The sequence below is a fragment of the Bacteroides zhangwenhongii genome, assembly GCF_009193325.2.
GTDB lineage: Bacteria > Bacteroidota > Bacteroidia > Bacteroidales > Bacteroidaceae > Bacteroides > Bacteroides zhangwenhongii.
In genome coordinates this window covers 2,420,272-2,477,942 of record NZ_CP059856.1, presented here as the reverse complement: position 1 = coordinate 2,477,942, position 57,671 = coordinate 2,420,272, and the positions used below count along the sequence as shown (strand labels likewise).

53 protein-coding genes, 1 tRNA gene, 1 other RNA gene and 1 pseudogene (1 of these 56 running past the window's edge) are annotated in these 57,671 nt (G+C 42.0%); 33 read left to right on the top strand and 23 right to left on the bottom strand.

Annotation, left to right across the window (positions count from 1 at the left end):
• Positions 1–917, top strand: partial view of an ISAs1 family transposase gene (locus tag GD630_RS10155; protein ID WP_238482981.1) — the 3' portion only. Its footprint begins 343 nt before the window's first position; the window shows 917 of its 1,260 coding nt (coding positions 344–1,260); its start codon lies beyond the left edge, outside the window; it ends in the stop codon at positions 915–917.
• A gap of 99 nt (positions 918–1,016) precedes the next feature.
• Here GD630_RS10155 and GD630_RS10150 read toward each other — a convergent pair whose 3' ends face one another.
• Positions 1,017–2,546 (bottom strand): NAD(P)H-hydrate dehydratase, encoded by a 1,530-nt coding sequence (locus GD630_RS10150; RefSeq protein ID WP_143868268.1) that lies wholly within the window; start codon positions 2,544–2,546, stop codon positions 1,017–1,019.
• 407 nt (positions 2,547–2,953) lie between these two features.
• Between GD630_RS10150 and GD630_RS10145 the strand changes: the two genes are divergently transcribed.
• Genes GD630_RS10145 through GD630_RS10120 form a run of 6 tightly spaced genes read left to right on the top strand, consistent with a single transcriptional unit; the run spans position 2,954 to position 8,383 of the window.
• Positions 2,954–4,498 carry a peptide MFS transporter gene (locus GD630_RS10145; protein WP_143868269.1) on the top strand — a complete coding sequence of 515 codons (1,545 nt, stop codon included), beginning with the start codon at positions 2,954–2,956 and terminating at the stop codon, positions 4,496–4,498.
• 41 nt (positions 4,499–4,539) lie between these two features.
• Entirely contained in the window at positions 4,540–5,076 is a 537-nt protein-coding gene (gene hpt, locus GD630_RS10140; RefSeq protein ID WP_007757958.1) for a hypoxanthine phosphoribosyltransferase, read from the top strand.
• Between the two features lie 34 nt (positions 5,077–5,110).
• On the top strand, positions 5,111–5,680 hold the full coding sequence (locus tag GD630_RS10135) for an adenylate kinase (protein ID WP_007765352.1): 570 nt from the start codon (positions 5,111–5,113) through the stop codon (positions 5,678–5,680).
• Between the two features lie 44 nt (positions 5,681–5,724).
• Complete coding sequence (gene obgE, locus GD630_RS10130; RefSeq protein WP_007765362.1) at positions 5,725–6,888, top strand: GTPase ObgE; 1,164 nt, start codon at positions 5,725–5,727, stop codon at positions 6,886–6,888.
• A complete protein-coding gene (pgeF, locus tag GD630_RS10125) occupies positions 6,885–7,700 on the top strand; it encodes a peptidoglycan editing factor PgeF (protein WP_143868270.1) in 816 nt (271 codons plus the stop codon). Before obgE ends, pgeF begins: the two co-directional genes overlap by 4 nt.
• A 17-nt stretch (positions 7,701–7,717) precedes the next feature.
• Positions 7,718–8,383 (top strand): B3/B4 domain-containing protein, encoded by a 666-nt coding sequence (locus GD630_RS10120; RefSeq protein ID WP_143868348.1) that lies wholly within the window; start codon positions 7,718–7,720, stop codon positions 8,381–8,383.
• Between the two features lie 58 nt (positions 8,384–8,441).
• On the opposite strand, the gene GD630_RS10115 is transcribed toward GD630_RS10120, so the two are convergent.
• Complete coding sequence (locus GD630_RS10115; RefSeq protein WP_143868271.1) at positions 8,442–11,279, bottom strand: beta-glucosidase; 2,838 nt, start codon at positions 11,277–11,279, stop codon at positions 8,442–8,444.
• A gap of 231 nt (positions 11,280–11,510) precedes the next feature.
• Between GD630_RS10115 and ssrA the strand changes: the two genes are divergently transcribed.
• From ssrA to GD630_RS10065, 10 genes are all read left to right on the top strand, one after another.
• Positions 11,511–11,907, top strand: a transfer-messenger RNA (tmRNA) gene (ssrA, locus tag GD630_RS10110).
• A 423-nt stretch (positions 11,908–12,330) separates the two neighbouring features.
• On the top strand, positions 12,331–12,879 hold the full coding sequence (locus tag GD630_RS10105; protein WP_229099160.1) for a hypothetical protein: 549 nt from the start codon (positions 12,331–12,333) through the stop codon (positions 12,877–12,879).
• Positions 12,880–12,885: 6 nt separating this feature from the next.
• The gene (locus GD630_RS10100) at positions 12,886–13,302 is read left to right on the top strand and encodes a hypothetical protein (RefSeq protein ID WP_143868273.1); all 417 of its coding nucleotides are present in this window, start codon (positions 12,886–12,888) and stop codon (positions 13,300–13,302) included.
• Between the two features lie 10 nt (positions 13,303–13,312).
• Positions 13,313–14,209 carry a hypothetical protein gene (locus GD630_RS10095; protein ID WP_143868274.1) on the top strand — a complete coding sequence of 299 codons (897 nt, stop codon included), beginning with the start codon at positions 13,313–13,315 and terminating at the stop codon, positions 14,207–14,209.
• A gap of 33 nt (positions 14,210–14,242) precedes the next feature.
• Entirely contained in the window at positions 14,243–14,923 is a 681-nt protein-coding gene (locus GD630_RS10090; RefSeq protein WP_143868275.1) for a hypothetical protein, read from the top strand.
• 217 nt (positions 14,924–15,140) lie between these two features.
• Positions 15,141–15,455 carry a type II toxin-antitoxin system RelE/ParE family toxin gene (locus GD630_RS10085; protein ID WP_143868276.1) on the top strand — a complete coding sequence of 105 codons (315 nt, stop codon included), beginning with the start codon at positions 15,141–15,143 and terminating at the stop codon, positions 15,453–15,455.
• 7 nt (positions 15,456–15,462) lie between these two features.
• Complete coding sequence (locus GD630_RS10080; protein ID WP_007757997.1) at positions 15,463–15,807, top strand: HigA family addiction module antitoxin; 345 nt, start codon at positions 15,463–15,465, stop codon at positions 15,805–15,807.
• A 116-nt stretch (positions 15,808–15,923) separates the two neighbouring features.
• A complete protein-coding gene (gene dinB / locus GD630_RS10075; RefSeq protein WP_055279139.1) occupies positions 15,924–17,015 on the top strand; it encodes a DNA polymerase IV in 1,092 nt (363 codons plus the stop codon).
• Between the two features lie 131 nt (positions 17,016–17,146).
• Entirely contained in the window at positions 17,147–19,081 is a 1,935-nt protein-coding gene (locus tag GD630_RS10070; protein ID WP_143868277.1) for a heparinase II/III domain-containing protein, read from the top strand.
• A 49-nt stretch (positions 19,082–19,130) separates the two neighbouring features.
• Positions 19,131–19,832 carry a DUF4627 domain-containing protein gene (locus tag GD630_RS10065; RefSeq protein WP_007758006.1) on the top strand — a complete coding sequence of 234 codons (702 nt, stop codon included), beginning with the start codon at positions 19,131–19,133 and terminating at the stop codon, positions 19,830–19,832.
• A gap of 156 nt (positions 19,833–19,988) precedes the next feature.
• On the opposite strand, the gene GD630_RS10060 is transcribed toward GD630_RS10065, so the two are convergent.
• Both GD630_RS10060 and GD630_RS10055 read right to left on the bottom strand, forming a co-directional pair.
• Positions 19,989–21,167: a C1 family peptidase gene (locus GD630_RS10060; RefSeq protein ID WP_143868279.1), complete on the bottom strand. Its 1,179-nt coding sequence runs from the start codon at positions 21,165–21,167 to the stop codon at positions 19,989–19,991.
• Positions 21,168–21,264: 97 nt separating this feature from the next.
• Positions 21,265–21,402 (bottom strand): hypothetical protein, encoded by a 138-nt coding sequence (locus GD630_RS10055; protein ID WP_004301914.1) that lies wholly within the window; start codon positions 21,400–21,402, stop codon positions 21,265–21,267.
• Positions 21,403–21,702: 300 nt separating this feature from the next.
• On the opposite strand from GD630_RS10055, the gene GD630_RS10050 reads away from it, so the two are divergent.
• Positions 21,703–24,453, top strand: coding sequence for a transglutaminase domain-containing protein (locus tag GD630_RS10050; RefSeq protein WP_143868280.1), 2,751 nt, complete (start codon positions 21,703–21,705; stop codon positions 24,451–24,453).
• Here GD630_RS10050 and GD630_RS10045 read toward each other — a convergent pair.
• The 7 genes from GD630_RS10045 to GD630_RS10015 form a co-directional block, all read right to left on the bottom strand.
• A complete protein-coding gene (locus GD630_RS10045) occupies positions 24,407–25,177 on the bottom strand; it encodes a copper homeostasis protein CutC (protein ID WP_143868281.1) in 771 nt (256 codons plus the stop codon). The genes GD630_RS10050 and GD630_RS10045 overlap by 47 nt on opposite strands.
• Positions 25,178–25,304: 127 nt before the next feature.
• Positions 25,305–26,840, bottom strand: a complete 1,536-nt coding sequence (gene rny / locus GD630_RS10040; RefSeq protein WP_007750606.1) for a ribonuclease Y — start codon at positions 26,838–26,840, stop codon at positions 25,305–25,307.
• A 119-nt stretch (positions 26,841–26,959) separates the two neighbouring features.
• Entirely contained in the window at positions 26,960–27,259 is a 300-nt protein-coding gene (locus GD630_RS10035) for a cell division protein ZapA (protein ID WP_143868282.1), read from the bottom strand.
• 14 nt (positions 27,260–27,273) lie between these two features.
• Complete coding sequence (locus tag GD630_RS10030) at positions 27,274–27,567, bottom strand: hypothetical protein (protein ID WP_007750603.1); 294 nt, start codon at positions 27,565–27,567, stop codon at positions 27,274–27,276.
• A 315-nt stretch (positions 27,568–27,882) separates the two neighbouring features.
• Positions 27,883–29,682 (bottom strand): hypothetical protein, encoded by a 1,800-nt coding sequence (locus GD630_RS10025; RefSeq protein WP_143868283.1) that lies wholly within the window; start codon positions 29,680–29,682, stop codon positions 27,883–27,885.
• Positions 29,683–29,688: 6 nt separating this feature from the next.
• Positions 29,689–30,102 carry an HU family DNA-binding protein gene (locus GD630_RS10020; protein ID WP_143868285.1) on the bottom strand — a complete coding sequence of 138 codons (414 nt, stop codon included), beginning with the start codon at positions 30,100–30,102 and terminating at the stop codon, positions 29,689–29,691.
• 114 nt (positions 30,103–30,216) lie between these two features.
• The gene (locus GD630_RS10015) at positions 30,217–30,591 is read right to left on the bottom strand and encodes a hypothetical protein (protein WP_143868286.1); all 375 of its coding nucleotides are present in this window, start codon (positions 30,589–30,591) and stop codon (positions 30,217–30,219) included.
• 155 nt (positions 30,592–30,746) lie between these two features.
• Here GD630_RS10015 and GD630_RS10010 point away from each other — a divergent pair, with 155 nt between their 5' ends.
• The 5 genes from GD630_RS10010 to GD630_RS09990 all read left to right on the top strand — a co-directional run bounded on the left by GD630_RS10010 (position 30,747) and on the right by GD630_RS09990 (position 36,444).
• Positions 30,747–31,469 (top strand): hypothetical protein, encoded by a 723-nt coding sequence (locus tag GD630_RS10010; RefSeq protein WP_143868288.1) that lies wholly within the window; start codon positions 30,747–30,749, stop codon positions 31,467–31,469.
• Positions 31,470–31,586: 117 nt separating this feature from the next.
• Positions 31,587–33,107, top strand: a complete 1,521-nt coding sequence (locus GD630_RS10005) for an AAA family ATPase (protein ID WP_143868290.1) — start codon at positions 31,587–31,589, stop codon at positions 33,105–33,107.
• Positions 33,094–34,473: a VWA domain-containing protein gene (locus tag GD630_RS10000; RefSeq protein WP_143868292.1), complete on the top strand. Its 1,380-nt coding sequence runs from the start codon at positions 33,094–33,096 to the stop codon at positions 34,471–34,473. The genes GD630_RS10005 and GD630_RS10000 overlap by 14 nt, the downstream gene beginning before the upstream one ends.
• 395 nt (positions 34,474–34,868) lie before the next feature.
• Positions 34,869–35,771, top strand: a complete 903-nt coding sequence (locus GD630_RS09995) for a helix-turn-helix transcriptional regulator (protein WP_143868294.1) — start codon at positions 34,869–34,871, stop codon at positions 35,769–35,771.
• Positions 35,772–35,877: 106 nt separating this feature from the next.
• The gene (locus tag GD630_RS09990; protein WP_143868295.1) at positions 35,878–36,444 is read left to right on the top strand and encodes a 5'-methylthioadenosine/S-adenosylhomocysteine nucleosidase family protein; all 567 of its coding nucleotides are present in this window, start codon (positions 35,878–35,880) and stop codon (positions 36,442–36,444) included.
• On the opposite strand, the gene GD630_RS09985 is transcribed toward GD630_RS09990, so the two are convergent.
• Positions 36,414–36,773: a YbaN family protein gene (locus GD630_RS09985; RefSeq protein WP_143868297.1), complete on the bottom strand. Its 360-nt coding sequence runs from the start codon at positions 36,771–36,773 to the stop codon at positions 36,414–36,416. The genes GD630_RS09990 and GD630_RS09985 overlap by 31 nt on opposite strands.
• 151 nt (positions 36,774–36,924) lie before the next feature.
• Between GD630_RS09985 and GD630_RS09980 the strand changes: the two genes are divergently transcribed.
• The 4 genes from GD630_RS09980 to GD630_RS09965 are packed head-to-tail and all read left to right on the top strand — an operon-like array spanning position 36,925 to position 40,516.
• Entirely contained in the window at positions 36,925–37,665 is a 741-nt protein-coding gene (locus GD630_RS09980; protein ID WP_143868299.1) for a (Fe-S)-binding protein, read from the top strand.
• Positions 37,662–39,047 carry a lactate utilization protein B gene (locus GD630_RS09975; protein ID WP_007765470.1) on the top strand — a complete coding sequence of 462 codons (1,386 nt, stop codon included), beginning with the start codon at positions 37,662–37,664 and terminating at the stop codon, positions 39,045–39,047. Before GD630_RS09980 ends, GD630_RS09975 begins: the two co-directional genes overlap by 4 nt.
• Positions 39,044–39,625, top strand: coding sequence for a LutC/YkgG family protein (locus GD630_RS09970; RefSeq protein ID WP_143868300.1), 582 nt, complete (start codon positions 39,044–39,046; stop codon positions 39,623–39,625). Before GD630_RS09975 ends, GD630_RS09970 begins: the two co-directional genes overlap by 4 nt.
• A gap of 18 nt (positions 39,626–39,643) precedes the next feature.
• On the top strand, positions 39,644–40,516 hold the full coding sequence (locus GD630_RS09965; protein ID WP_143868302.1) for a pyridoxamine kinase: 873 nt from the start codon (positions 39,644–39,646) through the stop codon (positions 40,514–40,516).
• A 20-nt stretch (positions 40,517–40,536) separates the two neighbouring features.
• Here GD630_RS09965 and GD630_RS09960 read toward each other — a convergent pair whose 3' ends face one another.
• The 5 genes from GD630_RS09960 to GD630_RS09940 are packed head-to-tail and all read right to left on the bottom strand — an operon-like array spanning position 40,537 to position 44,532.
• Positions 40,537–41,673, bottom strand: a complete 1,137-nt coding sequence (locus tag GD630_RS09960; protein ID WP_143868303.1) for an energy transducer TonB — start codon at positions 41,671–41,673, stop codon at positions 40,537–40,539.
• Positions 41,670–42,239, bottom strand: coding sequence for an RNA polymerase sigma factor (locus tag GD630_RS09955; protein WP_022275455.1), 570 nt, complete (start codon positions 42,237–42,239; stop codon positions 41,670–41,672). Before GD630_RS09955 ends, GD630_RS09960 begins: the two co-directional genes overlap by 4 nt.
• Positions 42,240–42,242: 3 nt before the next feature.
• The gene (locus tag GD630_RS09950) at positions 42,243–42,899 is read right to left on the bottom strand and encodes a lysophospholipid acyltransferase family protein (protein WP_022275454.1); all 657 of its coding nucleotides are present in this window, start codon (positions 42,897–42,899) and stop codon (positions 42,243–42,245) included.
• Between the two features lie 23 nt (positions 42,900–42,922).
• Positions 42,923–43,879 carry a phosphatidate cytidylyltransferase gene (locus GD630_RS09945; RefSeq protein ID WP_143868304.1) on the bottom strand — a complete coding sequence of 319 codons (957 nt, stop codon included), beginning with the start codon at positions 43,877–43,879 and terminating at the stop codon, positions 42,923–42,925.
• Entirely contained in the window at positions 43,876–44,532 is a 657-nt protein-coding gene (locus tag GD630_RS09940; RefSeq protein WP_143868305.1) for a CDP-alcohol phosphatidyltransferase family protein, read from the bottom strand. The genes GD630_RS09945 and GD630_RS09940 overlap by 4 nt, the downstream gene beginning before the upstream one ends.
• A gap of 187 nt (positions 44,533–44,719) precedes the next feature.
• On the opposite strand from GD630_RS09940, the gene GD630_RS09935 reads away from it, so the two are divergent.
• The gene (locus GD630_RS09935; protein ID WP_143868306.1) at positions 44,720–46,567 is read left to right on the top strand and encodes a vWA domain-containing protein; all 1,848 of its coding nucleotides are present in this window, start codon (positions 44,720–44,722) and stop codon (positions 46,565–46,567) included.
• A gap of 104 nt (positions 46,568–46,671) precedes the next feature.
• Here the strand turns inward: GD630_RS09935 and GD630_RS09930 are convergent.
• From GD630_RS09930 to GD630_RS09920, 3 genes are all read right to left on the bottom strand, one after another.
• Positions 46,672–46,744: transfer RNA gene (locus tag GD630_RS09930), tRNA-Trp, on the bottom strand.
• A gap of 65 nt (positions 46,745–46,809) precedes the next feature.
• Positions 46,810–47,163: an arsenate reductase family protein gene (locus GD630_RS09925; protein ID WP_143868307.1), complete on the bottom strand. Its 354-nt coding sequence runs from the start codon at positions 47,161–47,163 to the stop codon at positions 46,810–46,812.
• Positions 47,164–47,204: 41 nt separating this feature from the next.
• Positions 47,205–47,783, bottom strand: coding sequence for a uracil-DNA glycosylase family protein (locus GD630_RS09920; protein ID WP_007765498.1), 579 nt, complete (start codon positions 47,781–47,783; stop codon positions 47,205–47,207).
• A gap of 109 nt (positions 47,784–47,892) precedes the next feature.
• Here GD630_RS09920 and GD630_RS09915 point away from each other — a divergent pair, with 109 nt between their 5' ends.
• The 4 genes from GD630_RS09915 to GD630_RS09900 all read left to right on the top strand — a co-directional run bounded on the left by GD630_RS09915 (position 47,893) and on the right by GD630_RS09900 (position 54,746).
• Positions 47,893–51,027: a SusC/RagA family TonB-linked outer membrane protein gene (locus GD630_RS09915; protein WP_143868309.1), complete on the top strand. Its 3,135-nt coding sequence runs from the start codon at positions 47,893–47,895 to the stop codon at positions 51,025–51,027.
• A gap of 16 nt (positions 51,028–51,043) precedes the next feature.
• Complete coding sequence (locus GD630_RS09910; RefSeq protein ID WP_143868310.1) at positions 51,044–52,639, top strand: SusD/RagB family nutrient-binding outer membrane lipoprotein; 1,596 nt, start codon at positions 51,044–51,046, stop codon at positions 52,637–52,639.
• A 76-nt stretch (positions 52,640–52,715) separates the two neighbouring features.
• Positions 52,716–53,423 (top strand): nucleoside-specific channel-forming Tsx family protein, encoded by a 708-nt coding sequence (locus GD630_RS09905; protein ID WP_143868311.1) that lies wholly within the window; start codon positions 52,716–52,718, stop codon positions 53,421–53,423.
• Entirely contained in the window at positions 53,424–54,746 is a 1,323-nt protein-coding gene (locus GD630_RS09900; RefSeq protein WP_143868312.1) for a nucleobase:cation symporter-2 family protein, read from the top strand. It begins immediately after the preceding gene.
• Between the two features lie 115 nt (positions 54,747–54,861).
• Here the strand turns inward: GD630_RS09900 and GD630_RS09895 are convergent.
• The 3 genes and pseudogenes from GD630_RS09895 to GD630_RS09885 all read right to left on the bottom strand — a co-directional run.
• Positions 54,862–55,593, bottom strand: a pseudogene (locus GD630_RS09895) (KamA family protein); the annotation flags it as partial.
• 111 nt (positions 55,594–55,704) lie between these two features.
• Positions 55,705–56,337: a hypothetical protein gene (locus GD630_RS09890; RefSeq protein WP_007765521.1), complete on the bottom strand. Its 633-nt coding sequence runs from the start codon at positions 56,335–56,337 to the stop codon at positions 55,705–55,707.
• Between the two features lie 252 nt (positions 56,338–56,589).
• The gene (locus tag GD630_RS09885) at positions 56,590–57,237 is read right to left on the bottom strand and encodes an AlbA family DNA-binding domain-containing protein (protein WP_143868313.1); all 648 of its coding nucleotides are present in this window, start codon (positions 57,235–57,237) and stop codon (positions 56,590–56,592) included.
• Positions 57,238–57,384: 147 nt separating this feature from the next.
• Between GD630_RS09885 and GD630_RS09880 the strand changes: the two genes are divergently transcribed.
• Positions 57,385–57,561: a histone H1 gene (locus tag GD630_RS09880; RefSeq protein WP_007750534.1), complete on the top strand. Its 177-nt coding sequence runs from the start codon at positions 57,385–57,387 to the stop codon at positions 57,559–57,561.
• Positions 57,562–57,671: the final 110 nt, after the last annotated feature.

Here is a 57,671-nt window from a genome sequence, read left to right as displayed (position 1 = left end):
CTACGCTTTGCCGTGTGTTTCAAAGCATAGACGATGAAAAGATGGCTGACCGAATGTCTGCTTTTGCAGACGTTTTCCGCAAGGAAATATCCTCTTCGGCAACTGATATCATTTGTATTGATGGCAAGGCCATGCGAGGTACCTTGTACGAGAACGGACGTAACCCTGATATCGTATCTGCATACTCACTTGGTTCGGGCTTTACTCTGGCTACTGATGTTTGCAAGGAGAAAAGTAATGAAATCAAATCCGTGCCCCGGTTATTGGACAAACTAGACGTGTCAGGATGTGTGGTCACAGCAGATGCCATGTCATTCCAAAAGGTAATAATAGACAAGATTAGAGATAAGGGAGCAGACTTCGTGATCGAACTCAAGGCGAATCAAAGATCTTTGCGTTATGGCCTTGAAGACTCTATAAAGACCGCCACCCCCACTGATGTCTACAAGGAAGGTCCATACTTGGAACACGGCAGGATTGAGTCAAGGATATGCCGTATATACCGTGGGGAAGAACTTATTGTCGACAAGGAAAAATGGAATGGCAATTTGACTGTTATAGAAATACTCACATCTACCGAGAAAAAGTCTGATGGCAAGACTACATCTGAACAGCGACTCTACATTTCAAGCCTGGATAGCAGTGCAGAGCGGCTTAGTCAGATAACCAAACAGCATTGGGCTATTGAAAGCATGCACTGGGATCTTGACCGAAACCTCCGGCAGGATAGTATAAAGCGTAAGGCTGAACGGGCGGCTAGAAACCTCGACACAATTCAAAGGATGGTCTTGGCACTGATTGCTGTTTGGAAGAACAGAAGGAAAAAAATATCAGATAAGCGAAAAGGTACAGCTGAGATAACAAGGGAATTATCGGTAAGCTTCACTAAGGTGTTACATTTTCTGGCTCAAAAATGAGAAAAATTTAGATTTGATATATTTGTAAATTATTGATTATCAACAACTGGATTAGCTCCCATGCCGCACTGGCATGGGTAGGGAGATTATATCCCTAAATCAAAGCTTAAATGAAAAAGCCGTGCTTACAAGCCGCCAAGCTGCGGGCAGGCAGGTGATAATATCACTTGCAATCAGCCCGGTCATACCTTGTTTCTTCTGTGCGATGTCTCCTGCCAATCCGTGAATGTACGTACCTATTTTGGCAGCTTCTTCGCTGGAGTACCCCTGTGCAAGCAGAGCCAGAATCACTCCTGTCAGCACATCGCCGCTACCTCCGGTTGCCATTCCCGGATTTCCGGTCGGATTGAAGAAACATTTGCCTTCGGGAGTAATGATGGCGGAGTAAGCACCTTTTAGAACGATGTGAACATGGGCGGTATGGGCAAGCTCACAAGCCTTCGTCAATCGCTCGTAAGAATCCTGACATTTGCCGGTCAGGCGTTCCAGCTCCTTCGGGTGGGGAGTGAGGATAGAGCCTTTCGGCAGATGTGTGAGTGTATGGCGATGATTGGCAAGGATATTCAGTGCATCGGCGTCCAATACTACGGGAGTCTGGCAATGTTCCAGTTGCTCTATCAGGGCAGCTTCTGTTTCCTCGTTCCGCCCCAGTCCCGGACCTATGCCGACTGCTTGGTAATCATCGGTGTCGGTCGGCACGGCGAAATAGTTTTCGCTGGCGTCCGTCTCTACCATAGCCTCCGGTGCGGACATTTGCAAAATATCATAATTGCATATCGGGGCATGTACGGTCAGTAATCCTACACCGGAACGGAGGCAGGCGCGGGCGGCAAGTACGGAGGCTCCCGCCATTCCTTTTGACCCTGCTATCAGCAACGCGTGACCGAAGTTCCCTTTGTGTGCAAACTGTTTGCGTGGCTTGATAAGTGAACGGATTTCTTCTATCTCCAGCATTTCGTAGTTTGTCTCCGTTTCTTCGATTCCTTCTTCGCTCAACTGGATATCCAACAATTCCCATTCACCGACAAACTCTGTGTTTTCGGCAAAAAGGAAGGCAAGTTTCGGCAGTTGCAGGCTGAAAGTAACGTCTGCGCGGATGATATTGCTTTTCACGTTGAACGTGTTCTCTTCTCCCATCAGCCCCGAAGGAATATCGATGGCAACGACTGTGGCGGGAGAAGCATTGATGTACTTTACTACGGCAGCGAAACCTCCGCTTAACGGCTTGTTCAGTCCCGACCCGAATAGCCCGTCGATCACCAAATGTTCCGGTGTCAGAGTCGGCGGTACGAACTGCGTACTGATTTCGTGGAATGTAACTTCTTCCATCATTTCCACCAATTCCTTGTTCGTCTGGCAGTCGGGTGAAAGATTTCCTTTAGTATTAAAGAGGTATACTTCTGTCTTATATCCTTTTTCGGCCATCATGCGGGCTATGGCTAACGCGTCTCCGCCATTGTTTCCCGGTCCGGCAAAAACGGTGACGGGGGTATCCGTGCTCCATCTGTCTGTGATGGCTTTTGTCAGTACTGTTGCCGCACGTTCCATCAGGTCAATTGATGCAATCGGTTCGTGCTCAATGGTATAAGCGTCCAATTTCTTGATACTGCTGCTTGGAAATATTTTCATTGTGATGTTCTTTTTAGTTTTCTACCCACAAATGTACATGATTCTTCTGACTTTTCCGGTTTGTTATAGGAAGAAAACACATTTATTGTAGGTAGACGACCGTCAGAATATAGGTCGATAAGTTCTTTTCTACGGGATATAAAGTTCTTTTGTATAGGTAATAAACTTTCTTTTATCAGTAATAAAACTATAAACGAAGCCTCTGATTATATAAATGAAGCTTGCGTTTATATAATCAAAGCCTTTGTTTTTATAAACGCAAGCTTCGTTTATAGTTTAGGAATAGTAGAAAAGAACTTTATAACCTATCGTTAGTAAGTTTACATTCAATAGAGAGTAACTTTTTTAAGGCATTTTATTTAGTTTTTTGTACCTTTGCGCTCCATAAACTACTAAAACATAAACTCATGAGCGCATTGAAAGGGCATCCTAAAGGCCTTTATCTGATTTTTGCAACAAGCACGGCAGAACGTTTCAGCTACTACGGTATGCGTGCGATTTTCATTCTCTTTCTGACCCAAGCTTTACTGTTTGATAAAGAAGCGGCCGCGTCTATTTACGGCAGCTATACCGGATTGGTTTATCTGACTCCGTTGATTGGCGGATATATAGCCGATAAATATTGGGGCATTCGCCGTTCAGTGTTCTGGGGTGCGGTGATGATGGCCGTCGGGCAGTTCCTGATGTTTATGAGTGCTTCCACATTGAACAATACCGAACTGGCACATTGGCTGATGTATGGCGGACTCGGCTTTTTGATTCTGGGTAACGGTTGCTTTAAGCCGACGGTATCATCGCTGGTTGGACAGCTTTACGAGCCGGGCGACAAACGGTTAGATGCGGCATATACCATTTTCTATATGGGAGTGAATGTCGGTTCTTTTACTGCTCCATTGATTTGCGGTTACTTGGGAGACACCGGTGATCCGCATGATTTTAAATGGGGATTTCTGGCAGCCGGAATCATGACGCTATTTACCGTCATACTTTTTGAAACCCAAAAGAATAAATATCTTTTCTCTCCATCCGGCGAAGCTATCGGTATCATCCCCGATGCAAAACGTGAGAAGAAAGAAGATAAGGCCGATCACATCTCTCACCCGAAGATGGACGCACGGACAAAAATACGTAATCTCATAATAATAACTGCCTTGACTGCTGTTCTATTGGCATTCTTCGGCTACATATTCACAGGTGACTGGATTAGTGTCGGTATTTTCACGGCTTGCATCGTCTTTCCGGTACTTATTCTGTTGGATGGTTCGTTGACAAAGATAGAGCGTAGCCGTATTTTTGTCATTTATATCGTCGCCTTTTTTGTGATTTTCTTCTGGGCTGCCTATGAACAGGCGGGAGCTTCTCTGACGCTTTTTGCCTCCGAACAGACCAACCGCGATATTTTGGGTTGGGAAATGCCTGCTTCCTGGTTTCAATCCTTCAATCCGCTTTTCGTTGTTGTACTGGCTTACATCATGCCGGGGGTATGGAGTTTCCTGAACAAACGGAAAATGGAACCTTCTTCCCCTACCAAGCAGGCTATCGGCCTCCTGCTACTCTCTTTGGGATATCTTTTCATCTGTTTCGGAGTGAAAGATGCGGTTCCGGGAGTGAAAGTAAGTATGATTTGGCTGACGGGACTTTACTTTATCCACACTATGGGTGAAATTGCCCTGTCGCCTATCGGGCTTTCTATGGTGAACAAACTGAGTCCGTTGCGTTTTGCTTCCCTGATGATGGGTATATGGTATCTTTCCACTGCCACCGCTAACAAATTTGCCGGTATGTTGAGTGGCCTTTATCCCGAAGACGGAAAAGTAAAGACCATTCTGGGCTTCCAGATTGCAACGATGTACGATTTCTTTATGGTATTTGTGGTAATGTCGGGCGTCGCCTCACTGATTCTGTTCCTGCTGTCGAAGAAATTACAGAAGATGATGCACGGAGTAGAATAAAAAATTGTATTTTTGCGACAACTTTTTTAAAATAACCGGTTATGGATACCATTCAGATAAAAGACAAACAGTTTACCGTTTCTATTAAGGAACAGGATATTCAGAAAGAAGTGATTCGTGTAGCGAACGAAATCAATCGCGATTTGGCAGGTAAGAATCCGCTTTTCCTTAGTGTGTTGAACGGTTCTTTTATGTTTACCGCCGACCTATTGAAGCATATTACGATTCCTTGTGAGATCTCATTCGTGAAGCTGGCTTCTTATCAGGGAGTAACTTCCACAGGAGTTATCAAAGAGGTAATCGGTTTGAATGAAGACATTGCCGGACGTACGGTTGTCATTGTAGAAGATATTGTGGATACGGGGCTCACCATGCAACGTCTGCTGGATACATTAGGTACACGCAATCCGCAGGAAATTCACATCGCTTCTCTGCTGGTGAAACCGGAGAAGTTGAAGGTAGACCTCAACATCGAGTATGTAGCGATGGAGATACCGAATGACTTTATCGTGGGATACGGTCTGGACTATGACGGCTTCGGACGTAACTATCCCGACATTTACACAGTAGTAGACTAAATTCAAATACAAATTAATTTTTTAGGTAAAAAAGATGTTGAACATTGTAATTTTCGGTGCTCCGGGTTCCGGCAAAGGGACGCAGAGCGAACGTATTGTAGAAAAGTATGGAATCAATCACATCTCAACCGGAGATGTATTGCGTGCTGAAATCAAGAACGGCACAGAACTGGGTAAAACGGCTAAAGGTTATATCGATCAAGGCCAATTGATTCCCGACGAATTGATGATTGATATTCTGGCAAGCGTATTTGATAGCTTTAAAGATAGCAAAGGTGTAATTTTCGATGGTTTCCCAAGAACAATTGCACAGGCGGAAGCATTAAAAAAAATGTTGGCGGAAAGAGGACAGGATGTTTCTGTAATGCTCGATTTGGATGTTCCGGAGGATGAACTGATGGTACGCCTTATCAAACGCGGTAAGGACTCCGGCCGTGCTGACGACAATGAAGAGACGATCAAGAAACGTCTGCACGTATATCACTCGCAGACTGCTCCGTTGATTGACTGGTACAAGAACGAAAAGAAATACCAACACATCAACGGTCTGGGCACTATGGAGGGTATCTTTGCGGATATCTGTGGAGCGGTGGACGGACTGTAGTCTTCTTTAAATATAAATCACTAACCAATTAATCATTAACCAACGTGGCTGAATCGAATTTTGTTGATTACGTAAAGATATACTGTCGCTCGGGTAAGGGCGGAAGAGGCTCTACGCACATGAGGCGCGAGAAATATTGTCCTAACGGAGGTCCCGACGGGGGCGATGGCGGAAGAGGAGGCCATATCATCTTGCGCGGTAACCGTAACTACTGGACTTTGCTACACTTGAAGTTTGACCGTCATGCGATGGCAGGTCATGGAGAGTCGGGAAGTAAAGGACGTAGTTTCGGCAAAGACGGCGAGGATAAGATAATTGAAGTACCTTGCGGAACGGTTGTTTACAATGCCGAAACCGGAGAGTACATTTGTGATGTGACTGAAGACGGGCAGGAAGTGATTCTGCTTAAAGGTGGTCGCGGCGGTCAAGGTAACTGGCATTTCAAGACGGCAACCCGCCAGGCTCCGCGTTTTGCGCAGCCGGGAGAACCGATGCAGGAAATGACTGTTATCATGGAGTTGAAACTACTTGCCGACGTCGGTCTGGTAGGATTCCCGAATGCGGGAAAGTCTACCTTGCTTTCTTCCATTTCGGCTGCCAAACCGAAGATTGCCGATTATCCGTTTACGACACTCGAACCGAATCTGGGTATCGTTTCCTATCATGACGGGAAATCTTTTGTAATGGCGGACATTCCTGGAATTATCGAGGGAGCCAGTCAAGGTAAGGGTTTGGGACTCCGTTTCCTGCGTCATATCGAACGCAACTCCTTATTGTTGTTTATGGTTCCGGCGGACAGCGATGATATCCGTAAAGAATATGATATCTTGCTGAACGAGCTGCGTACATTCAATCCTGAAATGCTGGACAAACAACGGGTGTTGGCAATTACCAAGAGCGATATGCTCGATCAGGAACTGATGGACGAAATCGAGCCTACATTGCCCGAAGGCATACCGCACGTATTCATCTCTTCTGTTTCCGGTTTAGGAATCTCGGTGTTGAAAGACATCCTTTGGGAAGAACTGAATAAGGAGAGTAACAAGATAGAGGCGATTGTTCACCGGCCGAAAGACGTGACCCGCTTGCAACAGGAACTCAAAGACATGGGCGAGGATGAAGACATCGTTTATGAATATGAGGAAGATGCGGATGATGACGAGGACATCGACTATGAGTACGAAGAAGAAGATTGGGAAGAAAAATGATTTCACTTACAGAAGATAAAAGAATGTTGGGATATGAGTCGCTAAGCTCATATTCCAACATTTCTCATTTTGTAACTACCCGGCGGGGAGGGTACAGTGAAGGGGCTTATGCGTCTTTCAACTGTTCGCATTACAGTGGGGACGAACCGGAACTGGTGTGTCTTAACAGAAAGCTACTTTTGGAAGCATTGCCGCAGTCTCTTGTTGAACTGGTAGTCCCTGTGCAAACACATGGTACGGAGATTTTGCATATTGAGGACACTTTTACCGGATTATCTCCTGAACAGAAAGAAAAATCGTTGTATGGAATCGATGCGCTGATAACTGCCGAACCCGGATATTGCATCTGTATTTCTACGGCGGACTGTGTGCCTGTCTTGATGTATGACCGTACTCATCAAGCCATTGCGGCAGTGCATGCCGGATGGCGGGGAACAGTGGCACATATCCTTCGCGATACTTTAGAGAAAATGCACTGTATTTTCGGAACGGAAGGTAAGGATGTTATAGCCTGCATAGGTCCGAGCATCTCATTGGAGTCTTTTGAAGTGGGTGAAGAAGTATACGAAGCATTCAAAGAACAAGATTTTGATATGCTCCGTATTTCGACGTGGAACGGGCAAACCGGAAAACATCATCTGGATTTGTGGGAGGCTAACCGGATACAGTTATTATCGTTTGGCGTTCCCGACAGTCAGATAGAACTGTCCGGTATCTGCACTTATACCCATTGTGACGAGTTCTTCTCCGCCCGCCGTTTAGGGATTCGTTCCGGACGTATTTTGTCCGGAATCATGTTGGACACTGTATAAAACTATTGTCATTGAATATGTATACTATTTCCATTTCTCAAGAGATTAAAGAAGCTTGTCCGGTATTTGCCGGAGCAGCTGTATATGCAACAGTCAGAAACACAAGTTATAGTGAAGGGCTCTGGCGTGAAATCAATGCTTTCACCGAACAGCTGACTTCCACAACGCAGATGGAAGACATCAAACGGCAGCCTGTGATTGCAGCCACTCGTGAGGCATATAAGCGTTGTGGCAAGGACCCCGGACGTTATCGCCCGTCGGCAGAGGCTTTGCGCCGTCGCCTGATGCGCGGGATTCCTTTATATCAGATTGATACGTTGGTAGATCTCATAAATCTCGTTTCTCTCCGTACGGGGCATTCTATCGGAGGGTTCGATGCGGATAAGATACAGGGCACGTGCCTTGAACTGGGTATCGGCAAGGCGGGAGAGCCCTTTGAGGGAATCGGACGCGGTGTGCTGAATATCGAAGGATTGCCTGTGTATCGTGATTCTTTCGGAGGGATAGGAACACCGACCAGTGACCATGAGCGTACGAAAATGGATGTCAATACGACCCATATTCTTGCTATTGTCAACGGTTATAATGGCAAAGAAGGTTTGAAAGAAGCTGCCGGGATGATTCAATCGTTGTTGAGAGACTATGCGGAATCGGACGGGGGCGAACTTCTATTCTTTGAATAATCCGCTTTGCCTGTATTCTGCGCTTTGACATACTCTCTGCATCTCTGATTGATTCTTATTATCTGAGTTGAGGTAATTTTACTTCTGCTATTCCCACCCGGTCACTGCCCAATACGATACGTAAATCACTGGCAATTGTTTCTTTAAAGTTAAAAGTGAGTGGTTGGCTGTAAGTATCGATTGTTCCGGAATATACAGTAAGGAATTGCCCTCCGCCACTGGATAATTGAATCTCGAAATCGGTACTTACCTTGTTTTCACGGTTGAAAGTAATAGATATACTGTTTATCTTGGCTTCATTCTCTAAAGCGAAAGTAATGTAATCTCCTTTATTCCCTTCCCAGAAAGTAGATAAGTCATTATCAATAACATGATTGACAGTTCCTTGATTGGTACTTGCGCTGATAGGCGAATCATCTTTTGTGTTTTTGGATATTACATTGTCACCATATCCGGAGACGGTTAATGTTCCATTTAGTCGGATATCCGTAGAGGAGGCTCCTATCATTAGCGTAAATTCTCCCGGCTCTACCACCCAGTGCATATCGGCATTCGGCAGTTCCAATGCTTTACGGTCTATCGGAAACGTAATTTCTTTTGTTTCTCCCGGTTTCAGATGTACCCGTTCGAACCCTGCCAGATTCTTTTCGTATGTTGTGACACTGCTTAGTACATCACGTACGTAGAGTTGGACAACTTCGTCTCCTGCCCGTTTGCCGGTATTCGTCACTTTACAAGTGACATACGTCTTTTGATTAGGAGTGATGATGGCTGGAGATATTTTCAAATCGGAATATTCGAAAGTAGTATAGCTTAATCCGAAGCCGAAAGGATATAGAGCACCATTGACGCGTGACATATTACCGTTCAATCCCGGATTCTTGCCGCCGTCAATTTGAGAGGAAGGCTTGCAAGGGAAATTGAAAGGTATCTGTCCCACTGTTTTTGGGAAAGTAACAGTCAGTTTGCCGCCCGGATTATAATCTCCGAAAAGTACGTCTGCTACCGCTTTTCCACCTTTCGATCCAGGATACCAGGCTTCGAGAATGGCAGGTACGAATTTATCCGCCCAGTTGATGGAAAGCGGACGTCCGTTGATTAGCACTAGTACAACAGGTTTGCCGGTAGCAACTACAGCTTTCAACAAATCAAGTTGACGACCGGGAAGATCAAGACTGCTGCGGGATTTGTTCTCTCCGCAGGTACGTTGTCCACCGCCCAACACGACCACTGCTACATCTGCCTGCTTTGTCTGGCTGACGGCTTTCTCTATTTCTTCTTGTTCGTTCTCGCTCAAGGGATACTCCATCAATTCCGATTCCGGCCAGTTGGCGTCTACTAGTTCGCAGCCTTTCGTATAAAGAACCTCCGCTTTCCCTCCCAGTTTCTCCTGAATGCCTTTCAGTACGGATGTCACTTCAACGGCCAAAGGACCGTAATGGGTAAGTGCGTATGAATGTTCGTCAGCATTCGGACCGCATACTGCTATCTTTTTGATAGTTGAGGCATTCAACGGCAGTACATTCTTATCATTCTTCAAGAGCACGATAGACTCACGGGAGGCCTGTAAGGCTATTTCCTCATTAGAGGCTTTCTCTACTTCCTCATCTGCACCCTTTAAATCAGTCTGATAAGGATGGTCGAACAGACCGACAAGGAATTTCACTCTCAGAATATCGCGTACCCGGTCATTGATAATTTCTTCGCTGAGCCCCCCTTCTTTCACCAATTCTCTTAGAGGCAGTACGTACGAATCCGGTGAACGGAATGTGCACCGTATGTTCAACCCTGCTTCTACGCTTTGGCGGACCGCTTCTTTCATGTCTTTTGCCGTACCATGTTTGGTGTAAAGGTATTCCACTGCATCACTGTCCGATACTACATATCCACGGAACCCCATATCACTACGCAGGCGGGTGGTCAGCCAATAATAACTGCTCTGAATCGGGAAACCGTCATAGTCGTTGTAAGAACTCATGACACCGAGCAGTCCGGCTTCACGAATCACTCTTTTGAAAGGGTAGACATGAATCATCTCTACTTCGCGTGGAGACATCTGCGGATCGACACGTGCCATACCTTCACGTGCACCTTTGTTGTTGCTATATGCGATGAAATGTTTCCCGGTAGCCGCTACTTGATGATTATGTTGCATACCTTTTACCATTTCGATACCTAATTCAGCGACTAAATAAGGTGATTCTCCGTAAACTTCTTCGTAACGCCCCCAACGTTGGTCCCGTCCTACATCAAGTATCGGGGCATATACATTGGTATATCCCAACATACGAGCTTCCCGTCCGGTGATTAGTCCTATCTGACGGAGCAGTTGGCGGTTCCAGGTATGGCCTAGCCCCAGTTGGGTGGGGAAGTTGGTGGCTTTGTAACTCTCCACTCCTCGGATTCCCTCATTGGTGAAATCCGTCGGAATGCCGAGACGTGTCTCCTCAATAAAGAAACGTTGTACTTCATTCAATGCCCAAGCGTGTTTGGAGGCAGGCCATACATATTCATTGTCCGATGGAAGAAGTCCCCATTGTTGGAAACCATTCAGATGTTCGTCGATAGCACCGATTCCGTCCTTCCATAGTTGGTTCTTCCATTCAGGCGTAGGTAAGTCGTCCTTCAGTACCCGTTTATATCCATAAAGGGTTACCATCTGGCACGTTTTCTCCTCCAGTGTCATCTGGCTGAGTAAATCTTCTATACGTGCGTCAATGGGTGCGGATGGGTCTTCATATACATCTTTAATACCGTTTTTATTGAAATCTATCCATCCTTTTTTGTACATTTCTGTACGGACAGGCTTATAAACAGTAGGAATCTTGGATGTTTTTTGTGCAGGGAGGGTAGCACAACTTCCTAGAAACAGGCTAATGAGTAAAAGTTTCTTCATGGTATTTTCTCGTGTTAAGAATAAATTTGCCCGGTAAAGATAATGCTTTGATATAATATTCACCAATGTCTTTTCGTTATTTAGAAAATGTTTCTTGTCTTTTATATCTGGTTGTGGTAGGGGAAGGTAGGAGTAAAGTGATAATAATTGCAAAAGAATGATGAACGATACCAAAACATTTTCTATCTTTGCATCCAATAAAGCAGAATTTTCAGCTTGTTGCAAAGTCATGGGCTTGACTGGATTTGACAGCGGGCAGAAATGGTAGGTAAGCATGCAGTGGGTCGGTAATTTCCACTTAAATCTCAGTTATCAAAATTTTATCTGGCGAAACTAATTACGCTCTTGCTGCTTAATCGAATCATAGTAGATTAGCTTAATCCAGGCACAAGGTGCTAGGACGAGACATCACTCGGAAGCTGTTGCTCCGAAGCGTTCCGGTTCAGTGGTGCAGTTACATCGGGGATAGTTGAAAGTGGCCTCGCACTTTTGATGAAACTTTAGAGGATAAGGCAGGAATTGATGGCTTTGGTTCTGTTCCTGTTCGAAAATCTAGGCAAAGATAAGCATGTAGAAAGCTTATGATTTCCTCGTTTGGACGAGGGTTCGATTCCCTCCAGGTCCACAAAATGTTGGTAATCAATGAGCTGATGGGAGTAAAAGATCCGATTTTACATACAGAAATGTAGTAAAGTCGGATCTTTTGTTTTGTATCGTATGTTTTTTTATATATAATTCTTGCTTCTAAGAATATTTTGATATATTTGCAGCCAAAGCACAAAAGAGTTTGTGGCTTTATTTTTAGTGGAGAAAAAATTGTAAGAAGCGTTGTGCTTTATTCTTGTCATTGAAAACCTGAGAAACTTTCAAGAAAACACAAGAATGGCATAGTATGTTTCCTACGCTGGTTTCCGGCGTGGGACTGCTATCCATCCATTTTGTGTTTTCGGGTTTTCTCAGGACCTTCAATGACAAATGGTGGTACGCAGTTCTACGCTTTTTGTTTTATTATTAGGATTCTGAAAGAACTGGAGGATCTAATGATTGTCTTATGAAAAACAAACCTTTTTATTTAACTCTTTTGGGAGTATTCCTTTGGGTTGGATGTACTTTTAAGCCGCCCATGCCAGCTGAAAGTGAGATTTTGAACCAAATCCGGCTGGAACCGAAAATTGATAAATTCGTTTTTGGAGTGAGTATTGGTTCTGCTTTGGATTCATATAATTTTAAATTGAAACGAACCCCGCGCCAAGCACTTATCAAAGACGGTATCTTATTGCCGGGTGGTGTTTATTGGAGCAAATTAAATCCCAAATATAATGATAAATTTATAGAAGTAAACGAAGATAATGCGCGATATGTCTATGCCAATCCTCATTTGGATGGTATCTCTTTCATAAGTGCCGGACCGGCAGGTTATGATACTTCTCGTTATATGATTGCATTGGTGGGCTATCACTATGAAGTTACAGATTGGGCCAAGCGGATTAATAAGTATAATTCTTCTCAATTTGCTGATATTTCGGGGACAAAAGAATATCTCTTGGAGTATGATAGAAACTTGAAACGCTGGAATTGTGTACGCGATTTAAATTGGTAGACAAGTATGAAAAGAATGATATTGTTTTTCTTTTCTCTCATAGCTATTGCTTCTTATATGGTGATTCCTCGTATGTGTAATAATCGGGTAAACGAAGAAAAACAAATGGAAATAATTCAATTGATTGCACGTAGGACCGGTTGCAATGACTATGACAGGAAATATACGGTAGAGCGGGGAGCATTGCGCTTTCATCCCACTATATCTTTCAATCAAGAAACATCTTATAGCGTGATGTTGGAGCTTGTTTCTGCGTTTGGTGATATGGAATCTGAATATTCAGAAGAAACAAGAGCCGGAAAATGGATACAGTTTTATCGTTGGATTTATGAAAATACGGAATATCGGTATGTGGTGTATTATGACCGGTACTCTTATCAGGATGTGGAGTGTATAAATCTTTATTGGCATGAATTAAAATAAAAAAGAAGATATGATGGAACAAAAAGAAAGAAGTATCGGACATAAGGTGCTTTTGGTGGGAGTGCCATTGCTGGCTTTATACCTGTTTTACCAATTTAATGTGGTAAAGCTATTTAATGAAGGATTTACAGGTCATGAACTGATGGACTTGGATGCGGTTAAGAAACTTTTCAGATATCATACATTCGGATTGTATGTTGCGTTTGAAGTGAAACATCTTGTTGGCTACATTATGCTGTGTGGCTTCGTGTTGCTTGCGGCGAGTGAGGCATTTTTAGTCGGCCGATTTTTGAACGTGGTGCGTATAGTGGGGGGAATTGTATTGTCTTGCGGGTATTTGTCTTTCTTCTTTATGGAGGCTCACGGCTTTTGCGGAGCGGGTTTCTGGACTCCTTTTCTTTTGCTGCTATTCTATTTCTGCTTGGCTTATGTCACATTGCCCGATGAAGGCAAACTCCCTATTGAAAACAGGATAGGTATTCTCTTATTGGTAATAGCCGTTTTCTTTTTAGCGTTTTTACCGTTTACAAAGACGGGTAGTAGGGTATACGACTTTTATCACGACAGCAGTGATGGAGATGACCAATTGATTCGCTATGCGGCTTATGTTACATATTTGGCGTTTTATGCTTGCATTGTGTCGTTAACGCGTAAGAGAAAGATGCCCGATTGGGAATTTTGGGTAGCTTTTGTCATGGCTTTGTGTTGTCATGTGTTTGTGTTTCTCCGAGTTATAGATTATCCGTCTGGGACTGGGTTGTCAGTGGGCTATTACGCCTCATTGGCTCTTATTGTCGGGATATTTGTATGGTTGCGTGGGGTGAACAGTGACGGTGAAGAAAAAGAACCGACCGAGTTTGAAAAGATGAATAAGCAAGTGGAAGAAACCATGCGACGTGAAGAATGAATTGTAAATTGATATATATAAAAATACTATGTTATGATGAAAGCAAAGACGTTTTTAGTTGTAGGAGGATTTGCCCTGTGTCTGTTGGCGGGGTGTACTCATTATGAATCGGAGACTACATTCGGCAAGGTGCCCGACATCGTGTGCCGGTATGATAATAAGGCGCATGCGTTGCAGTTGCGAATCAATAGGAGTAGTGGTGATGAGAGAAGAAAATACACGAAAGAACAAGAGGATTTGTTGCACAAAGAACTGCCCCAAACACTTCGTGACGAGAAAGTGGATGAGATAGTGGGGCGTGAAATTCCGGTAGATTGCCGAACTGATTACTTTAGTATAGACAAATTCGTGATAACAGAGGTGGATAAAGATGGTAGCATCCTCTTGAATGGCAAGATTCTTTTTAATGTGAATTTTGAAAGAGAATACGATTTGGGCTATGTAGGGCTGACTACGGATTTATGTGATATGGCAGGTACAGCTTATAATTCAAAGAGGTTCTATATGAATTATCGTTTCAGCGATTACTATCAGGCTTTTGTCCCTTCCCGTGAGGCGACCATGCGTTATAAGGCGAAATATCCTAAGAAAGGCGAAACTGCTGATTTTCATTTTAGCATTCCCAATTATTTCTTTGAGGGGCATTACCAGCGTGGCAAGGACTTGCCGGTAAAGGTGGTGATTACGCAGTATGATACTCATCCTCTCAGATGATTATGATACACAGAATGATGTGCTTTTAATGGACGGAGTATCTTATAATAAATTTCTTGCTAAAATAAACCTTTCCATCTGTCAATTATTACTATAAAGGAGTCATTTCCAAGATAAGGTTTCTAAATATTTTGCTTTTAAATGAGAAGCAAATCAACTTTTTTGTTGATAATGAAAAAACAAATACTATCTTCGTAACATAAACGAGAAACGAAATATGATAGTAACATTCGATAAGGACTATTTGCAACAACTTTACGAAAAAGGCAAATGCGATGACAAGAAGCATCGTTTTCAGCCCGACATAGTGAAAAGATATAAAAAAGGAATCGATTACCTTAAACGGGTAAATAAAATCGAAGAACTATTTTTGCTGCCCTCTTTGCATTATGAAGTCCTGAAAGGTAATAAGACGGACATTTCGTCAATCCGTGTGAACGACCAATATCGTATTGAATTTACTGTAAGTGAAACTGTCGAAACTGTTATTACCGTATGTAATGTCCTTGAATTGTCAAACCATTGTAAATAATTTCGTTATGATTGAAGTAAAAGGAATAGATCCTAAAATGATTGCAAACAACATCGACCCTTATGAGCCGACTCATCCTGGAGAACTGATCAAAGATGAAATCGAGTTTCGTGGTATATCACAAAAGAAACTTGCTGATAGAATGGGGGCGTCATATACTGTTGTAAATGATATTATTAACTGTAAACGTGCTGTAAACCCTCAATATGCTCTTTTGTTTGAAGCTGCATTGGGTATTCCTGCGCATATTCTTACAGGTTTGCAGGCTGATTTTGATATGCTTAATGCTAAGCGTAACCAGGCTTTCGCCAAACGTCTCGAAAACATTCGGAAGGTTGCCGCATTGCTATAATTTTGTGTTGAACAGTATTGGGTAATAACCTTTTTATGCGTTCTATTCTTTCTTTTGTTATTTTTCCATGCAGCACTAATCTTTTTGTAGTAACTTCGCTCTGCTAATGTCTTCCAATGACTCATAGAAAGATTCTACATATCGACATGGATGCTTTTTACGCCTCAGTAGAACAGCGTGATAATCCTGAACTTCGTGGCAAGCCTTTGGCGGTAGGTCATGCAGAGGAGAGGGGAGTTGTGGCTGCTGCCAGCTATGAAGCCCGGCGTTATGGTGTCCGTTCGGCGATGTCCTCCCAAAAGGCGAAACGCCTTTGCCCGCAGTTGATCTTTGTGCATGGGCGGATGGATGTCTATAAAGCAGTTTCCCGGCAGATACATGAAATCTTCCATGAGTATACGGATATTATTGAACCTCTTTCTTTAGATGAGGCTTTTCTGGATGTGACGGAGAATAAGAAAGGCATTTCATTGGCAGTGGACATAGCCAAAGAAATAAAGCAAAAGATTCGTGAACAGCTCAATCTCGTTGCGTCTGCCGGAGTTTCTTATAATAAATTCCTGGCTAAAATAGCTTCAGACTATCGCAAACCGGACGGATTATGTACCATTCATCCGGAACAAGCGCTTGATTTTATCGCTCGTCTCCCTATCGAATCATTTTGGGGAGTAGGCCCTGTGACCGCCAAGAAAATGCATCTACTCGGCATTCGCAACGGGCTCCAACTACGGAAATGCTCTTTGGAAATGCTGACAGCGCATTTTGGAAAGGTAGGGGCTCTTTATTACGAATGTGCACGGGGGATTGATGAACGTCCGGTGGAGGCTGTCCGTATTCGTAAATCTATCGGATGCGAACGTACATTGGAGCGGGATATCTCTACCCGTTCATCGGTGATTATCGAACTATATCATGTGGCGGTGGAGCTCGTCGAACGACTCAACCATAAAGATTTCAAAGGAAACACCCTAACGCTGAAAATCAAGTTTCATGATTTTAGTCAGATAACCCGAAGTCTTACCCAGCCGCAAGAGTTAACAACCTTGGACCGTATACTTCCGCTTGCAAAAGAATTGCTTAAAAGTGTAGAATATGAACAGCACCCGATTCGCCTTATCGGACTTTCCGTCTCTAATCCGAAGGAGGAAGCCGATGAACAACACGGCGTTTGGGAACAGTTGAGTTTTGAATTTAGTGATTGGGATTGAACTTAAAATAAGGCAATGATGAGTACGATTTTGGAGGTATGTACTTTTTTGTCATTAGGTTCGTATGATTTACTCACCTTATTTTATAAGATATACACTATCTTTGCCTTACTTAAATGAACAAAAATACCATGAATCGAATGAAACATTTGCTTTGTGTTCTTTTAGTAGCCGCTTTAGGAAGTTTCACTTTCAAAGCCAATGCTTACACCGAACGCAATATGCTGCAAAAAGCGGCAGACGAATCTACATTGAAAAATGTGTTAGTGATGAAACAAGCGTGGGTGCCTTATCCTGCTTATACGGATCGTGCCGCTTGGGATTCGCTGATGGGTCCCAACAAACAACGTCTTATCGAAGCCGGTGAAAAACTTCTCAACTACAAATGGCAACTGATTCCTGCCACCGCTTATTTGGAATACGAGCGTAGCGGCAACCGAAAAGTGATGGAGGTTCCTTACGACGATAATCGTAGAGCACTTAATACCCTGATGCTTGCCGAACTGGCGGAGGGAAAGGGACGCTTTATCGACCAACTTCTCAATGGAGCTTATATGAGCTGCGAAATGAATTCATGGGTTTTATCTGCACACTTGCCCCGTCAGAGCAGTAAACGTTCGCTTCCCGATTTCCGCGAACAGATTATTGATTTGGGCTCAGGGGGGTATGGAGCCTTGATGGCGTGGGTACACTATTTTTTCCGTAAGCCATTCGATAAGATCAATCCTGTAGTATCCCTACAAATGCGTAAAGCAATCAAAGAACGTATTCTCGATCCTTATATGAATGATGATGAAATGTGGTGGATGGCTTTCAACTGGCAACCGGGAGAAATTATCAATAACTGGAATCCTTGGTGTAATTCCAATGCTTTGCAATGTTTCCTCCTGATGGAAAATAATAAGGACAAGCTGGCCAAAGCCGTTTATCGTTCTATGAAGTCAGTGGATAAATTCATTAATTTCGTAAAGTCCGATGGCGCTTGTGAAGAAGGAACCTCTTATTGGGGACATGCTGCCGGAAAACTCTATGATTATCTCCAAATTCTTTCCGATGGTACAGGAGGCAAGATATCCTTGTTTAATGAACCGATGATTCGCCGGATGGGTGAATATATGTCCCGTTCCTACGTAGGCAATGGCTGGGTAGTGAACTTCGCCGATGCTTCGGCACAGGGTGGGGGTGACCCTCTGTTGATTTACCGTTTCGGTAAAGCGGTCAGCAGTGATGAAATGATGCATTTTGCAGCTTACTTGCTGAATGGCAGAAAGCCGTATGCTACTATGGGCAATGACGCTTTCCGTTCCCTTCAATCCCTGCTTTGCTGTAATGACCTGGAAAAAGCGACCCCGAAACACGATATGCCGGATGTTACTTGGTATCCCGAAACTGAATTCTGCTACATGAAAAATAAGAATGGTATGCTGCTCGCTGCCAAAGGCGGATTCAATAATGAAAGCCATAACCATAATGATGTAGGAACGTTCTCTTTGTATGTAAACACGATTCCTGTATTTATTGATGCCGGAGTCGGTACCTATACCAAGCAGACGTTCGGAAAAGACCGTTATACTATCTGGACCATGCAAAGCAATTATCATAACTTACCGATGATAAACGGAGTTCCGCAAAAATTCGGTCAACAATATAAAGCGACCAATACTGTTTGCAATGAAAAGAAGCGTATTTTTTCTGCAGATATTGCCACAGCTTATCCGGCAGAAGCAAAAGTAAAGAGTTGGATTCGTTCGTATGCATTGGACGACCGTAAACTGATGATTACGGACAACTATACATTGAATGAGGCACTGGCTCCCAATCAACTTAATTTCCTGACTTGGGGAAAGGTTAGCTTTCCTTCTCCCGGCAAAGTGCGTGTTGAAGTGAAAGGACAGAAAGTAGAGTTGGATTATCCGTCTCAGTTTAAAGCAGAACTGGAAACTATTAAATTGGATGATCCCCGCCTTTCTAATGTTTGGGGCAAGGAGATTTATCGCATCACACTGAAGACAGAAGAAAAGAAAGCGACTGGGAACTATAAGTTTGTCATTCAACAAGTGAAGTAAAATAAGAACTTAGAATTATAAAGGTATTAAACAATTAAATCACAGTAAGATGAAAAAAGTAGTATTTGCCGGCCTTTTGGCTATTGCAGGAGTAAGCGTAAGCGCTCAGAATCTGATTAAAAACGAGAAATTCGCAACAGAAGTAACGAACAAGGTGACCAATCCGAATAAGGCGACAGCCGGTGAATGGTTCATCATGAATAATGAAGCTGACGGTGCAACTACCATTGCTTGGGAACAGACGGGTGATGCCAAATATCCTAATGCCATGAAGATAGACAACTCCGGAGCTGCAAAGAACATTTCCTGGTACAAGGCTTTCTTGGGACAGCGTGTTACAGACGGGTTGCAGAAAGGTATCTATGTCCTTACTTTTTATGCGAAAGCAAAAGAAGCCGGTACTCCGGTAAGTGTATATATCAAGCAGACGAATGAAGAAAAGAATGATAATGGCAAGTACAATACCACCTTCTTTATGCGTCGTGATTATGATGCTGATTCTCAACCGAATGCTTCGGGAGCACAGTACAACTTCAAAATTAAGGATGCAGACAAATGGACGAAAGTGGTAGTTTATTACGACATGGGACAAGTTGTGAACGCTATCAGCAGTAAGAAAGCAAATGCTGATTTGGAAGTATCTGATACGGATGATGACGCTGCTATCTTGAAAGACTGCTATGTAGCTATTCTTGCTCAGAATAAAGGTGGCGTTGTAGAAATCAGTGATGTCACATTAAGAAAGAAATAAGAGGAAAAAGTGGTTAAAGCGTAGATTAACGCAAATTATCACAGATTATTTCAAGGACATTTACTGAATATCCCTAAAAAAGCAACTAATTCGCAATGAAGTAGTTGCTTTTTTTATTTCAGGATATCCTTATCTCAATTATAGGACTTATATCTTTTAGTTGATTCCGAGTTTCTTTCTCAATTCTTTCGGCAGGGAGTCTTTGTGTACCATGACGCAGATTGTTTTAGCGCGTACATAGCTTTCGGACATATTAAGATATCCCCCGAATTTATTACCGTCCGCTCCCCAAGAGTTTTTAGTTATATAGTATTTAGTGCCGTTTTGGTCTTTGGCAATACCGGTGATGTGCATTAAATGGTCATCTGTCGTTACAAATTTCTCGTAGCCTTCTTGACGGATTTCCGGTGTTACCTTGATTTCCGGATAAGGATGTTCAAACTTAAAAACTTCATCCAGACGTTGATATTTAGGCATCTCTTCAAAACGGGCACGGTCGGTAGTGGAGTAGTCTTTTATATCTTCCACTTGCGGATTGATGGCAATTCCGTTCTTAAAAGAGAAACCTTGTTCGCTGACGTCCCCATCCCAACATACGGTATACCCCTTGTTTAGTGCATAGTCGATGGCTTCTATCAATTCATCCAGAGGGAGGTTATACATTGGCTGGTTTTCCCAATTATCGGGTACTTCCGGTGAGAAAGTTTCATAATAAGGTTTGTGGGTAAAACTGGTCAACTCGATATAATTATCCATGTTCAGTCCCAGACTTTCAGTGAAAGACTGCGGTGTATATTCTTTTCCTTTATAAGTGAACTTCTCCGGTAGTTTGCCCAGATACGTATCGAATAGATTATCAATCAGTGAATAATACTGTGGTGTACGTTTCTTGGAAGCGATATTGGCATCGACCAAAGCTTTGAAGTAGCGGCATAATGCTCCGTGATTATGATCCGTATTACCATTGATCAGACCGGAATAGGCTTCTTCAGGTACGATCCCCACTTGTTTATAGGCATTTTTGAAAGTATGTGCCAGACTTCCTTCTCCAATGTTTCCTTTGCCCCGGCGGAGGTAGTTGTCTTCCATTTGGTTCATATATTTTTGGCGGACAATAAACATTTCCGAGAGGTCGTATTCCCCCTTTCCCATACGAAGTAATTCGGATTCCATAAAAGAAGCGGCGGCAAAGCACCAGCAGGTTCCGGTGGAAGCCTGGTCCTTGACGGGAGTCGTTTTGTGCGATACGATGGTTGTGAATTCATAACCGGGTGTTTGTGCAAAGGTGGTTGCGGCTAATAAAAGTACTGCAACCGACATCAATAGTTTCTTCATAATCTATGTGTTTTATTATTTATTGAGTACAAATGTATAAAAAAAGCGAGGATACTCGAAAGTTCCTCGCTTTTTTCAATATAATTAGTGTGTTTATTTACATGGCTACCTGCTGTGACAGCAGTTTTTGAAGTTTACCGTTCAAGGTTTGGCACATAGCGCCGTTTCCCATTGCTTGATAGCGTTTGATACGGTACTGTAACATCATAATCTTTTCATTTGCATTCTTTTTCATAATTTGTTTCCTCTTTTTTTGCCCTCCACGTTTTGAAGAGCGATTTTACATCTTGTTTTCTTTATTAACACTGCAAAGGTACGAAATGTTTTTGGATTATATGCTGTAAAACATAAAAATCTTCTTTATCCTTTAAAAAAACTTTTTATAAGAGGTTCGAACACGGTGGATGTTACAAACGTATTACATACATTTACAGAGAGTTATTCCGTATTTATGAAAAAATCTTGTATTTTTGTGAATGTGTATTTCAATATACGTACTTATTTGCCTATTCGTTTACTTAATTAACACATAAATATGAAAACACTTCTCCGCTTTCTGTTTATTTTCTTTTTCTCTGCTGTAATATTTTCTTGCAGTGAATCCCATTTTCTGAAAGAAGAATCATATCGTCGACAGGTCTTTCAGGATTTAGAACAGAAACAACAAGCTCTGCCTAACGGTGATTTGTTCGCAATTTTCTCGGACACTACTTTAACTCTTGCCGAACGTGAAGCTTTGATGTTTCTTTATGCTTATATGCCGATAGGAGATATTACGGATTATCCGGGAGAATATTATTTGAAAACTATCCGCCTTTCCGCTCAGACGCGTAGTGAAATGCCTTGGGGAAAGACGGTTCCTGATGAATTGTACCGGCATTTCGTATTGCCTGTCCGGGTGAATAATGAGAGTCTGGATGAATCCCGTGAAGTGTTTTATGGAGAATTGAAGGACAGGGTAGAAGGACTTTCTATGAAGGAGGCAATCTTGGAGGTCAATCATTGGTGTCATGAGAAAGTGGTGTATCGTCCGAGTGACGCGCGTACCAGCTCACCATTGGCTACAGTGAGATCTGCGTACGGCCGTTGCGGAGAGGAATCTACTTTCACGGTTGCAGCATTACGTTCTGTCGGGATTCCGGCGCGGCAGGTATATACTCCCCGTTGGGCTCATACGGATGATAATCATGCTTGGGTAGAGGCTTGGGCGGATGGAAAATGGTACTTTCTCGGTGCTTGTGAGCCGGAACCTGTGTTGAATCTGGGATGGTTTAATGCGCCTGCAAGTCGGGGTATGTTGATGCATACAAAGGTATTCGGGCGTTATAATGGGCCGGAAGAGGTTATGCTTGAGACTGCAAATTACACAGAGATTAATATAACTGCAAATTATGCACCGACGGCACAGGCTGTAGTAACAGTGACTGATACGGACGGTCAACCGGTGTCCGGTGCTAAAGTTGATTTTAAGATATATAATTATGCTGAGTTTTATACGGTCGCTACTAAATATACCGACGTTGCGGGGCAAGTTTCATTGAGTGCCGGACAAGGAGATATGCTGGTTTGGGTTTCAAAAAAAGGGAAATTCAACTTTTCGAAACTTTCTTTCGGTAAGCAGACGGCACTTTCATTGGTACTTGATAAGAAGGAGGGAGATATATTTGCGGTTGATATAGATATGGTTCCTCCTGTGGAAAACGCATCTTTACCTGAAGTGACACAGGAACAACGTACAGGGAACGATCATAGGTTGGCGCAGGAAGACTCTATCCGTAATAGTTATGTAGCTACATTTCCTAACGTTGCGCAGGTTGATTCTGTGATATCCGGGTTAAAATGTAAGATGCACTCGAGTTATAAAAAGGATTTACGTTCATTTATTATTGATTCACGCGGCAATTATGATGTACTGATTCGATTTATAAAGGAAGCGGACCGGCAAGGAAAATTGTTGAAAGGAGTAGCTTTATTGGCTATCATAACAGAGAAAGACCGCCGTGATATTTCGTATGAGGTATTAATGGATCATTTGATGAATACGGAAGATGATGCCGATTTTTTATATGATTGCGTTTTAGGTGTTTGCTTTGATTGCGATTTGACTAAAGTTACCCATGTTCTTAGTCCGCGTATTTCAACAGAGACGCTGACACCCTATAAATCCTTTTTCCAGTCGAAGTTTGCGAAGGCGGAAATAGATTCTTTCCGTGCTTCTCCTCAAACATTGGTAGAATGGGTAGGTGACCGCATTATAATTGATGAAAAAAATAACTCACAACATATTCCTATTTCTCCGGAAGGTGTCTGGCGTTCACGGGTAGCGGATTCTTATTCACGGGATCTGTTTTTTGTAGCATTGGCACGAAGTATGGGAATTCCTGCTTATATGAGAGAGCAGGATGGATGTGCCGGTTATGTGATTCCTCCGGTTTCGGATTATGACGTTGACAATAAGTTTGTAAAAGCGGATTTTGATAAGAAGGAGGGAGTGACGGTTTATGAGGGACTTTATCAACTATATGATGGAGACAAACCAATGTATCGTGATGATAGGGCTAAATATTACAGTAAATTTACTATCTCCAAAATAGAAAACGGAATGCCGGAGTTGATAAACTATGATGAAAGATTTCCGGAAAGAACTGCGGGGATGGTAGATGCAGGATATTATTTATTAGTTACCGGCACGAGATTGGCCGATGGTGGTGTATTGGCAAGAGTTTCTTCTTTTATGTTACCGGCATATACGGCACCTTATTTTGAATTTACGAAAGTTCCTTATCATTTGCGTGAATCGGGCGAACGTGTAGCGGTGATCGGAAACTTCAACTCGGAATCGCTGTTTACTCCGGTGAAAGGAATAGAAGAACAGAACGTGGCTCTTTCAGAAAAGCAGAGTCTGTTGCGAGCCTGTGGACGTGGTTACTTCGTTGTAGGAATCCTGGCTTCGGGGCAGGAGCCTACCAATCATGCTCTGCGTGATATTTCCGCTTTAAAGACAGACTTGGAAAAGTGGGGGCGGAAAATGGTTCTGTTATTTCCGGATGAGGCTCAATGCCGGAAGTTTCTTCCGTCGGAATTTCCGGAATTGCCCTCTACTGTTACGTATGGCATAGATACAGAGGGCATTTACGAACAGATTGCAGAGAATATGAAATTGAAACATAAGAATAATTTGCCCGTATTTATTATTGCCGACACATTCAATCGGGTAGTCTTTGTCTCGCAAGGATATACTATCGGTCTTGGCGAGCAACTGATGAAGAACATTCGTGGATTGTAGCCATTACTCTCCGGGCGGTAGTTACATTTCGTTCGTATTCGTCGATATGTACGGTTCCGCCCATAGATACCGATTCATTCTTATACTTCATCCCGCTTGGAATGCTTTCGCGGGCAGAGAAATGAAACTCCTGTATTCCGGTTTCTCCGGCAATGCGGGAGATGTTCTTTTCATTTACGCCACATCCGGCGAGTAAGGTGATTCTTCCTGCGGCTTGACGGTGTAGTTTTTTGAGTAGAGGAATACCTTGTTCGGCTGTAGGTTGTTGACCGGAGGTCAGAATCCGTTCGCATCCCAGTTCTATAATCTGTTCCAATGCTTCATCGGGATTGCGACAGACATCAAAAGCACGATGGAAAGTGACGGATAATCCATGCGAAGCTTCCATCAATTCTTTCATGGCAACAGTATCAATATCTCCGTTTGCCGTCAGACATCCGAAAACCACTCCATCCACTCCCAAATGGCGGGCTATCTCTATATCTTCCAGCATTATCTTTGTTTCTAAGGGAGAGTAAAGAAAGTCTCCGCCTCGTGGACGGATAATAACGTGCAGGCGAGCAGTGTTCAAAACTTTACGTGCCATTGCTATTTCTCCGTAAGAAGGAGTAGTCCCGCCTTCCGGAATACCTGCACATAGTTCTACCCGATTGGCGCCTCCTGTCTGAGCTGCCAGGCAACTTTCTACGGAATTGGCACAGACCTCGAATTGATACTCTTTCATAGTTTAATAAGACTACTCACCACAGATTACACAGATTCTCACAGATTAATCATTAAACTGTTGTTTTTTAATGAAAATAATCTGTGAGAATCTGTGTAATCTGTGGTGAAATTATTCTCTGTTTTTTTTATTTAGCGAAGCTAACCGCACGTGTCTCACGAATAACAGTGATCTTCACTTGCCCCGGATAAGTCATTTCATCCTGAATCTTCTTGGCGATTTCACCGGACAGGTTTTCAGTCTGTTTGTCGTCAATCTTGTCCGCACCTACGATAACGCGAAGTTCACGACCGGCCTGAATAGCATACGTCTTTGTCACACCCGGATAAGACATAGCTAACTGTTCAAGATCGTTCAGACGTTTGATATACGCCTCTACGATTTCACGGCGAGCACCCGGACGTGCACCTGAGATGGCGTCACAAACCTGTACGATAGGAGCGAGTAAACTAGTCATTTCCGTTTCGTCATGGTGGGCACCGATAGCGTTGCAGATATCCGGTTTCTCCTTATACTTTTCCGCAAGCTTCATACCTAGCAATGCGTGCGGCAATTCCGGCTCTTCGTCGGGCACTTTACCTATATCGTGCAACAAACCTGCGCGTTTAGCTTTCTTCGGGTTCAATCCCAGCTCCGAAGCCATCACCGCACAAAGATTGGCAGTTTCGCGTGCGTGTTGCAAAAGGTTCTGACCGTATGAAGAACGATATTTCATCTTACCTATAATGCGGATTAATTCAGGATGCAGACCGTGGATACCCAAGTCAATTGTTGTACGTTTACCGGTTTCGATAATTTCTTCTTCCACTTGTTTGCGTACTTTTGCCACTACCTCTTCAATACGGGCAGGGTGGATACGTCCGTCGGTTACCAACTGATGGAGAGCCAGACGGGCTACTTCACGGCGAACCGGGTCGAAAGCGGAAAGAACAATCGCTTCCGGAGTATCGTCAACAACGATTTCAACGCCGGTAGCAGCTTCCAATGCACGGATATTGCGACCTTCACGTCCGATAATACGTCCTTTGATTTCATCCGACTCGATATGGAATACTGTAACGGAATTCTCAATAGCCGTTTCTGTAGCTACCCGTTGGATAGACTGTACTACGATACGTTTCGCTTCCTTGTTAGCAGTCAGTTTCGCATCATCCATGATGTCGTTGATATAGGACTGGGCTTGTGTTTTAGCTTCCTCTTTCAATGATTCCACCAGGCGTTCTTTAGCCTCTTCGGCGGACAATCCGGAGATTGCTTCCAACTTCTCGATTTCCTGCTGTTGCAGTTTGTCAAGTTCTTCTTTTTTCTTGTCTACAATGACAAGTTGCGCTTCCAGATTCTCTTTGACAGCTTCGGCTTCCATCTTCTTGCGTTGAATTTCTTCCTGGCGCTGTCCGAGTACCATTTCGCGTTGTTTCAGCTTGTTTTCCGCTTGCTGAATCTTTTGATTTCTGAGTGCTACCTCTTTTTCAAGATCTGCTTTCTTGTTCAGGAATTTCTCCTTCACTTCCAGCAGCTTGTTCTTCTTAATTACTTCCGCTTCCGTTTCTGCTTCTTTCAGGACATTGTCGTATTTGGACTTTAAAGCATACCTGAACAGTATGTACGAGAGTACTCCACCTACGATGAAGCAAGCAATTGCTGTTGCTATTATTACTATCATTCTACATTTAATTTAAGTATATAAATAAAAACGCACCACCAAATATCTAAGCAAGTTCTTGCTCGGATATTGTGCAGTGCGTGGTTGTTTTCTCTTATCAGCGAATAACCGGATAAAATTTATTCTTTCTTGAAATAATCCTCCAGCAATTCAGTCAGTTCTTTTACCTTTTCCGTATAGGGAGCGGTATCATTACGTTGCAACAATTGCAGTTTCTCTAATGAGAACTGATAGGCTACCATAACTATAATTTTTTCCGGTTCCAAATTCAGATGCCCCCATTTTTTCCGGTACTCACCAAGTATGGTATTAACCTGCTTGGCGGCCGCCCGTACTATCTCCTCATTCTCTGGATTGATAAATACCGGATAACACGCATCTGCCATATGCAGGTTTATTCTTATTATATTATCGCTCATACATCCTTTCCTTCTTATTCATTCAACAAAGCGATGCATTTATCGACTTCACGCACTAATTTTGACAATCGCAGCTTCGTCTCTTTTACGTCGCTGCCGTTAAGGCTGATTGCCGTAGCTGTTTTTAGGTTCGTATAGTTGACTTCCAATTCATCGTATTGAGCCTGTATCTTCTCATTTTTCAATTTTTCGAAATCAAGAAGCTTTTTCAACTCGACATTCTCACGCTTTAACTCATCATGCAAATAGAGCAAATGCCGTAGCCGCGTTTCAAAGGTATTCAATAACTTTTTTTCTTCTTCTGTCATTACTACACCAAAATTGTACACAAAAATACGATTAACTCTGATATTACAAAAACTTTTCGGGATAAAATGTTCTTTTTAGCTCAAATTAGTTGTATTTCAGCGTTAGGGTGTGAAAGATATAGACTTTGAATGTGTGGTAGTTCGGTGTGACATTTTTGTTTTTATTTTAAGTATTATACGGGGAAAAACAAAAATGTCACATCGCTGTTAATCAATTAATTAGTACCTAAAATAGTCTCCAAGTAAACGAAGTTTGCAAAAAAACTATAAGAGAATCAGATCTTTTCCGCTAGAAAAGTTGCACTTTATAGTCAATTATTTGAATTTCAGTATTTTAATTGTTCTTCCTGTACGATTTCGGTTATTTTCTATCTCCGCATATTGTTCCAACTCCTTTGTCGTGATACCTCTTCCCGTATTCAGTCCCATTTTTTTATATACTTGCTTCAGCATACTTTTCGCTTCCTGAACGGAAAGTTCGGAGCCTATGGGGAAAGTTCGTTGGATAGATATACGCATTTGTGCCGATTTCTTGATGGTGTGTTCGCTGCTTACGTTCAATGCCGTGCGCAACTTATTCTCGTTATAATCGGATTGGCGGATAAAATCCGCTCCGAAGCAGCAGAAGCAATCGTATATGTATCTGTCGGCAGTCGAAGTAATCAGGTTGCCTAGCATACGCTGGTAGCGTTTTTGTAGCTTTTTATCAGTTGTCCTGCTCATCTTCTCCATCTCTTCCAGTTTGCGGACGATAAGTTCCGCCCTTTTTTTCTTTGCTAGCCGGTGTTGTATCGCCATACGTTCATTGTCGGAAACAGGCATTAGACGCTCTTCATGAGAGAAAACAAAATAATCGGTCTGCCGATAGGCATCGCGAAGCAGGTCAGTAGAAGTGTATAGTCGTTTCACCTGTTCCTTTTCGTAAAAGTTGGCAATCAGGAACGGATCCGGTTTGCCTTTGTCGTCCAGATAGGGGAGGTATGAATTTTCTCCGATCGCTTCCTGCAATAGAGTCCGTTCACCAATATTAGAGGTACGTGCCAGTTGGGATTTCCAATTGTTGTAGACGGTGGAAGCGCCACGAATCCAGTCGTCGATTTCTGTGGATGACATACATTCCAGATCCGGGCGGATGGAAGCGATATGTGTCACGCTATTTACTCCGCCACGAAACCGACCGATAATCTGAATCGCTTCGGTAGCAGGATCGATAACCGATTGGGTAGCACCAAACAAATCGCTAATGAAAATCACGTGCGGAGGGTTGGAAGAGATGATATCTACGGCCGAGTAAAACCTTGAGGTGAAGAAGTTGTAACGTTCCAGTTCGGTAATCATCATTGACTTTTTCCGACGGTTGCCTTTCCAAAGTTTATATTGCCCGTCTTCACTGCAAAAGGTACAGGCGTTGCTCAGTTCCGGAATCAGACGGTAGAAACTGTCTATCGAGTCAATGCTGTTGCAGAAAATGCAGACTGTTCCTCGTTTGGCTTCGATTACTTCCTGCAGTGTCTCCAGCACATTGTTTGTAGTAATTAGTTTTAATTTCTGCCGGTATGCATAGTCCGGTTGGATCAGTACCCGTGCGAAGCCGTCGAAACGGTTGTCTTTTTCGGGAATAATGGGAGTTGCGGAAATCAGCGCCTTATTTTGAAAGAGGAAAAAATCGTTCATCGGTTCGCGGATAGAGTCACGGTAGTGTACGTCCTGCACTAATTTCTCACATTCGTCGAATAAAATGAAACATTCTTCGTACATATCTATGCCTACCGTTTGCATCGCCTCTTTTATTTTGGCGAAACCTTCGGGAGTAGTCAGCAGTTTGTAATGCCTGTCGTGGTTATCTTCCAAGAAATCTATAATTTTCCGGACAGTCACTCCTTTGTAAACGGCTAATGCATTCTTATGTTTTTTAGCTTTTGATTCGATGACGGGCACATTAGGCTCGATGATGATTGATTTTCGTGGAGCTATCAGTTCGCAATGCGTAGCACCCAGTCCGGGCAGTAGCTTGTTGATGATACAATTAGTCGGTATAAATTCTTTCCCGGCACGCTTCAACGCATCCGCAAAGTATTCACCTTTCCGGATGGAGTAAGTTCTGGTGTATTCCATTTTGTTCTAGTATTTGCGTTTGTTGTGTCTTTCGGGATTGTACTTTTCAAATCCGGCCGTTGCTATACGTTTCTTCAGTTGTTTTTCAGCTTTGAATATAACATTCTTTATTTCTATGGATTCCGCCCGATGATTTTCATCGGGTTGTTTGTCCTTGCAGAAACTGCCGTTCAGTGAGAAACTGCCGAAGTCGTCCAAATTGAGGATGTTTCCGTTTTTCAGAACAGCTTCTATACCTTCCAATACCATAGTAAGATTTTTGTATGCATCCCCTTTCGATAGATTGTTCTTGTCCGCCAGGTACTCAACGAAGGCTTTGGTGTCCAATGTATCCCATGACAGGAGCTGTACGCGTACGTTCGTTTCTTTGTTACCTGTAAAGGTATCTGCAAAACGGGTTGTTTTATAAAGTATGCTCACGAGTGATCGTTTTTTATGGTTACTACTTGTTTGCAGTTGAGTAACTTCCGAGTAGGACAAGTGTAGCTGGCGAGTTGCACAAGTGCGGCTGGGTGGTTGCTCAAGTGCAACAGATTAATTCGTGCGGATGATTTTGCTAAAAGATAAGGGGAAGTTATTAATCTGTGCAGTAGGATTTATTAAATCTTCCTTATGAGTCGGTAAAAACATCTTGTCCATTAAGACAATACAAAGGTAGAAAAAAGAATGGTGGTTACAAAAAACAGAGTAAAAAAGAAGTGTTTGATTAAAATTAGGGTGAGGATCAAATAACTTATTTCCCAATTTTAACCGCAACTTGTTTATAACTCCAATTAAATAGCTATTTTTGTGGAAAGAACCAATGATATGTTTATTCATAAGATAGGAAGTTGGATGTTGTTCAGATGGAATGCTGCTCGTTTGTCGGAGTCGATAGTTTGGACAAACTTTTATTGTTTGCTTTTTCATAATATTTATGTATTCTGTGACATGGATTGGCATAGGTTAGTTGTATCATTGCAAATGAAAAATAGAGCTTCGTGATTAAACTATCATATAAGTTTATTAAGATAAGATGTGCATAGGAATAAAAATGGATTAATGTAACAAACTAAAAAATGATTATGGAAAACAAATTACAACATGCACTGGCTGAATTATGGAGAAAGTATGGGGATATTAATGAGATTTTATCAAAGAATACTTATTGTTATTCAGAAGTTTCGGAGCAGTATGATATCCTTTTTACAGGGATTAATCCTTCTGCACGTGTAAAAGACGAAGATGATTGTTCTGAAGGACATCATTTTAAATATCAAGAGGCTATTCTGAATGATCGCTATTTTCGAACGATTGATGAAATTATTCCGAAAACACTGAAAGATAAGGTAGCCTATTTGGATTTGTTTAATTACAGACGTACTAAACAAGGTGATATTGTTGAATTTTTGAAAACCAGTGAGGGAATATCTTTTTTGGCGGAGAATTTATGTATTAATCAGTTGATAATTGAAAATATTATAAAACCCAAAGTAATTTGTGTCAGAAACAAGGGATCTTGGGGATTTTGGGGTAAAAATGCTACTCCCCAAGGAGACGATAATGTTTGGATGGGATATAAATTCAGGAAAGTACAGACATCATTTGAGCAAACGGAAGGTACATTAGAAATCTATAGGATTGAAGGCTTAATTAATAATGAGCAGCGTGTAAGTTTCTTTGAATTGCCTGATACAAACTTGAAAGGAACAATTATAGCATTTGCAAAACACTATCAATATTCAAAGAAGGAGGAACGTATTACTGAGAATATGATTAAGGAATTGTATAAATTAGCAACAGAATAATAGATATAGAAATTATTATCAAGTATCCCGATGTATTTATATATCGGGATTTTTTATTTAGTGCATTGTTTTGGCATATCTTATTCTCATTTTTGTGTGATTAATCAAAGATGAAGAATGGAAATGTATAAGCAAGTTGTATTGGATTTGGTAGACTGTATATCTGTTGGTACGTATGAGCGTCGACAGGTGTTTTTATTATCCTTGCTGTGTTCTTTTGCCGGAGAAAGTATTTTTTTGTTAGGTGCTCCTGGTGTAGCCAAGAGTATGATAGCTCGGCGAATGAAACTTATATTTTATAAGGCAACGGCATTTGAATATTTAATGAACCGTTTCAGCACTCCTGATGAAATATTTGGTCCTGTCTCTATTCAGAAATTGAAAGATGAAGACAAGTATGAACGCATAGTGTCTGGTTATCTTCCTACTGCTGATATTATATTTTTAGATGAAATATGGAAAGCCGGTCCTTCAATACAGAATGCGCTTCTTACTGTGTTGAATGAAAAAATATACCGGAATGGAGATAAGGAAATCCAATTGCCTGTAAAACTAGTGATTGCTGCCAGCAATGAACTACCAGTGCAAGGAGAAGGATTAGAAGCATTATGGGATAGATTTCTACTCCGATATGTAGTGGAGAATATACGAGATAAAAATCTTTTTTATGAGATGATAACCTCCATACAAGATGATAGCTGTAATATCATTATAAATCAACCGTTGACAGAAACGCTTTATTATCAATGGAAAAAGGATTGCTTGGAAGTAAAAGTAAGTCCTATAATCAGGGATATTATAAATGAAATCAGAGATAAGATAGAAAAAGAAAATCAATTGGATGTCCAGTCTGCAGATTTGTATATATCAGATCGACGTTGGAAAAAGAGTATTCATTTGATGCGTGTATGTGCGTTATTGAATGATCGGAAAGAAATTGATTTCACTGATTGTTTCTTATTAGAATATATTTTATGGAATGATAAATCACAAATATTGCTTGTGAAAAAAATTGTGAAGGAGTCTATAACGAAGGTATTATTGCAATCTTATATTGATTTATATCAAAAGTCTAAGAAGGAAATAGACAGCTACCATAAATATATAAAAGGTATTATAAAAAAGAAGGGGGCACCGGCACCCAATAGTATAATAATTATAGATGGATTATTTTATAAAATCAGTGATGTAAAATTGCATCAAATACTTATTCCAATTGCACTTTATAATAAGTTGTCTAGTCAGAATGAACAGGCAAAATTCCAGCAGAATGGGATATATCGGCAACTAACACTAGTCTCTGATTATAATTATCGTGTCTTGCCAGATGTGTTAATCAGAAAGGAGAAAAATGGTTGTTTAGTGATTAATGAACAAGAATATCCGTTGGAACGCTATGCTAGTTTACCGATTATTAATCATTATGCATCAAAAGCTTATAATGCTTTGTTGGAAAAAAGAGAAGAGGTCGATGAACTTAAAAAGAAGCTTATATATGATATTAAGGAATGGAATGGAAGTATTGAGTATAATATATTCAGTACTGATAATTGGAAATTGGTAGGAGCTATAGAATTTGTGACATTGATAGGAGAGCTTTCTGCTACTATTTTTGAGATAGAAAATGGAGAGGAGTGAATCTAAAGACGAAAAAGATCAATTGTGTTTATCCATAATTGGTCAGAGAAAATATTTTATAAAGGAGTATTTAAATAAGGTGTTTGATTCTATTCCTGTTTATATCAGTCGAGATGTTGGTGCAATGGAAATACTGGAAATATTTTTAAAAGAGTCTTTGATAAATAAGCATGATTTGAATTTATTTGCTCAGGAAGAATCTTATTTTTACGAATGTATGCGGATGGATTCTATTTTGTTTCTACAAAACTGGGGGAGGCTGTGTAAAGCTTTGAAAAATACCTATCAAGTTGATGACAGTTTCTTTTTCTATTTTAGTTCAAAATTAGAGAGTGGAGATAGTTATGCACAAGAGGAATTATTGTTATGGTGGAAAAAACAGTTGACAAGGAAACAGTTAGCTTATTGGATAAAGTTATTGGATTACTATAGAAAGAAGTTTCAGAAATTTGTATGTACTACAATAAGACAAGAACGTTCCTCTTTTAAAGATAAGAATCTTTGGTGGAGCCTCGGTGAAGGCATATGGGAGAAAATGGATATTTCGATTTATGAGAAATATAAACTTTTATTTGAGCATAATGATTCACTACAAAATTTGGCAGACATATTGGGAAAGAGAACAATTAGAAAACGAGATGAAAACAGAATGGGGAATAAACAGGAAATGACAGTGACGAAAACAAAAGCTGATATCATCGGTATTTATGAAGGTAATGATTTAAGTAGTATTTTATGTAGTGAGTTTGCATTACTACATCAAGGTATAGATTGTTTGTTTTATAAGAAATATGCTTCTCATCAATTAGAGCAGTGGCTATATGGGTATAAGGAATCATTAACAGAAAAAGTAGGGAGCGTTCTCTTTCAAGAAAAAAAAGGCCCAGTCATTATTTGTCTGGATACAAGTGGATCAATGCTCGGTTCTCCAGAAATCGTGGCTAAAGCAGCTTGTTATGGTATTATCTATATGGCTTTACAAGAAAGAAGGAAAGTCTTTATTATTACTTTTTCTGTGAAAACGAAGTGTCTTGAATTAACTAATTGGCAGAAAGATATAAGTAAGATTGAAGATTTTCTGTCCCATTCATTTTATGGGGGGACACGAATCGATTTTGCTCTACAGCAAACTGTAGAATTGTTGAATACACAGTGCTATAGACAGGCAGACGTGTTGTTAATATCAGATTTTGTAATGCCTAAGTTATCTGTAGACATTGTCACTGATATAAAGAAATGTCAGGAACAGGAGACCATTTTTCACAGTCTACAGATAGGAGGCTTTGATAATCACAGTATCTTGCAGTTGATGAATAAGAAATGGAAATATAATGAGGATAGCGGAGATATTATTTTTATAAAGTGAGTAAAGTTGTATTTAATCTTGAATTATGTCATGTTTTGGCATACCTTATTATCATTTTTGTAAGTGATAATAGTAGTCTCATTAAAAACAGTGTATGTAACTTATTAAAGTATATCCGAATTTCTAGATCTGTAATCGAAATTGGGGCTGAGGCTTTTGAAGGATGTTCTTCATTGAAATTCTTCAATCTGTGGCAAAGGTAGGAGCTTGGGTTTTGGGGAACTGTTCATTATTAGAAAATATTTAAATATCGGATTCAGTTAAAATAGGAAAAAATGTTTTTCAGGGATGTCCGATTGCAAAGAGGATGATAAGATGATCTGTTCAAATGATGCTTGTTTTATATAGAAAATCTCTATATTTGTAAATAATGAATTTTAAAAACGAAAGTAAGGATGGCTAAAGATTTATTTAATAGATACATTTGGCTGGTGGATACAATCTACCGGGTGGGAAAAATTACATTTGAAGAAATAAACGAGAGATGGGTGCGTAGTGAGATGAGTGGTGGAGAGGAAATTCCTCTCCGCACTTTTCATAACCATAGAAAAGCAATAGAAGAACTATTTGATATAAACATAGAATGCAATAAACGAGATGGTTATTCTTATTATATAGAGAATAAGGAGGATATAGAAAAGGCAGGAGTACGTAATTGGCTGCTAAATACGTTTGCTGTAAATAATCTGATAAACGAAAGCCGTAAACTCAAAACACGCATTTTATTTGAAGAAATTCCATCTGGCAGACAATATTTGACTCCTATTATTGAAGCAATGCGGGATAATTTTACAATAGAACTGACTTATCAGAGTTTTTGGCGGGATGAGCCGCACACTTTTAGGGTAGAACCTTATTGTGTTAAAGTATTTAAGCAGAGATGGTATGTGGTAGGTCGTGCTCCTCATTATGATGAAATACGTACTTATGCATTGGAACGTATTCACGGTTTTCAAATTACGGAGAAGAGTTTTGTGTATCCGAAAGATTTTGATCCTCAATCTTATTTTCTTACAAGTTTTGGTATTACAGTGGATGAATCTTGTGAAATAGAACGGATAAGAATAAAGACTTTAGGAAATAAGACTAAGTATATTCAGGCTTTACCATTACATCATTCTCAACAAGAGGTTGAACGTACTGCAGAGTATTCTATTTTTGAATATTTATTGCGTCCAACGTATGACTTCTGTCAGGAATTGTTGTCTCATGGAAGCGATTTGGAGGTATTATCTCCTCAACCGTTGAGAGAGCAAATAAAAAGTATAGTGAAGAATATGGAACAATTTTATGGCTAAACGTATATGATGTGGTTTAGATTATTTTTTGTTTAGTTGTAGCAGGTATTTATATGAGTTATTTTGTACTTTTGTCTCCATCCTATTATATAAAATAAAGAAACCCATGTTGAAAATATTAGTGACCTACGCCGTTCAAGGCGAATTTGTAGAGATAAAATGGCCTGATGTCGAACCGTATTATGTGCGCACAGGCATTGGAAAAGTAAAATCGGCTTTTCATCTGGCAGAAGCAATCCGCCAGGTACAGCCGGATTTGGTGTTGAATATGGGAAGTGCCGGAACAGTCAATCATCAGGTAGGAGATATCTTTGTCTGCCGTAAGTTTGTGGATCGTGATATGCAGAAGATGAAAGAGTTCGGATTGGAGTGCGAGATTGATTCATCGGCTCTGCTCGAAGAAAAAGGTTTCTGTAAACATTGGACGGAAAACGGGATTTGTAATACCGGAGACGGGTTCCTGACGGAATTAACCCATGTAAATGGAGACGTTGTAGATATGGAAGCTTATGCACAGGCATTCGTTTGCCGTTCGAAAGAGATTCCTTTTATTTCCGTGAAATACGTGACAGACATCATCGGTCAGAATTCTGTGAAACATTGGGAAGATAAACTTGCAGATGCACGCCAGGGGCTATCTAATTATTTCAATGTCTTGAAAGAAAGGATATGATAAGTGACTCCTGCGGCAATCAGTCCCAAGAGAACCTTTACCCATATCAGGGGAATCAGGAAGAAAATACAATAAAACATGGTTCCCCACATTAGTACGAGGGAAACTATCTTGGCGCGGAGAGGAATCGCTTTATTTTCACGGTAGTTGCGGATATAAGGACCAAAATAACGATGATTGAGCAACCAGTTATATAGACGGGACGACCCTTTGAAATAAAGGGCTGCGGTAAGTAGCAGGAAAGGTGTGGTAGGCAATAGCGGCAGAAAAATGCCGAGAATGCCGAGTGCTAGGGAAATCGTTCCTATAACAATATATAGAGTCTTCATGCGGCAAAGATAGTGTAAAAAAGGGATTCTGCAATATCATAAAAGTATATGTGCGGTGGCGAACATTTTTTCCTCCGGCCTTGTTGTAATAATACTGCTCAATTGGATAAACAATGTAGCGGAAGAAGCTTAAATTATTACATGATATATTATGAAAGTAGGTTTGTTTATTCCTTGTTATATCAATGCTATATATCCCAATGTGGGGGTGGCATCGTATAAGCTATTAAAAAGTCTGGGAGTAGACGTCGATTATCCGTTGGATCAGACTTGTTGCGGACAACCGATGGCGAATGCCGGTTTTGAAGATGAATCAATGAAGCTGGCACTCCGTTTTGATGATTTGTTTCAACAATATGACTACATTGTCGGTCCCTCCGCCAGTTGTGTCGCTTTTGTGAAAGAGAATCATCCGGGTATTTTAGAGAAAGAAGGTCATGTCTGTCAGAGTGCGGGAAAAATTTATGACCTTTGCGATTTCATCCACGATGTGATCAAACCCACGAAACTGCCTGCACGCTTTCCGCACAAAGTCAGTATTCACAACAGTTGTCACGGTGTGCGTGAATTGTTCAACTCCGCTCCCAGCGAATTAAATATCCCTTATTACAATAAATTGCGTGATTTGCTCAATCTAGTAGAAGGAATCGAGGTGTTCGAACCCAGCCACATTGACGAATGCTGCGGCTTTGGCGGAATGTTTGCCGTAGAAGAGCAAGCTGTTTCCGTATGTATGGGGCGCGATAAGGTGAAAGACCACATGGCTACCGGAGCCGAGTATATTGTCGGAGCGGACAGTTCCTGCCTGATGCATATGCAAGGCGTTATCAAACGGGAACATCTGCCCATTCAGATTATCCATATTGTAGAAATTCTAACATCGCAATCATGAGTACAAAACATTCAAAGGCTGCCGAGAAGTTCTTGCAGGACAGCAAGATGGCAGCATGGCATAACGAAACCCTTTGGATGGTCCGTGCCAAGAGGGATAAGATGAGTAAGGAAGTTCCCGAATGGGAAGAGTTGCGCAACAAGGCCTGTGAACTGAAACTATATTCCAACAGCCATCTCGAAGAACTCCTGCTGGAGTTTGAAAAGAATGCTACCGCCAATGGCGCTATCGTGCATTGGGCGAAAGACGCTGATGAATATTGTGCCATTGTGTACGAGATACTGAATGAACATAATGTGCATCATTTCATCAAAAGTAAATCCATGCTTGCAGAGGAATGTGGGTTGAATCCTTTCCTGATGGAGCGTGGTATCGATGTTGTGGAGTCCGATTTGGGCGAGCGTATTCTGCAATTGATGCATCTCGAACCGAGTCATATCGTGTTGCCTGCCATCCACATCAAACGGGAACAGGTGGGTGAACTCTTTGAGAAAGAGATGGGAACGGAAAAAGGTAACTTTGATCCTACTTATCTGACTCATGCCGCCCGTAAGAACCTGCGTCATCTTTTTCTGAATGCCGAAGCTGCCATGACTGGCGCTAACTTTGCCGTTGCTTCGACCGGTGATATCGTGGTGTGTACCAATGAAGGAAATGCCGATATGGGAACTTCATATCCGAAGCTGAATATTGCTGCTTTCGGTATGGAAAAGATTGTGCCGGACCTGGAGGCGTTGGGGGTATTTACCCGTTTGCTGGCACGTTCGGCTACCGGACAACCGGTTACAACCTATACTTCCCATTACCGTCGCCCTCGCGAAGGAGGTGAATATCACATCATTATTGTGGACAATGGCCGGAGTGCATTGCTGTCCAAGACCGACCATATCAAGACACTGAATTGTATTCGTTGCGGTGCGTGTATGAATACTTGTCCCGTATATCGTCGAAGCGGTGGATACTCTTATACTTATTTTATTCCCGGTCCTATCGGGATCAATCTGGGTATGGCCCATGATCCGGAGAAATATTATGATAATCTTTCTGCCTGCTCTCTGTGTATGTCCTGCTCTGATGTCTGTCCGGTGAAAGTGGATCTTGCCGAACAGATTTATAAGTGGCGTCAGGATTTGGACGGACTGGGCAAGGCGAATACGGGAAAGAAGATCATGTCCGGTGGAATGAAGTTCCTGATGGAGCGTCCGGCATTGTTCAATGCTGCTTTGTGGGCGGCTCCGATGATAAACAGCCTGCCACGATTTATGAAATACAATGATTTCGATGATTGGGGAAAGGGACGTGAGTTGCCGGAATTTGCCAAAGAATCGTTTAATGAGATGTGGAAGAAGAACAAAGTGCAGGGAAAGGAGGAATCTAAATGAGCAGTAGAGAAGAAATATTAGCCAGTATCCGCAAAAATACGCAAGTTCGTTATGATAAGCCGGATATTGCGGATATGAAACAGTTGTCATATCCCGATAAAATAGAACAGTTTTGTGCTATCAGCCGTGCGGTGGGAGGCACGGCTGTTGTATTGGGTGAGGGAGAAGATGTGAATGCGGTGATTCGTCGGACCTATCCGGAGGCTATGCGCATTGCTTCCGTGTTGCCGGATATTTCGTGCGCGACGTTCAATCCCGATAATCTGGATGACCCGAAAGAGTTGGACGGCACGGATGTGGCTGTGGTGAAAGGAGAAATCGGAGTTGCTGAGAACGGGGCTGTCTGGATTCCGCAAACAGTAAAGTATAAAGCTGTTTATTTCATTTCGGAGAAGTTGGTTATCTTGCTCGACCGGAATAAGATAGTGGATACGATGTATGACGCTTACCGTGAATTGGACGGGCAGGAATATAAATTCGGCACGTTTATTTCCGGTCCTTCAAAGACTGCTGATATCGAACAGGCTTTGGTGATGGGAGCACATGGAGCAAAGGACGTATTGGTAATATTGATGTAGTTGTTAAATGTAAATGATATGTATGCCAATAAAGTAAAGAAAATAGCTGCCATTCATGACCTTTCGGGGATGGGGCGCGTATCTCTCACGGTCGTTATCCCTATTCTTTCATCTATGGGCTTTCAAGTCTGTCCGCTGCCTACGGCTGTGCTGTCCAATCACACGCAATATCCCGGTTTCTCTTTTCTCGATCTGACGGACGAAATGCCGAAGATTATTGCCGAATGGAAAAAACTGGAAGTGCAGTTCGATGCTATCTATACGGGATATCTGGGCTCTCCGAAGCAGATTCAGATCGTTTCCGATTTTATCAGGGACTTCCGGCAGCCGGATAGTTTAATCGTGGCTGATCCCGTGTTGGGAGATAACGGTCGGCTGTACGCTAATTTTGATGGGGAGATGGTGAAGGAGATGCGTCACTTGATTACAAAAGCGGATGTAGTTACCCCGAATTTGACAGAACTGTTTTATCTGTTGGACAGGCCTTATAAAGCGGACAATACAGATGAGGAGTTGAAAGAATATCTTCGGCTCTTGTCTGATAAAGGTCCTGATGTGGTTATCATAACCAGTGTTCCCGTACATGGTGAACCTCATAAAACTTCTGTTTATGCTTATAACCGTCAAGGAAACCGTTATTGGAAGGTGACTTGTCCTTATCTGCCTGCCCATTATCCGGGTACAGGGGATACTTTTACAAGTGTTATCACGGGGTCTTTGATGCAGGGTGACAGTTTGCCAATGGCGTTGGACCGTGCCACGCAGTTTATTCTACAGGGTATTCGCGCTACTTTCGGATATGAGTATGATAACCGCGAGGGTATTTTGTTGGAAAAAGTACTCCATAATCTGGATATGCCGATACAAATGGCCAGTTATGAACTGATTTAATATTCAAGCAGGCTTTTGCGTTAATCGAATTTGACGGTTACCTCCGCCTGCTTGTTTCCGTATGTCCAGTCCGGTCCTTCCTGAACCAGACGGATTGCCTCTTTGTCGGAAGATTCGCAGAGACTCTTCTTTACTTTAATGTGGAAAGGCCGTCCGTCCCTATTGACCAGAAAGGTCAATACCACTTTTCCTTTCACTTGTGCGCACGTTTCGTCCGTCGGACGGACCAGATTCTCTTTCAGATATTTCTGATATTTACGTTTTCCGTCAACGGGTTGCGGAGTGTTATCTTTATTTGCCTTTTTATTGACTCCGTATCCCATTACCACCACTTCGCTGAGTCCTTTTTGGTCTTCGTTCATGGTAATGAGCATTGTCCGGCTGGTATCTACCGGAACTTCTACCGGGTCATATCCGATATACTGTGCTGTCAACTGCTTGTTCTCTGCTTTTTTGAGTAATGAAAATTCTCCATTCACATCTGTAACGGTTCCGATATTCGTTCCTTTGTACATTACGCTGGCGCCGATAAGCGGTTCCCCTTTTTGGTCGGTCACTTTTCCTTTGATTATATCATTGGTGGGAATAACTGCCATTTTAGCTATTCTCATCTTTTTGACGGATTCGGGATCAGAAGCTCCTGTTGTCATTATTACTTCTTCGTCTGTCGCTGCAACCGTTTGATCCGAAGTTTCCTCCTCCATAGGCATTGTTGTAATGGGAGCACTTGGAGGCTTGGAAATGGTAGTCCGGCTTTTGGCGATGATATCTTTCTTATCCGCTTGTTTCGTGGAAACTGGGGAAATAGGAGTGGAATCCGTCTTTGTCTTTATGGGAGCTAGTGCGATTTCCTTTTGTGGAATTATCGGAATGACAGGCTCTGGTGTCTCTTTCAGGAACAGGAAATAGCTGCTGATTCCGAATCCGATCACCAGACAGGCGGCAACACTCCAAATGATAGCGTAGGTATTTCTTTTCTTTGTAGAACGGGCAGAAATTTGTATCCGCAGTTGCTCAATCCGTTGTTCGTGATTTCCCTCCACTTGGTTGTATCCATCTATCGCATCAGCCAGGAAAGGGTCTTTCATCGACTCTTTTTCCAACCGATGTGCTTCTTTTCCTTTGCGGAGTCCTTGTATGTAGTCCGATAGTCTCATAGGGTTTGTTTCTTGATACAGATTTTTAAGTTTCGCTTTCCGTTCTGGATATAGCTTTTTACATTATTCAGAGTAAATCCGGTCTGTTCGACAATATCCGCATACGACATTTCCTCTAAAAAGAAACGTGTAATGCTGGTCCGTTGTTCTTCGGGCAACTTTTCGAGACAGTGATGTAATGCTTTTAACCGGTCTTCCGAACTTTCCTCTTCACTTAATAGATGCAGAAATTCATCGGATTCCATAATATTAATGGTGTAATCTAACGGAATTTCTTTATTCTCCTTCCGCAGAAGTTGCAAGCAATGATTTTTTGCCACCCGGTAGAGCCAGGGCTTGAACACTTTGATCTCATAATTTCCCAGCTTAGGCAATAAATCTTCAAACAACTGCATGACCGCTTCCTGTGCCCGGTCTTCGTCTTGCAGATATTTCAGGCACAGTCCATACAGTAACGGGATATAGCGGTTGTATAATTCACCGAAATATTCCGTATCCCCGGACTGGGCGTAGTGTGTGAGTAGCTCCTCGTCCGACAGTTTGGATATGGTTCTTTTAAAAAACAATGCCTATTCTTCTTCGTCGTCAATAATGACTTGATATTTTTCTTTCATTATTTCAAAATCATCTGCAATCTGTTCCAATATTTCATGTATATCCGTGCTCTTTACCAATGTGGGCATACCGTAATAGATAGATGCTTTATATGGTAACAGTATCATTTTACCTTTGGGAAGAGAACGTCCCATGCCGGTCATGAATACGGGAATATATTTTACTTCAGGTCGCAGAGACAGGATACGGGCTATGCCGGATTTAATTTTTCCCATCTGTTCCGGCTTTCCTCTGGTTCCTTCCGGAAAAAGAATCAGTGAATATCCTGCATCGATGGCTTCAAGCATTTTGCGGATCGGGTCATGTTCCGAATCTTTTTCTCCTTTCCTTCTGATTAGCAGTGTGTTGATGAAATAGTTACTTATGGAAGCCTGAAAGCGGTTTTTACCGAAATAATCTTCTGCTGCTACAGGTTTGACTTTCCATAAAAGTTTTCCGGGCAGAGAAGATAATAAACTTAAAGTGTCCAAATGGCTGTTGTGGTTGGCTAGAATGATGAACTGCTTTTCTTTCTTGAGGAATCGGCAATCGGTGAACTGAACTCCTACGATCAGTTTCAAGAACCATTGGCATATACCTTTATATATAATCTGCATGATAGCAGCTTGCATGAATCTCTTTTCCATTCTTTCCTTTAATATGCAATGTAATAAACTAAATGAAAAAAGACGGGAGCGGTGTAGGACAGAGAATCTATCCGGTCGAATACTCCTCCATGACCGGGAATACTGTTCCCCATGTCCTTAATTCCTTTATCCCTTTTGATGGCGGAGATGACTACGTCTCCCGAGAATCCGGCAATGGCAATAAGAGCGCTTACCAGAAGAACGTTAGGAGCGGAGAGGGGAGTCAGGAAACCGAGAAAGTAACCAATGGCGGTAGTGCTGATTACACCACCTAAAAATCCTTCCCATGTCTTGTTCGGACTTACTTTCGGAAGTATCTTATGTCGTCCGAGAAGTTTGCCCCAGATAAATTGCATAACATCGTTGATTTCCGTAAGGAATACAAGGAATAATAGCAGACCTCGTCCCCCCGCATTGAATCCCGGCAGTTCGGGAAGTGACAGGAGATAAGCGAGGTGGCTGATACCGAATACCGAAAGCATTAGAATCCACTGTAATAAAGCCATCGACTTGGTGATTCCGTGAGTGTCTTCTTTCAAAACCAGTCGTAAGGGTAATACGAGAAACATAACTACCGGGATGAAGATGATGAATGCTCCATACCAGGCAAGGTAAGCAAGGTAATATTGAATGGGAATGGCCAGTATCCCCCAGAATAATGCTCCGCGATCTGCCTCTCTGAATCCCAACACCGAATACAGTTCTCTGAAAGCAATGAAAGAGAGAAAGGCAAGGAAGAAATAAGAAATATTATAGCTGATAAATACAGCACCGATAAACATACCCGCCATGATCCACCATGAACGTGTGCGGGCGGAGAGTTCGCTGATATTTGTTCTTGGAGAGATCTTCTTTACGAGAAAAAGAATAAGGCTTGCCGTAATGAGCAGTCCGATGATGAGCGAAATGACGATAATCAGTTCATCGCTTAGCGTAGGAAATATGATATCCAGTAGTTCTTTCATTTTATTTCATTGTTTGGTGTGTGTGACATGAGGTACAGACGGTGTATCAGTGTTGCGACAAGGCCGACATTTATAATTATCAGGGCTATGAGACATACCATCCGGTCGTATCCTGCGTGAATGGTACAGGTGGCTACTGCAAAGGCAAGCGTGAGCAATGCCATGCGGTGTTGCTTGGCCATCGGGCCGTTAAAGAAATGCTGGTGCGTTTTGTAGGCTCCTATCCAGCGGAAATAAGCTGTCATCACGGCAAGAAGAGCAGCCAGCCATCCTAGTTCAATACCGAATCCGCCTGCTACATATCCGACGGGAATGATGAACAAAGCATCGGCGAATCGGTCGGGCATATCATTGTAGAGATCCCCGTTGGCACTTTTCTTCCCTCCTTCGATAGCTACCATCCCATCGAACAGGTTGCAGAGTAACCGCGACTGCATGCAAACGATGAACAGAATGTAGGCTACATACTTGTTAAAACCGGGATCAATGACTGTGCCGATCAACAGAAGGCATCCCACCATAGCGAAGAATATGCTCATCATGGAAATTTGATTGGGAGTGATACCCCAACGAGTTAGTTTGCGGGCGATAAGAGTAGCCCAGACCGTGTTTCGTGAGGCTATTTCCCGCCTTCCATCAACTTCGTTTTTCATATTTATGATATGTTTATGTTTGGCAAATATACATATCATATTAAGAGTTACAAAGGAATAAGTAGGAATTTTTAAGTGACTTTTTTCCGCCCGGATAAAAAAAGTTCAGGCAATTTATGGAATCTGTGTGAAATCCGCATCTCTATAGTAAAAGCGATGAATAGTAACATTTTAAAATAATGAAGTTATGAGAACAAACCAATTCAGAGCAATCATGCTCGTACTGCTGATGGCAGTTATTTGCTTAGGAACAATGAATGCGCAAACTATTACCGTGACCGGTATTGTGACGGACGCAGCGGATGGAACTTCGATTACCGGTTGTTCGGTAGTGAATAACCGTTCCAAAAGTGGGGCAATCACAGATGTGAACGGTCGTTATTCCATTCAGGCCCAAAAAGGGGATGTATTGTTATTCCGGTTTATCGGGTATAAAGAAGAAAAAAGAGTGGTTGAGTCGGTCAAACTGGATGTTAAAATGAAGACTGATGATGTGGCGTTGGAGGAGTGTGTCGTAGTGGGATACGGTACAATGAAAACAAAGGCAGTGACCGGTGCGTATGTAGCGGTGTGTCCGACTGCCATGTATGATATGGATGCGAGAATGAATACGGAAGAGTATGGCCGAATTCAGGAGAATGGTTTCAAGAGTGTAGCGGATACTCCGCTTTCTACTTTCTCTATTGATGTGGACCCTGCTTCTTATAGCAATATGCGTCGTTTTATCAATAGAGGAGAATTGCCTCCTGCCGATGCAATCCGTACGGAAGAATTAGTGAATTACTTTTCTTACGACTATCCGAAACCAACGGGCGACGATCCTGTGAAGATAACTGTGGAAGCCGGAACTTGTACTTGGAATACAGCTCATCGGCTTGTTCGTATCGGATTGAAAGCTAAAGAAATTCCGACGGAGCAGTTGCCGGCGTCCAATCTTGTATTCTTGGTTGATGTTTCCGGTTCTATGTGGGGGGCTAATCGATTGGATTTGGTAAAGTCATCGCTCAAACTGTTGGTGAATAATCTGCGGAATAAAGATAAGGTGGCAATCGTGACTTATGCAGGCAGTGCCGGTGTGAAACTGGAAGCTACTTCGGGCGGTGATAAACAGAAAATCCGTGAAGCGATAGATGAATTGACCGCAAGCGGATCTACTGCAGGAGGCGCGGGCATTCATTTGGCGTATCAAATAGCTAAAAAGAACTTTATCTCTGATGGCAATAACCGTATCATACTTTGTTCCGATGGTGATTTCAACGTCGGCGTTTCTTCCGCCGAAGGATTGGAACAATTGATAGAAAAAGAACGGAAAAGTGGCGTACATCTTACTGTACTAGGCTATGGAATGGGTAACTACAAAGATAAGAAAATTCAAGTATTGGCTGAAAAAGGAAATGGGAATCATGCCTATATAGATAACTTGCAGGAAGCCAACCGTGTTTTAGTAGGCGAATTCGGTGCTACATTGCATACTGTGGCAAAAGATGTCAAACTGCAAGTGGAATTTAATCCTTCTCAAGTACAGGCATATCGTCTGATCGGTTACGAAAGCCGTCTGCTGAAAGACGAAGATTTCAATAATGATGCGAAAGATGCCGGAGATATGGGAGCAGGACATACGGTAACAGCTTTTTATGAAGTGATTCCCGCAGGTGTGAAGAATGAATATGTAGGTAAAGTAGACGACTTGAAATACCAAAAGAAAGAAAAAATGACGCTGAAGCCGACCGGATCTGATGAACTCCTTACTGTGAAATTGCGCTACAAAGCTCCGGATAAGGATGTCAGCAGGAAAATGGAACTTCCTTTTGTAGATAACAAAGGAGATAGTGTTTCTTCCGACTTCCGTTTCGCTTCGGCAGTAGCCATGTTCGGACAGTTGCTTCGTGATTCTGACTTTAAAGGAACTGCCGATTATGACAAAGTCATTAAGCTGGCTAAACAGGGATTGAATAATGATGAAAGAGGATATCGAAGAGAGTTTATCCGACTGGTTGAGGCTGCTAAAGGATTGGAAAAGGCGGGTAAGAATTAGTCTAAGAGAGAGTTTTCAAACTGAGCCGGGAGTAGTGACTTATCTGTGAGGCAATAATAAGAAAACCGCAAATGGCTTGACGACTATTTGCGGTTTTCTTATTGCACGGGAGGAGAGGCTCGAACTCCCGACACCCGGTTTTGGAGACCGGTGCTCTACCAACTGAGCTACTCCCGTGTTTGCGGCTGCAAAGGTAGTAGAAACTTCTGAATCTCCAAACATTCGGGTAAATAAGTTTTGAACTATTTTAATTTTTCCCATTCATCGGGCTTGAAACCGACCAATACAAAACTGTCTGTTACTACTAGAGGACGTTTCACCAACTTACCGTTTGTAGCCAGCAGTTCTATTTGTTCCTCTTCGCTCATGCTTGGCAACTTCTCACTCAGTTTCAGCTCTTTATAAACGAGTCCGCTAGTGTTGAAGAATTTCTTTATAGGCAGACCGCTACGGGGAATCCATGCTTTTAGCTCTTCTACTGTAGGATTTTCTTCTACAATCAACCGGTTTGTATATTCAATGTTATTTTCTGTTAACCACTTTTTGGCTTTTTGGCATGTGCTGCATGCCGGATACTGCAAAAATAAAGGTGTCATACTCATTTCTAATTTATTATTTGATATTTGTTGTTTCACATTTAGGGTAGTAACTGTAAATCCTGATACATGATTCGATAGGCAGCCGCTTTCTTATCCAATGCCAATGGGTATGCTCGCGATGATGAAGGCATACGATACAGCCTCATTGCACGTTTCTCAAAAACAAACTCCGAATAATCGCCGACTTTCGGTTCTTCTACATCCAATTGTTGCCGGAGTGTGTCAGTAGCTTTCTGACCAGTCGTAACGATGGCCTTACATTCGGGAAGCCGACGAAGCATTGCGGCAATATCGGTGGCTTCCACAACCTCCAGAAACTTATCGGACGCATTGTCTTGTAGTCGGCGAACGGACGAGGCCGTATCGAACAGTGCAATTCCTTTCTCATTTAGAAAGTCTATAATCCGTTCACGGCAAAACGCTTTTCGTGTAGGATTTAGAAAGTAGTCTTTGTCATTAAAAAACAACACACCGAAAATACGCCACATATCATTATTCAGGTTCGGGTAATAGAAGTCCATAGACCAACGCTTTTTCTGCGGTGGAAAACTTCCCAGCATTAGCAGTTTGGCTTTTGCCGGAAGAAATGGTTCTAGTGGATGTTTCTCGATTTCCATCATTATGTATCATTTTAATTTCATGCAAAAATAGTGATAATGTTTATTTCGTTCAAAATCAATGTGAAAAAATGCAATATATAAAATATTTACGTATTTTTGTGGCATAATGAATAGACAGTCTTTTATAATATCATTGAGAGTTCAAGTTGTTGTAAGTTGTTTATTGAGTTCATTCTTCTTTTTAAGCGAGAATGGTTACGCTTCGGAACAAGTTACGTTTATAGAAACCATAGAAACCCCTACGGATAATGCGACGGCAACGGTAAGGGGACGTGTTGTCGATACCAATGGCGAGCCGCTTATCGGGGCAACCATTCGTGAGAAAGGAGGAGCGAACGGAACTGTCAGTGATATAGACGGTAGCTTCTTTTTGTCCGTTCCGGATAGCGCTATTCTGCAAGTTTCCTTTATCGGTTATGAGACAGTGGAAGTCAAAGTAGCGGGTAGGGCAATGCTTGAAATCTCCCTTCGGGAAAATACGGTCATGCTTGATAATGTAATTGTGACTGCTCTAGGGCTTGAAAAGGATGAATCTACTTTGGCCTATTCGACTCAGAAAATAAAAGGGGAAGAATTGAATCGGGTAAAGGAGATAAATATGATAACAGCCCTTGCCGGAAAAGCTGCAGGAGTGCAGGTCAACAAGAATTCTTCCGGTATGGGTGGTTCTGCCAAAATCACTCTTCGGGGAGTCCGTTCGGTATCCGGAGATAATCAGCCGCTTTATGTGATAGACGGTGTGCCGATGTCCAACACTTCTCCGGAACAGGCTTATTCGGCGATTGGCGGAACGGCAAATGCCGGAAACCGGGATGGAGGAGATGGTATCTCCAATCTGAATCCGGAGGATGTAGAAAGTATCAGTATCTTGAAAGGCGCCCCGGCAGCGGCTTTGTATGGAAGTCTAGCTGCCAATGGAGTAATCCTGATCACTACCAAAAAAGGAAATTCTACAGGGAAAAGAAGTATCCACTTCTCTACCGGACTTACTTTTGAAAAGGCTTTCAGCTTACCCCGGATGCAAAACAGCTATGGGGTGAGTGATGTGATAGATAGTTGGGGTGAAAAGGAAAGTTTGGAGGTGCATGATAATCTGAATGATTTTTTCCGTACCGGACTTACTTCGATGACTTCCGTATCCGTCAGTCACGGAAATGAAAATCTGCAAACTTATTTCTCTTATGCCAATACTACCGGACGGGGTATTATTGAAGGGAATAAATTAAAGAAGCATAACATCAATCTGCGTGAAACGGCTGCCATGTTCAACAAACGTCTGAAGTTGGATGGCAATGTCAATGTTATGAAACAAACGGTTGAGAATAAGCCCGTCTCAGGAGGTTTCTATATGAATCCGTTAGTAGGGCTTTACCGTTTTCCGCGTGGCGAAGATCTGTCTTATTATAAGGAGCATTTTGAAACTTATAATGAAGAGCGTAATTTGAATGTGCAGAATTGGCATACGTTTACCGAAGATTTCGAGCAGAATCCATATTGGATAGTGAATCGCATCCAAAGCAAGGAAACACGCACACGTGTCATTCTTGCTCTTTCCGCCACTTTCAAAGTGAGTGGTTGGCTGACGATACAAGCACGTGGCAATATGGATTATTGGGCTGACAAATTGCGTCAGAAATTCTATGCTTCTACCGCAACTGCTTTATGCGGAGTGAACGGGCGTTATCTTGAGATGGACTATCAGGAAACGCAGATGTATGGTGACGTGATGGCTATGTTTAAGAAAACATGGGGTGATTTTACTCTGGATGCGGCTATCGGCGGCAGTATCAATGATAAGGTGGTGAACTCAACCCGTTACGACTCGAAGAATGCTTCTTTGAAATATGCCAATGTGTTTAATATTGCCAATATCGTGATGAACAGCTCTGCCAGTATTGATCAGAAGATAGATGCACACCGGCAGTTGCAATCACTTTTCGGTACGGCTCAGATAGGTTATAAGAAAAAGATATTTCTTGATTTGACAGCCCGTAATGACTGGTCGTCCACGTTGTCCTATACCAAGCATGAGAAATCAGGGTTTGCTTATCCGTCCGTCGGTCTTTCCATACTGCTTGATAAATGGCTGAAATTGCCCGAATGGATTTCTTTTGTAAAACTACGCGGGGCTTACAGTAAAGTGGGAAATGATATCCCTCTGTACATCACAAATTCTACTTCGCACGTCAATGCCGGTGGTGAAGTACAGGCAAATGATGCTGCGCCTTTTAAAGAAATGGAACCGGAAATGACTCATGCTATGGAATTCGGAACGGAATGGAAGTTCTTCCGACACCGTTTGGGAATTAACCTGACTTATTATCGCACAAATACGTATAATCAGTTTTTCAAACTTCCTGCTCTCGCCGGTGATGAGTTTGCTTATCGGTATGTGAACGCCGGAAATATTCAAAACAAGGGATGGGAAATTACGCTGAATGCTACTCCGGTGTTAACTTCTGACTTCACATGGAAGACGTCGCTCAACTTTTCTTCCAATAAGAATAAGATTGTGAAGTTGCATGATGACTTGAAGGAGTTTGTTTACGGACCTACAAGTTTTTCTTCAAGCTATGCTATGAAATTGGTGAAAGGCGGTTCTATCGGGGATATATATGGAAAAGCTTTTGTGCGCGATGATCAGGGAAAGATTGTTTATGGGACGGAAGGAGATCATAAAGGGCTGCCGTTGGTGGAAGGAGATGGTAATACGGTGAAAGTAGGAAATGCCAATCCGGTCTTTTTAATGGGATGGAATCATACGTTTTCTTACAAGGGATTCAGTCTTTACTTCTTGCTCGACTGGCGTTATGGTGGTAAAGTCCTTTCGCAAACGCAGGCGGAAATGGATCTTTATGGAGTGTCGGAAATAACTGCCGACGCTCGTGATAAAGGATATGTTGTGCTGGAAGGGGAACGGATAGACAATGTGAAAGGATTCTATAAGAATGTGGTAGGCGGACGTGCCGGAGTGACGGAATATTATATGTACGATGCCACCAATCTGCGTTTGCGTGAAGTGTCGCTGAGTTACAATTTCCCTAAGGAATGGATGCAGAAAACTAAAGTATTGAAGAATGTGCAACTTTCGTTTGTAGCCCGTAACCTGTGTTTCTTGTATAAGGAAGCACCTTTTGACCCGGATCTGGTACTTTCTACAGGAAATGATAATCAAGGTATCGAGGTGTTCGGAATGCCTACTACCCGTAGCCTGGGTTTTACGCTGAAATGTGAGTTTTAAAATCTGAAAAGGGAAAATGAAGAAACGATACATATATTTATATTTGATAGGCTGGTGGCTTTTTTGCGTAGCATGCACGGGTAACTTCCGCGATTATAATACCGATCTGTCCGGCATTACGGATGAAGATCTGATCATTGACGATAATGGTTATGGAATCCGTCTGGGGATTATCCAACAAGGCATTTATTTTAATTACGATTACGGAAAGGGGAAGAACTGGCCTTTCCAGTTGATACAGAACCTGAATGCGGATATGTTCAGTGGATATATGCATGACGCCAAACCTCTGAACGGCGGTTCCAATAATTCCGATTATAATATGCAGGACGGTTGGAATAGTGCGATGTGGACACATATGTATTCGTATATTTTTCCACAGATATATCAGTCGGAGAATGCTACCCGTGATACTCATCCAGCTCTGTTCGGTATTACGAAAATATTGAAAGTGGAAGTGATGCATCGGGTAACGGATTACTATGGCCCTATTATTTACAGGTATTTTGCGAATGCGGAAAAGCATTATCAACCTGATACGCAGAAAGAGGCCTATTATGAATTTTTTAATGAATTGGATTCTGCCGTTGTCGCTCTTACTGGTTATATCGAAGAAAAACCGGAATCCAATGGGTTCGCCCGTTTTGATATTCTGCTGGATGGCAAGTATTCCTCTTGGGTGAAGTTTGCCAATTCTCTGCGCTTGCGTTTGGCTATGCGTCTTGCATCAATCGCTCCCGACAAGGCACGTTTGGAAATAGAGAAGATAAAGAAAAATGATTACGGCTTCTTTGAGAGAGGATCGGAAAAAGTTGCGGTTTCTACAAAAACGGGATATACTAATCCGTTGGGAGAACTTAATCTGGTGTGGAATGAAACGTATATGAATGCTTCAATGGAGTCTATACTTACGGGATACGATGATCCCCGACTCAAAGCCTATTTCGTTCCTTGTACGGATGAAAAGTTTAGGGGAGAGTATCGTGGCATTCGTCAGGGAACCTGTTTTGCACATAATCATTATGCAGGGCTGTCCCGATTGTCGGTCACACAGGCTACGGACGCACCTCTGATGACGGCTTCTGAAGTCTGGTTTTTACGTGCTGAGGCCGCTTTACGCGGTTGGACAGACGAAGATGAAGAAAACTGCTATCGGAACGGAGTGATGACTTCTTTCGAACAATGGGGTGTCTATGGAGTAGAAGATTACTTGAAGAGCGAACGGATAGCTTCGAATTTTGTAGACACTTATGAAACGGAGAATAATATGGAAGCTCGTTGTAAGGTATCACCAAAATGGAATCCGTCGGATGATAAGGAGAAAAAGCTGGAGAAGATTATTACCCAAAAGTGGATTGCCATGTTTCCCGAAGGCTGTGAAGCTTGGGCTGAACAACGACGTACGGGATATCCCCGCTTGTTTCCCGTACGTTTCAATCATAGCAGGAACGGATGTATAGATTCGGAGACGATGGTACGTCGACTTCACTTTCCCGGTACTTTGCAAACAGAAGATCCGAAGCAATATTCTGCCCTTGTGAAAGCCTTGGATGGAGAAGATCATGAAGGTACACGCCTATGGTGGGACACAGGAAATAATAATTTGAAATAAAAAATCTGTGTAAGTAATGTGTGTATATGTGCAGGTTTAACTAATTTTGCGCTTTCATTAAAAAACACATTTATTCATGAAACAGATTATTGCTGCTTTTTTCCTTTGTATGTTGCTTTGGGCCGTGCCGGGATTGCGGGCTCAAAACATACAGTTGCATTATGATTTCGGACGTTCCCTGTATGATAAAGATTTAAAAGGTCGTCCTTTGCTGACTTCTACCGTAGAGAAATTCCATCCCGATGCTTGGGGAAGTACCTATTTCTTTGTTGATATGGATTATACTTCCGACGGGGTGGCTTCCGCTTATTGGGAGATTGCCCGTGAGCTGAAATTCTGGAAAGCTCCTTTTTCCGCACATCTCGAATATAACGGTGGTTTGGCAAAAGGATTTTCTTACAATAATGCTTATCTGGCCGGTGCTACCTATACTTATAACAATGCTTCTTTCTCAAAAGGTTTCACTGTGAGCGCCATGTATAAGTACATTCAGAAGCATAAATCACCTAACAATTTCCAATTGACAGGTACCTGGTACATTAATTTTTGCCATAACTTGCTGACTTTCTCCGGGTTTGCCGACTGGTGGCGCGAGGAAACGGATTATGGGAAAACGATCTTCCTTACCGAACCACAGTTTTGGGTAAACCTGAACCGTATTAAAGGAGTAAATAAGAATTTCAACTTAAGTATAGGCTCGGAAGTGGAATTAAGTAATAACTTCGGTAATCGTGATGGCTTTTATGCAATCCCGACACTAGCCCTAAAATGGACATTGAATTAAATGAAAACAGATTTAATCTACGGTGTTGAAGACCGTCCTCCTTTTAAAGATGCGCTATTTGCCGCTTTGCAACATCTGTTGGCTATCTTTGTTGCCATCATTACACCGCCACTTATCATTGCGAGTGCTTTGAAACTGGATGTGGAGAAGACGAGTTTTCTGGTCTCTATGTCTCTCTTTGCCTCAGGAGTATCAACTTTCATTCAATGTCACCGTTTCGGAACGATAGGAGCGGGGCTGCTCTGTATTCAGGGAACCAGTTTCTCTTTTATAGGGCCTATCATAGCCACAGGGCTTGTCGGTGGATTACCTCTAATTTTCGGTTCCTGTATGGCTGCCGCGCCCATCGAGATGATTGTCAGCCGTACCTTTAAGTACTTGCGTAATATCATCACTCCATTAGTATCCGGCATTGTTGTGCTACTTATCGGATTGAGCCTGATAAAAGTCGGGATCGTATCTTGCGGAGGCGGATATTCTGCTATGGATAACGGAACCTTTGCAACTTGGGAAAATCTATCTATTGCTGCACTGGTGCTTTTAAGTGTATTGTTTTTCAATCGTTGCGGAAATAAATACCTGCGCATGAGTTCCATTGTTCTTGGGCTTTGTCTTGGTTATGGCTTGGCTTTCGTCTTAGGGAAAGTCGATATGAGCTCTCTGAATGTAGAAATGCTGATGAGTTTCAATATTCCTCAACCTTTTAAATACGGCATTGACTTCAATGTTTCCTCTTTTATAGCTATTGGGCTGGTTTACTTGATTACGGCTATTGAAGCGACGGGCGATGTGACTGCCAATTCTATGATATCCGGTCTTCCGATTGAAGGTGATTCTTATCTGAAACGAGTTTCAGGTGGAGTAATGGCAGACGGATTCAACTCTTTCCTTGCCGGAGTTTTTAACTCCTTCCCAAACTCTATCTTTGCGCAGAACAACGGTATTATTCAACTGACTGGAGTAGCTAGTCGCTATGTAGGTTATTATATTGCTGCAATGCTTGTACTTTTGGGCTTGTTCCCCATTGTAGGGGCTGTTTTTTCACTAATGCCCGATCCTGTATTGGGTGGCGCAACCTTGCTGATGTTCGGTACGGTAGCCGCCGCAGGTATCCGCATTGTCTCTTCTCAGGAAATCGGTCGTAAAGAAACGTTGGTATTAGCAGTCAGCCTTTCTCTCGGCTTGGGAGTAGAATTAATGCCGGACGTACTGCAACAAGCCCCCGAAGCAATTCGAAGTATCTTTTCATCGGGAATCACTACCGGAGGCCTGACTGCAATTATTGCAAATATAGTAATATATGTAAAAGAGGAGAAAGATTAATCTTCAATACTCAGATTACTCATTTTGTCAGTTATATGGAAGGGGAAATCCGGATATTCGTAGAGACTGAAACTAGGTTCGGTTTCCCCGTCTCTACAATATCTTCTTTCTCCTATGCGCGGATATTTCCATAAGTTTCTACCAGTCGTGGCGAGTAAAGAATATAGCTTCGGATCGCTTCATCGTTATATCCATATCCCGTAACATTGAGTAATGACAGGTAATAAGGAATGGCAAAAAAATGAAAGCGAAAGTCATTCCACCATTCACTCACCAGTCTGTATTTCTCTTCATAACTCATCCTTTCTTCAAAATGAAAACGTGCCGAAGGCTTCGACTTTCTGTTTTCAATCTTTTGAATCAGTAGATGTAACATCCGCTCTTTATTCTCATCCCGCACTTCCCGTACCTCTTCATCCAATCCTGTTTCCTAACGGTCATTCCGGTTTTTGATACGTTGCGGAGACGGTAAAGGTATTACATCCCCTTTCAATCGTTTGAACATTTGAAAGAGTTCTATGAATAAATCTGTCGGTAACTCCATGTTTTCCAATGTTCCCGTCAGAAATTCATAAAGCAACCGTATTGTCTGTATTGACATATCCTGCCCCGTAGACAGTTCATGGACATCCTGTCCATCATAATGGAGTAAAAGTCGAATTTGCTCCCTAGCCTCTTTCGCAGTCTTATTCTCCATTCTGCAAGTCTCCAGAAATCGTTGCATTTTGAGCTTAAACTCCTCAACAGAGGAGCTTTTATCAGCCATCTCCACCACTTCCGGAATTTCTTGATTATAGATTTGTTTCAATTGTGAAAAAGTAAGTGTAAGCATTTTCTTTTGTTTCATAAGCAATCTCTCTATTTAATGGTATATAAAGATACGAAAAAAGCGGAAGTTCCATACCTCCGCTTTTTCTATCGTGCTAATCTTTACGGTTTTCTAACATTTTAGAGCAACTTATTTTTTCGTTTCCGTGTCATCATTCTTGCGTTTCGGCTCTTTTTTTGCCAATAAGACAATATTATACACATAATCCGTCATCCACTGTTCGGAGTAGCCCAGACGTTCCTTGTATTGACGTACAGCCGCTGCAGTCTTGTGCACATCATCAGCTTTCCATACAGTCTTTGTGCAAACATCGTGGACCGTTTTCTGAGTCATGCCATAAAGTGCTTTCTTAAAGATAGACGGCATACGGAACTTCCATTGCATCAGATTCCCCATCAACATCATCAGGTCGTTAGAGAATCCTTGATACATAAACAGATAAGATTGAATATCATTCTGAGTACGGCAGTTGCGTTTTACGGAAGAATCGATTTCTTTAAAGAAACTCTCATTCAATCCATAGTCCTGCATCAACATTTTGCGCGAAGCTGACTTTTCGGCCAATCCTAACTTGCCATTTTGCGTAGGTACCTTGAATAAACGTTTGAAGTTGGCTACATCCGGCAGGAAGCGGATATTTGTGATACCAAGGTTAGTGGCGATAACTGACTGGAAATAGACCCGGGTCAGAGAAATGAAATCTTCTACATTGCCGACTTTTGTTTCATCGGATTTTTTCTTGAATAAACCAAATAAGCCCATTGTTGTATTTACAATTTTATTATTTACAATTTACTAATTGAACGTGTGTGATAGCTTTGTTGCATACCAACCAAGCTGATATTTCGTGTGCAAAGGTACAAAAAACAGTTGGGTTTCACCAACATTCCAACTCCTTTTCAATATCCGGCATTATCTCTTTTCTGAAAACAGGATTCTGAATGCCGACTTTCTTCTGCGATGAGCCGAAAAGTACCATCATTGTTTAGCATAAAGTCTCTAATGTAATTGCGATCATTCACCTTTCATCCGGAAGTAGAATTTATGATTTTCGAATACAGGTTCTGCAATACCATAACGAACGAATTTGGCAAGCAGATGTTCGGCGGCACGGCGTGAGATTCCTGTCTGACGACAATAACGGTTGAGTGATAGTAAAGTACCGTGTTCCAGTTGATCGAGCAAAAGCTGTTCACGTTCAGTGTAACGGATTAGTTCGCCACGGGGATTGTCGCTCTGTTGCCACACGCGGAGATGTATAGGTGTCGCCAATATGTTTTCGTCCTTGATACGGAGATAGGCGAGCGGTTTTCCGGTTTCGTCTTTGGCATACACCGGTTTGTGAAGGGTCTCTTCGATAGTGACTACCAATACCTGTCGTCCTTCTACTATGTATGTTTGCATTGTATATTCCACTTCGGGCACACAATAAAGTTGTGCGGCCGCCTCAATCATATATTTCTCCTCTTCGGAACGTACGCCTGCTATTTTTCCATTGTCTTTCACGCCAATAAGCAATCTTCCTCCGTCGGTGTTGGCAAAAGCGGACAAGGTTTTGGCTATCTTGCGTGCATCGGAAATTTCAAATTTGAAGTCCTGTTGTTGATGCTCTCCTTCAGCAATCAAAGTATGTATATAATCGGTATCTGTAAGCGGTTTCATGGCTACAAAGGTAGGTAAAAATGGCGAAAAGACCTTTTTTTGCATTATTTTCAAAGAATATTTCAAAAAAAATATTGTTTTTATGCGTTTATTTCGGGAAACAGTGTATTTTTGCGACACATTATTAACGAAAAAAATAAAAGGATTATGAAAGAATTGGTAGAAAAAGTAGCAGCTCTGTATGCTGACTTCGCAAAAGATGCTAACGCTCAGATTGAAAACGGTAACAAAGCAGCAGGAACTCGCGCTCGTAAAGCTTCTTTGGAAATCGAAAAAGCAATGAAAGAATTCCGTAAAGCATCTTTGGAAGCTTCTAAAAAGTAAGATTAGAAACTACTAAGATATCAAAAGAAATGAGAGGGTATATCATCTACGATATATCCTCTTTTTATTTTTTAAGCTTCTCTTTTTGTAACTTATGTACTGATAATTCA

Bases quoted from the DNA above. Each gene is read 5' to 3' on its own strand.
- GD630_RS09960 (WP_143868303.1), bottom strand. From the start codon at position 41,673: ATGAGACTATCGGACTACATACAAGGACTCCGCAAAGGAAAAGAAGCA.
- GD630_RS10050 (WP_143868280.1), top strand. From the start codon at position 21,703: ATGAAAACACTTCTCCGCTTTCTGTTTATTTTCTTTTTCTCTGCTGTA.
- GD630_RS09915 (WP_143868309.1), top strand. From the start codon at position 47,893: ATGAATAGACAGTCTTTTATAATATCATTGAGAGTTCAAGTTGTTGTA.
- GD630_RS10015 (WP_143868286.1), bottom strand. From the start codon at position 30,591: ATGAAAAAGCAAACAATAAAAGTTTGTCCAAACTATCGACTCCGACAA.
- GD630_RS09985 (WP_143868297.1), bottom strand. From the start codon at position 36,773: ATGAAGACTCTATATATTGTTATAGGAACGATTTCCCTAGCACTCGGC.
- GD630_RS10115 (WP_143868271.1), bottom strand. From the start codon at position 11,279: ATGAAGAAACTTTTACTCATTAGCCTGTTTCTAGGAAGTTGTGCTACC.
- GD630_RS09900 (WP_143868312.1), top strand. From the start codon at position 53,424: ATGAAAACAGATTTAATCTACGGTGTTGAAGACCGTCCTCCTTTTAAA.
- GD630_RS09885 (WP_143868313.1), bottom strand. From the start codon at position 57,237: ATGAAACCGCTTACAGATACCGATTATATACATACTTTGATTGCTGAA.
- GD630_RS10145 (WP_143868269.1), top strand. From the start codon at position 2,954: ATGAGCGCATTGAAAGGGCATCCTAAAGGCCTTTATCTGATTTTTGCA.
- GD630_RS10100 (WP_143868273.1), top strand. From the start codon at position 12,886: ATGAAAAGAATGATATTGTTTTTCTTTTCTCTCATAGCTATTGCTTCT.
- GD630_RS10095 (WP_143868274.1), top strand. From the start codon at position 13,313: ATGATGGAACAAAAAGAAAGAAGTATCGGACATAAGGTGCTTTTGGTG.
- GD630_RS09880 (WP_007750534.1), top strand. From the start codon at position 57,385: ATGAAAGAATTGGTAGAAAAAGTAGCAGCTCTGTATGCTGACTTCGCA.
- GD630_RS10070 (WP_143868277.1), top strand. From the start codon at position 17,147: ATGAATCGAATGAAACATTTGCTTTGTGTTCTTTTAGTAGCCGCTTTA.
- GD630_RS10080 (WP_007757997.1), top strand. From the start codon at position 15,463: ATGATTGAAGTAAAAGGAATAGATCCTAAAATGATTGCAAACAACATC.
- GD630_RS09990 (WP_143868295.1), top strand. From the start codon at position 35,878: ATGTTGAAAATATTAGTGACCTACGCCGTTCAAGGCGAATTTGTAGAG.
- GD630_RS09910 (WP_143868310.1), top strand. From the start codon at position 51,044: ATGAAGAAACGATACATATATTTATATTTGATAGGCTGGTGGCTTTTT.
- GD630_RS09980 (WP_143868299.1), top strand. From the start codon at position 36,925: ATGAAAGTAGGTTTGTTTATTCCTTGTTATATCAATGCTATATATCCC.
- GD630_RS10090 (WP_143868275.1), top strand. From the start codon at position 14,243: ATGATGAAAGCAAAGACGTTTTTAGTTGTAGGAGGATTTGCCCTGTGT.
- dinB (WP_055279139.1), top strand. From the start codon at position 15,924: ATGACTCATAGAAAGATTCTACATATCGACATGGATGCTTTTTACGCC.
- GD630_RS09940 (WP_143868305.1), bottom strand. From the start codon at position 44,532: ATGAAAAACGAAGTTGATGGAAGGCGGGAAATAGCCTCACGAAACACG.
- GD630_RS10085 (WP_143868276.1), top strand. From the start codon at position 15,141: ATGATAGTAACATTCGATAAGGACTATTTGCAACAACTTTACGAAAAA.
- GD630_RS09935 (WP_143868306.1), top strand. From the start codon at position 44,720: ATGAGAACAAACCAATTCAGAGCAATCATGCTCGTACTGCTGATGGCA.
- GD630_RS09890 (WP_007765521.1), bottom strand. From the start codon at position 56,337: ATGGGCTTATTTGGTTTATTCAAGAAAAAATCCGATGAAACAAAAGTC.
- rny (WP_007750606.1), bottom strand. From the start codon at position 26,840: ATGATAGTAATAATAGCAACAGCAATTGCTTGCTTCATCGTAGGTGGA.
- GD630_RS09995 (WP_143868294.1), top strand. From the start codon at position 34,869: ATGGCTAAAGATTTATTTAATAGATACATTTGGCTGGTGGATACAATC.
- GD630_RS09945 (WP_143868304.1), bottom strand. From the start codon at position 43,879: ATGAAAGAACTACTGGATATCATATTTCCTACGCTAAGCGATGAACTG.
- pgeF (WP_143868270.1), top strand. From the start codon at position 6,885: ATGATTTCACTTACAGAAGATAAAAGAATGTTGGGATATGAGTCGCTA.
- GD630_RS09925 (WP_143868307.1), bottom strand. From the start codon at position 47,163: ATGACACCTTTATTTTTGCAGTATCCGGCATGCAGCACATGCCAAAAA.
- GD630_RS10060 (WP_143868279.1), bottom strand. From the start codon at position 21,167: ATGAAGAAACTATTGATGTCGGTTGCAGTACTTTTATTAGCCGCAACC.
- GD630_RS10030 (WP_007750603.1), bottom strand. From the start codon at position 27,567: ATGACAGAAGAAGAAAAAAAGTTATTGAATACCTTTGAAACGCGGCTA.
- GD630_RS10025 (WP_143868283.1), bottom strand. From the start codon at position 29,682: ATGGAATACACCAGAACTTACTCCATCCGGAAAGGTGAATACTTTGCG.
- GD630_RS10055 (WP_004301914.1), bottom strand. From the start codon at position 21,402: ATGAAAAAGAATGCAAATGAAAAGATTATGATGTTACAGTACCGTATC.
- GD630_RS09975 (WP_007765470.1), top strand. From the start codon at position 37,662: ATGAGTACAAAACATTCAAAGGCTGCCGAGAAGTTCTTGCAGGACAGC.
- hpt (WP_007757958.1), top strand. From the start codon at position 4,540: ATGGATACCATTCAGATAAAAGACAAACAGTTTACCGTTTCTATTAAG.
- GD630_RS10010 (WP_143868288.1), top strand. From the start codon at position 30,747: ATGGAAAACAAATTACAACATGCACTGGCTGAATTATGGAGAAAGTAT.
- GD630_RS10065 (WP_007758006.1), top strand. From the start codon at position 19,131: ATGAAAAAAGTAGTATTTGCCGGCCTTTTGGCTATTGCAGGAGTAAGC.
- GD630_RS10120 (WP_143868348.1), top strand. From the start codon at position 7,718: ATGTATACTATTTCCATTTCTCAAGAGATTAAAGAAGCTTGTCCGGTA.
- GD630_RS10045 (WP_143868281.1), bottom strand. From the start codon at position 25,177: ATGAAAGAGTATCAATTCGAGGTCTGTGCCAATTCCGTAGAAAGTTGC.
- GD630_RS09950 (WP_022275454.1), bottom strand. From the start codon at position 42,899: ATGCAAGCTGCTATCATGCAGATTATATATAAAGGTATATGCCAATGG.
- GD630_RS10035 (WP_143868282.1), bottom strand. From the start codon at position 27,259: ATGAGCGATAATATAATAAGAATAAACCTGCATATGGCAGATGCGTGT.
- GD630_RS10000 (WP_143868292.1), top strand. From the start codon at position 33,094: ATGGAGAGGAGTGAATCTAAAGACGAAAAAGATCAATTGTGTTTATCC.
- GD630_RS09905 (WP_143868311.1), top strand. From the start codon at position 52,716: ATGAAACAGATTATTGCTGCTTTTTTCCTTTGTATGTTGCTTTGGGCC.
- GD630_RS10150 (WP_143868268.1), bottom strand. From the start codon at position 2,546: ATGAAAATATTTCCAAGCAGCAGTATCAAGAAATTGGACGCTTATACC.
- GD630_RS10135 (WP_007765352.1), top strand. From the start codon at position 5,111: ATGTTGAACATTGTAATTTTCGGTGCTCCGGGTTCCGGCAAAGGGACG.
- GD630_RS09970 (WP_143868300.1), top strand. From the start codon at position 39,044: ATGAGCAGTAGAGAAGAAATATTAGCCAGTATCCGCAAAAATACGCAA.
- GD630_RS09920 (WP_007765498.1), bottom strand. From the start codon at position 47,783: ATGGAAATCGAGAAACATCCACTAGAACCATTTCTTCCGGCAAAAGCC.
- GD630_RS10005 (WP_143868290.1), top strand. From the start codon at position 31,587: ATGGAAATGTATAAGCAAGTTGTATTGGATTTGGTAGACTGTATATCT.
- GD630_RS09965 (WP_143868302.1), top strand. From the start codon at position 39,644: ATGTATGCCAATAAAGTAAAGAAAATAGCTGCCATTCATGACCTTTCG.
- GD630_RS10105 (WP_229099160.1), top strand. From the start codon at position 12,331: ATGAAAAACAAACCTTTTTATTTAACTCTTTTGGGAGTATTCCTTTGG.